Below are 57,465 nucleotides of genomic sequence, written 5' to 3' on the forward strand. Positions count from 1 at the left end.
GCGCGCGAGGGCGGGCGCTACCGCTACACGATGGTCGCCCCCGACGGCACCGAGTACCCGACCGCGGGCACGTTCCGCGAACTCCGCGCGCCCGAGCGCCTCGTCATGACGTGGGGTTCGCCCGGCGACGCCGACGACGAAGCGCCGATCATCACGGTGACGCTGCGCGATCTGCCCGGCGACCGCACCGAGATGCTCTTCCACGTGCTCCGCATCGCCGGCGCCCCAGGCGATGAGGACGTCTACGACGGCTGGAGCTCGGCGTTCGACATGCTCGACGAGCACCTCGCTGCCGGACCCGCCACTCGGGACGGGGCGCGCTGATGGGCCGCCTCATCGTCGAGCAGGTGATCACCGCCGACGGCTACGCCGCCGACTCCGACGGCGGCATCGACTTCTTCGAGGCGCTCGTGCGCCCCGACGAGCACGGTGTCGTCGACCTCAACGACGCCGAGCAGCTCGAGTACGTCTCGCAGGCGGAGGCGATCCTGTTCGGCGCGACCACCTACCGGATGTTCGCCGACTACTGGCCGGGCGTCGACCCCGCGGTCGAGCACGTCGCCGAGCTCATCGAGCGGCTGCCGAAGTTCGTCGTGTCGAACACGCTGACGCAGGCTCCGTGGGGCGACGGATCCATCGAGCTCCTCCGCGGCGACGGAGTCGAGCAGGCCGCCGCACTGAAGGAGCGCTTCGGCGCGGTCATCGTCTGGGGCAGCCTCGTGCTCACCGACGCGCTGTTCGCCGCCGGCCTCGTCGACGAACTGCATCTGCGGGTGGTGCCGACGCTGCTCGGCGAGGGGCGCTCGTTCACGCCGGCCGGGCTCGGCGAGCGCCCGCTCGAACTCGACCGGGTCGTGCCGCGACCCGGCGGCGTGGTGAGCCTGCGCTACCGCGTGGGGTGAGGGCGACCGGCTCGCCCGACATCGCAACGCCGGCGATCCGCCGACGCTGCGCGACGAACGCCGGTCACCGCCGGAAGGTCACGTGCACCGTGCCGCTCTCCGCAATCTCGCTCGAGACCTCGTATCGGCGCTCGAGGCCGCGCAGGTCCTCCCACAGGCTGAGGCCGCGTCCGAGCAGGATCGGTGCGATCGCGACGTGGAGCCGGTCGACGAGGCCGGCCGCCAGGAACGACCGCACCGTGCGCACGCCGCCGCCGATGCGCACGTCGGCTCCGCCCGCGGCGCGGGTCGCCTCGGCCAGCGCCTCCTCGGGCGACGCGTCGAGGAAGTGGAACGTCGTGCCGCCCGCCATCTCGATCGACGGCCGCGGAGCATGCGTCAGCACGAACACCGGCACCCGGAACGGCGGCTCGTCGCCCCACCACCCGCGCCAGTCTGGGTCGTCGGCGTTGTGGTGCAGCCCGAACATCCCCGCACCCATGATCTCGGCGCCGATGTTCGTGAAGTACTCCTGAGCGTACGCGTCGTCGACGCCGGTCGTTCCCTTGCCCGAGGTGTCGCCGAGCACGCGTTCGCGGAACGTGCGGGTCGCCGCGTTCGCGGCGACGAGGCGGAACCAGTCCTCGCCCATCGGGTTCTCCGCGGTCTGGTCGGTCGTCGACGCGGAGCCGTCGAGGGAGATGTTGAGGTCGGCGCGAACGGCCAAGGTCGGGGTCCTTCCGGTCATCGATCGCGACCCGATCTGGCCGCGACGCCCACTCTTCCCGAGCACGAGAAGCGGCCGAAGAGTTTCGATGGAGATCGAAACACCGCGCCGTTCACTCGGCCGAGCGGCCTCCCCGTGCGCTCGCCGCGTCGCCGACCGCGGGACCGGCAACGCCGGCAGCGCCGGCCCCGCCGCTCGGCGCGGGCAGGCCCTCCCGGAACTCGGTCGAGAGCATGCGGTACGAGCGGGTCGCGAAGGCCACGAGCGCGAGCGCCACCATCACGAGGCCCGAGAAGAAGAACACGAGCGCGATGCCGCGCGCCTCGCCGTCGCCGAGCAGCCATCCCCAGGTCTGCTGCCCCTCCGCCGACTCCATGTACGGGATGATCCAGAACTCGGCGATCGGCGCGATGAGGAACGCGGTGATCGGTGCGGCGGCCGCCTCGAACGCCTGGGCGAATCCGAAGACCCGCCCCTGCGCACGGAACGGCACGACCTTCTGGATGACCGTCTGCTCGGCCGCCTCGACCACCGGGATGAGGCACATGTACGCCCAGATGCCGAGCGCGTAGAGCAGCCACCAGTCGCGGATCGTGAACAGCGCCCCGAGCAGCCCCATGCCGATGACGACGAGCAGCATCGTGCGGATGGGGTTCTCGCCGAGCCCCCACTTGGCGACGACGAGCCCGCCGATGATGAACCCGGTCGCAGTGACGCCGAGCACGATGCCCCAGATCTCGACGGGGAAGAGCTCGAGTCCGTACGGGTCCATCAGGGCCATGTACACGCCGCCGATGAGGTTGTTGAAGGTCGAGAAGAGCACGAGCGCGAAGAGCCCGGGTGCGGCGCGCACCGCTGCGATGCTGCCGCGCAGGTCGATCATCGGCGGCCGGTCGGCGTCGACGACGGGCTGCGCTTCGGGGATGTGCACGAAGAGCAGGTGCACGAGCGCGACGAGCGTCATCGCGATCGCGATGACCAGGGTCCACCCCATGCCCACGATGCCGATCGCGAGCCCGCTGAACACGCTCGTGACCATGAATGCGAGCCCCTGAACCGTGCCGACCATGCCGTTCGCGTTGGCGTGGCGCTCTTCGGGAACGAGCAGGGTGACCGTCGTCGAGAGGGCGATGTTGCGCATGTTCTCGACGACGGCGCCGAAGAGGATGACCCCCGAGAACACCCAGAACCACGGGCCGCCGAGATCGAGGAGCGACGATTCGGGCTGCACCGCGTAGAGCACGCCCGCGACCGTGAACGACACGAGCGTCACGACGCTCGACATCACCATCACCCGGTGCTTGCGGTGCCGATCGACGAGGGTGCCGAAGACCATGCCGAACAGGGCGATGAGCAGCATGTACGCGCCGCCGATGATGCCGGTCGCGAGCACCGACCGCGTCTCGAGGTACACCCAGAACGTGAGCGCGAACCACAGGAAGCTCGTGGTCACGTTCGCGATCATCGTGTTCACGAGCACATGGAGGAAGGTGCGCATGCCGTTCGGCGGCGGCACGACCGAATCGGCTCGCGGCTCGCGCACCGCGGCCTCCCCCGTCTCCGATCGCTCGAGCCCCTCGCTCATGCTGCGAGGGTAACCGCGACCGGCGACGTCCGAAACCCCTCCGCGCACCTCCGCCGCGAGGCGGAGGTGCGATACCCGTCGCCAGGCGGATGACGCCGGCCGCGCGGCATCCGTACGGTGAAGGCATGCTCGAACTCAACGACGTGACCAAGCGCTACGGCGAGCGTCTCGCGCTCGACGCGGTCTCCTTCTCGGTCGGCGACGGCCGCCTCACCGGCTTCGTCGGCGGCAACGGCGCGGGCAAGACGACGACGATGCGCATCATCCTCGGCGTGCTCGCGGCCGACGGCGGCAGCGTCTCGCTCGACGGGGCGACGCTCACCGCCGCCGATCGCCGCCGCTTCGGCTACATGCCCGAGGAGCGCGGGCTCTACCCCAAGATGAAGGTGCTCGAGCAGGCGGTCTACCTCGCCCGCCTGCACGGCTGGGCTCCCGCCGCCGCGCGCCGCAACGCGAGCGAGCTGCTCGATCGTCTCGGCCTCGGCGAGCGCTTCGACGACACGATCGAGTCGCTGTCGCTCGGCAACCAGCAGCGGGCGCAGATCGCCGCAGCCCTCGTGCACCACCCCGAGGTGCTCGTGCTCGACGAGCCGTTCTCGGGCCTCGACCCGATCGCGGTCGAGACGGTGCAGGGCGTGCTGGCCGACGCCGCCGCGGGCGGGGTGCCCGTGCTCTTCTCCTCGCATCAGCTCGACATCGTCGAGCGTCTCTGCGACGACCTCGTCATCATCGCGGGCGGCCGCATCGCCGCATCCGGCGCGCGCGACGCGCTCCGCGCCGAGCACGGCTCGGAGCGCTGGGAACTGCTGACCGACGGCGACACCGGCTGGCTGCGCGAGCGCGCGGGCATCACGGTCGCCGAGTTCGACGGCGGCTGGGCGGTCTTCGAAGCCGAATCGGATGCCGCGCGGCAGGCGGTGCTCGCCGAGGCCGTCAGCCGAGGCGAGGTCGTGAGCTTCACCCGCGAGCACACCACGCTCGCCCAGATCTTCAAGGAGGTCGTGCGATGAGCACGCAGTCCCAGCAGGCCGCGGTCGCGCCGACCCGCCCTGGCGAGCCGAGCTTCCTCGACAGCGTCTCGCTCATCGCGGGCCGCGAGATCACGATGCGGCTGCGCAGCAAGGCGTTCCTCGTCTCGACCGGCATCCTCATGCTCGCCGTGCTCGCCTCGGTCGTGCTCGGCAGTCTGTTCGGCGGCCAGTCCGACCCGGCGAAGGTCGCGGTCGTCGGTTCTGCGGCGACCGCCGTCGAGGGCAATCCGGCGCTCGACCCGGTGCCCGTCGACGACGAGGCCGCCGGCGAGCAGTTGCTGCGCGACGGCGAGGTCGATGCGGTGATCAGCCCCGCGGCATCCGACCCCCTCGGCATCACCGTCATCGGTCTCGACCAGACGCCGTCGAGCGTCGTGTCGGCGCTCGCGGTCCGCCCGTCGGTCGAGCTGCTCGAGCCGGCCGCGGTCGACCCCGGTCTCGCCTATCTCGTCGCCTTCGGGTTCGGCATCGTGTTCTTCATGTCGGCGATCACCTTCGGCTCGACGATCGCCCAGTCGGTCGTCGAGGAGAAGCAGACCCGCGTCGTCGAGATCCTGCTCTCGACGGTGTCGGCCCGGGCGCTGCTCACGGGCAAGGTGATCGGCAACAGCGTGCTGGCGTTCGGGCAGATCATCGCGATCGCGGCGCTCGCGATCGTCGGGCTCCTCGTGACCGGGCAGAAGGTGCTGCTCGGCGGGCTCGGCAGCTCGGTGATCTGGTTCGTCGTGTTCTTCGCGATCGGCTTCGTGATGCTCGCCGCCCTCTTCGCCGCGAGCGCCGCGATGGTCTCCCGCGCCGAGGACATGGGCTCGGTCACGACCCCGGTGACGATGCTCGTGATGATCCCGTACTTCCTCGTGATCTTCTTCTTCGACAACCCGGCCGTGCTCGCGATCATGAGCTACGTGCCGTTCTCGGCCCCGGTCGGCATGCCCGTGCGCATCTTCCTCGGCCAGGCCGAGTGGTGGGAGCCGATCCTCTCGCTCGCGATCCTCATCGCGACGACGGCCCTCGCCGTCGCGATCGGCGAGCGGATCTACCGCAACACCCTCCTCAAGACGGGGTCGCGGGTGCCCCTCGCCGAGGCGCTGCGCGGATAGCAGGTCTCGCGCGATTCGAGCTGCGGGCGGATGCCACGGGGTGGGGGCCCCTGGCATCCGCCCGCTTCGCGCGTCAGAACTGCGTCCGGGGCGCGAATACGGCGATTCCGTGCGCCCGCCGTCACGATGTCCGCCGCCCGCCGGATGCGAGGATGGTTCGGTGAACTCTCCGCTCCACGACACGACCTTCCGCGGCTTCGCCTCCGACAACTACTCGGGCGTGCACCCCGAGGTGCTCGCCGCCATCGCGACCGCCAACGACGGCCACCAGGTGGCCTACGGCGAAGACGTCTACACCGAACGCCTGCAGCAGGTGTTCGCCCACCACTTCGGCGAGGGCGTCGAGGCCTTCCCCGTGTTCAACGGCACCGGCGCGAACGTGACCGGCCTGCAGTCGATGCTGCCGCGCTGGGGCGCGGTCGTCTCGGCGAAGACGGCGCACATCAACTCCGACGAGGGCGGGGCGCCCGAGCGCGTCGGCGGCATCAAGCTGCTCACGGTCGCCGCGCCCGACGGCAAGCTCACCCCCGAGCTCATCGACGAGGAGGCCTGGGGCTGGGGCGACGAGCACCGCGCTCAGCCGCTCGTCGTGTCGATCACGCAGACGAGCGAGCTCGGTACCGCCTACACCGTCGACGAGGTGCGCGCGATCGCCGAGCACACCCACTCGCTCGGCATGAAGCTGCACATGGACGGCGCCCGCCTCTCGAACGCGGGCGCATCCCTCGGCGTGCCCCTGCGGGCATTCACCCGTGACGCGGGCGTCGACGTGCTGAGCGTCGGCGGCACGAAGAACGGATGCCTCGGCGCCGAGGCGATCGTGGTGCTGAACCCCGAGGCATCCGAGGGCCTGAAGTACCTGCGCAAGCTCAACATGCAGCTCGCCTCGAAGATGCGCTTCGTCTCGGCGCAGCTGATCGCGCTCTACGAGGGCGACCTGTGGCTCCGCAACGCGACGCACGCGAACGCGATGGCCTCGCGCCTGCGCGACGCGCTCGACGCCGGCATCGCCGCGGGCGAGCTGCCGGGCCTCGGCTTCTCGCAGCAGACGCAGTCGAACGGCGTCTTCGCCACGCTGCCGCAGGGCGTCGCCGACAAGCTGCGCGAGCGCGGCTTCCGCTTCTACGACTGGGACGCCGCCCGCGGCGAGGTGCGCTGGATGTGCGGGTTCGACACGAGCGAAGCCGACATCGACGCGTTCGTCGCCGGCATCCGCGAGAAGCTCGCGGCGGCGTGAGCCGCCCGTCGGTCGAGTAGCGACGCAGGAGCGAATCGAGGCCACTGCCGCACGAGCGGGTGGTCTCGATACGGCGCATGCGCGCCACCTCGACCGGCAGGAAATCGGCCCCAGGCCTCCAGCCCCAAACCCCAATCCTCAGAACTCAGGTCCCAGGCCCCAGGCCCCAGGCCCCAGAGGTTTCTCTCCGAGCTGTGCCAGTTCCGCCTCACCTGATGAGGCGGAACTGGCACAGCTCGAAACGGATCGCCGCAGAGACGTGGGCGCCTCGTCGCTCGCTACTCGGCCAAGGACCGGAGCGGGATTGCGCGACCGAGGATGCGCTCGGCCGCGCGGTGCCCCGAGAGGAGCGCGCCGTTGACGGTCGCCGGGCAGTCGCCCCACGTCGCCTCGCCGGCGAGGTGCAGCACGCCGCCGATCGGCGTGGCGATGACGTCGTGATCCTCGTACGTGGCGCCTCGGGCGACGTAGGAGTACGAGCCGAGGGCGAACGGGTCGGAGCCCCAGCGGGTGATCCAATGGCCGGTCGGCTCGGGCATCGCCTCGCCGTAGATGCGCCGGAGCCCGTCGAGCACCGAGGCGACGATCTCGTCGTCGGGCATCCGCTCGATGCGGCGGGCCCACTCGCCGCCCGCGAAGGTCAGCAGCATCGGGGTGCCGCTGACGGCCGACACGTCGTACCAGGAGTGCCAGGGCACGCTGCCGGCGCCGAGCTGGCGGATCGCGTACGCGCCGTCCTGCCAGAAGCGCTCGGGGAACTGCAGGAAGACCTTGTTGAAGGTGCCCATCCCGACACGAGCGATCGCCGCTGCCACCGTCTCGGGCAGCGCGGGCTCGAAGTCGATCGCCGCGGCCTTGAGCACCCCGAGCGGCACCGTGACGACGACGTCGCGGGCCTCGAACGACTCCGATCCGGTGGTGACGCGCACCCCTGCGCCCGACCATTCGACTGCGGTGACCGTCTGCTCGAGTCGGACGTCGAGGCCGCGGGCCAGGCCGGTCGCGAGCGCGTCGTAGCCGCCGGGGAACACCACCTCGTCGCCGTCGATCGCGTCCTCGTCGAGCCCGTGGGCGTCGACGTCAGCGTCGTCGGCGCCGCACTGCTCCTCGGTGCGGTGGCGGTGGAACGCGCGCGCTCGCGCGGTGCGCTCCTCGCTCCACCCGAGTTCGGCGAGGACGCGGTCGACGACGTCGGCGTAGCTCTCCCCAGGCTCGGATGCCTCGGCGGCCGCCGCGAGACGCTCCTCGACCGCCGCGGCGTCGGCGAGCCACGCCTCGGTCGCCGCTTCGTCGAGTTCGCGATGGGCCTCGTCGTAGTTCGCGATCGGGCGTCCGCCGGCCTGGAAGCTCCCGACGGTGAACTCCGAGGTCTCCATGCCGAACGCCTCGACGAGCTCGGTGAGGGGGTTGCCGGTGAGCCCGTGGATCCAGGAGGCGCCGCGGTCGACGCTGAACCCCGGCGAGCGGTCGGTCCAGGTGCGGCCGCCGACGCGATCGCGCGCCTCGAGCACGACGACGCGGCGGCCGGCCGCGTGCAGCAGCCGGGCTGCGGTCAGTCCGGCGACGCCGGCTCCGACGATGACGGTGTCGAACATGGACCGGGCTCCTTCGGATCGGAAGTCGATGGATGGGTGCGGTCGGCGGAGGCGCGCGCCCACCACCTCACTCGGGCGCGAGCACCTCGGTGTCGCGGTTGAGCGAACGCTTCTGGAAGTAGTCGCGCGAGCCCGGGAAGAGCGCCCACACGAACATCAGCACGACGCCGAGCAGCAGCGAGCCGACGCCGACGATGAACGCGCCGCCGACGCCGGCGAGCTGCGAGTAGCCGTAGTCGGGGTCGAGCATGTCGATCGCCGACTGCACGAACGCCCATGTCATGAACAGCCCGCCGAGCATCGGGAAGACGAGGCGGTAGAACACGTTCCGCCGGCTGGCGAAGAGGGTGCGGCGGAAGTACCAGACGCACGCGAAGCTCGCGATGGCGTAGAAGAACGCGATGGCGAGGCCCATCGAGAGCAGCGAGTCGGCGAGCACGTCGGTCGAGACGAGGTTCATCCCCGCGTAGTAGACGATCGCGATGACGCCGACGAGCATCGTCGAGAAGGTCGGCGTCTTCGACGCCTCGTGCACCTTGGCGAAGCGGGCGGGCAGCGCCTGGTAGACGCCCATGGCGAAGGTGCCGCGCGCGGTCGGGAGGATCGTCGTCTGCGAGGAGGAGAGCGCCGAGATCGCGACGGCGATCACGAGGAACCAGCCCATCGGCCCCATCGCCATCGCGGCGAGACCCGAGAACACGTCGTCGGCGTTCGCCTCGTTCGCGAGGCCGGTGCCGGTGTCGCCCAGGCCGGCGTACATCATGGCGACCACGGTGATGCCGACGTAGGTGATCAGCAGGATCACCGTCGTGAGGGTGGCGGCACGCCCCGGGGTGCGGCGTGGGTCCTTCGTCTCCTCGGTGAGGGCGAGGCAGGTGTCCCAGCCCCAGTAGATGAAGAGCGCGAGCAGGATCGCCTGCACCATGCCGGTGCCGTCGGCGAGGAACGGGTTGAACCAGTCGAGCGACACCGGGGTCGCGTCGGGGGCGTTGCCCGAGAAGTAGCCGACGAGGCATCCGATCACGAACGCCGCCATCGCGAGGTACTGGATCGCGAGCAGCACCTGCTGCATGCGCTCGCCGATCTCGACGCCGCGCAGCGACACCCACGTCATGACGGCGATGATGAGGCATCCGAATGCCGTGACGATCACGCGATTCTCGGTGAGCGAGCCGTCGCCGATGAGGCTCAGCAGGTAGACCGAGGCGATCTCGGCGAGGTTCGCCATGACCAGCACGCCGGCGACGGCGATGCTCCAGCCCGCCATCCATCCGGTGCGCGGGCCGAAGGCCTTCGCCGCCCAGGTGAACACGGTGCCGCAGTCGGGCACGTCGTTGTTGAGCTCCCGGTAGGCGAAGGCGGTGAACAGCATCGGCACGAAGGCGAGGATGAACGCGACCGGCGCCTGCGCGCCCACGGCGATGATCACGTAGCCGAGCGTCGCGGCGAGCGAGAACAGCGGCGCCGTCGAAGCGATGCCGATCACGGTCGAGCCCCAGAGTCCGAGCTTGCCGATGGCGAGGCCCTTGGTGGGCGTCTCCGCCCGGGGTGCGGGAGTCGAGGGGGAAGCGGGACTTGCCGCGCGGGTGGTGCTCACGGTACCTGCTCGTCGTCGAGGGGCGGGGGGACGTGAACAGCATACGTCACCGACCGACTAGTCGGTCTGCCCTGAGGCGGCATCACGCTCCGACGCTCGCCACCGCGGGCACGCGATCGGAACCGTTCGCCGGTCAGGCCCGCGGCCCGGGCACCCGCATCGCCTCGAGCGTCGCGACGAGTGCCTCGACGTGCGCCGGGGTGAGCACCTCGTCGCCCTCGGGCGGGCTCATCAACGCGTTGTGGTTCACGCCGTCGCCGACGAAGAGCACCATGCGGGCGAGCACCTCGTCGCCCGTCGCCGCGACGAGCGCCTCGAGCCAGTCGTCGCGGCAGGCCCGCAGCGCCTCGAGGGCCGCCTCGTCACCGGTCTGCGCGACGCGGTACCCGGCATCGATGAGCCGCTCGAGCTCGCTGTCGCGATCGAGCGAGGAGACGAGGTAGTAACGCACCGCCGCGTCGGGGGCGGAGCGCATCTCCTCGGCGTCGCGGCCCGCCTGCGCCCGCATCTCGACGAAGAGCGCGGCGCGCAGCGCCCCCACCGAGCCGAAGTGGTGCAGCGCCCCCGACTTCGACAGCCCCGCCCGGCTCGCGACCGCCTCGAGCGTCGCGCCGCGGATGCCCCGTTCGACCAGCAGGTCGGTGTATGCGGCCAGGACTCGGGCGGCCTGCCCATCGACGGTGATCATCTGCACATCGTACGGGCGGCGGCACGACGAGGGCGCGGCACCCGTTCCGAGAACGGATGCCGCGCCCCTGGGCGCCCGGCTCGAGCCGGGCGACGACCCGCCTAGTGGCCGATCGCCTTCGCCGCGTTGATGATGCCGGCTCCGTAGAAGCCGTTCGACGACGTGCCGCCCTCGCAGGTGTGCGTCGCGGTCAGCGTCGCCCCCGCCGGCGTGATGCGCGTGTAGGTGAAGTCCGCCGGAACCGGGCACGCCGTGTCGACGGCCGACTTCGCGAGGATCTTCTCGACGGCCTTCGGCGGCAGGAACTTGCCGCCGTTCAGCACGTCGGGCAGGCCGTAGCGGCTCACGATGAGCGCCGCGACGCCGGCGGCGTGCGGCGAGGCCATCGAGGTGCCCTGCAGGTACTGGTAGTACCCGCAGTTCGCGCCTGCCGCGTCGCAGCTCTTCACCACGTAGTTCACGGTCGGCTCGCCGTTCTCGTCGATCTCGCCGTTCGCCTCGGCGAGCGACTGCGGGTAGGCCGCGAGCGTCGCACGCGTGATGTCGCGCGTGTTGCCGGCCGTGTCGTAGACGTCACCGCCGGGAGCGGCGACGTCCACGTAGCCGTTGCCGTAGTCGGAGTAGTACGCCTTGCGCTTCGAGATGCCCGTGCTCGAGACCGAGATCACGCCGTCACCCTCGGAGGGCATCGAGATGCAGCTGTCGGGGTCGAGCAGGTCGCGCGTGTAGGCGACCTCGCCCGGCACGTCGGCGAAGTCGGGGCTGCCCGTGTCGCTGATCACCTTCGTGTAGTCGGTCGCACCGTTGCCGGCCGCCGCGACGAGCGTCACGCCGCGGTTGCGTGCGTAGTCGAGCGCGCGCTGCATCGCCGTGACGATGGTCTGCTGCTCCTGCTGGTCGGCGGGCGAGTCGGCCGGGTGGCTCGAGCAGTTGAAGAGCCACGGGTCGACGTAGTAGCTCATGTTCACGACGTCGATGCCGTTGCGGCCCGCGTAGGTGAGGGCGTCGATCGAGGGCTGGAGGAAGAAGTACCCCGAGTCCTGACCGGCCCGGAGGTTCACGAGCGACACGTTCGGGGCGACGCCGGCGACGCCGATCCCGTTGATCGGCGAGCCGATCGTCGAGGCGACGTGCGTGCCGTGGCCGTTCTCGTCCACGTTCGCCGCGTCCTCGCAGGAGCCGTCGGGGTCGTCCTCGCAGGCGCCGTCGACCTCCACCCCGTTCGCGTCGAACGGCACGTCGACCGTGAAGTTGCGGCTGAGCTTCGCATCGAAGTTCGGGGCGATGTCGGGGTGCGTGCCGTCGACGCCGGTGTCGAGGATCGCGACCCGGACCTTCTTCGAGCCCTTCTCCCACTTGTACGAGCCGTCGACGGTCGCGCCGATCTGCTGCATGTCCCACTGGAGCGAGGCGAGCGGCTCGGCGCTCGGCTTGCCCTTGCCCGGCTTCGGGCCCTTGCGGCTCAGGTCGATGCCCTTGCCGGCGGCCCTGGTCTCCTGCTCGACCGCGTCGGCCTTGCGCGCCTCGCCGTTCGCCGCGCGCGCCTCGGGCACGTCGCCGATCACGCGGTTCTGCGCGGTGCCCTCGATTGCCGCCTGCCCGGCGGCCGCCGCGGCGAAGTCGGCACCTGCGGTCACGGTCGCGACGCCGACGGCGTCGTTCTCGGTGACGACGGTGCCGCCTGCAGCCTCGACCGCGGCACGAGCATCGGCGCTCGAGACCCCCTCGGCGAACAGCACCACGTACTCGCGCTCATCATCCGCGCCCGACCCGGTGACGGCTCCCGCAGGTGCTGCGGCGAGCGCGGTCAACGCGAGTGCGAACACGGAGGCTGCTGCGATGGATCGCATCTTCAGCATGAAGCATCCTTCCTCATTGACGGAACTTGCCCGGCAATGCTCCCACACCCCTCGAACGCGGGGATAGGGCCACGCGGAGCGCTCTCGCCCGGAGTGAACGCGCTCAGCCCGCGCTCGGGGAATGCGGCGTAGCATCCATGCGTTTGCATTTTTCGGGACGACGGCGACCCGGCACATCACTCGATCCAGGAAGCACCGCTCATGACCATCGTCACCGACCTCACCTCGCGCAAGGCCGACACCGCCGCTCCGCTCATCGACCCGCTCGCCGACCGCTGGAGCCCGCGCGCCTTCGACCCCGCGGCCGTCGTCGAGACTGAGACGCTGCGCACCATCCTCGAGGCGGCCCGCTGGGCCCCGTCGGCGAACAACTCGCAGCCGTGGCGCTTCATCGTCGCCCGCCGCGGCACCGCCGCCTTCACGAAGCTGCACGATGCGATGGCCGGCTTCAACCAGGCTTGGGCCGACTCGGCCGCCGTGCTCATCGCGAACCTCGCCGAGACGGTCGACGCCGAGGGCCGCGAACGCCCGTGGGCGCGCTACGACCTCGGCCAGGCTGTTGCGCACCTCACCGTGCAGGCGCAGCACGAGGGCCTGCACACCCACCAGATGGGCGGCTTCGACGCGAAGGCCATCCACGACGCCTTCGACCTGGCCGACTCGCTCGAGGTCGTGTCGATCACCACGATCGGCGCGCTCGGCGACGTCGACCGTCTGCCCGAGGTGCTGCGCGAGCGCGAGGTCGCGCCGCGTCAGCGCAAGACCCTCGACGAGTTCGTCACCGTCGGCGAGTAGGCGCCGGCTTCAGCAGACACGGATGCCCCGGGGTTCGCCCCGGGGCATCCGTACGTGTCACGCCCACCCCACCCCACCCCGCACCGCGCCCCGCCCCGCGCCGCGGGTGACGAGTTGCACGATGATTCGGCCGACACGCCGCATCAGCACGGCGTGCCGCGACGCCGCTCCTGCGACTCGTCACACGCAGGGCGGGGCCGGGCGCCGGATGCCCCGGGGGTCGCCCCGGGGCATCCGTGCGTGCCGGCGCGGCCTACGCGCGCACGAGATCGACGGGGGTGGTCGGGGGCTCCTCAGGAGCGGGGTCCGCGGGGGCATCCGCTGCGGCGGGCACCGCGAGCGGTGCCGACTCCCCGACGGGCTCGCGCTCGAGCGCGCGCTTGATGCGCCATGCGGCGAACACCGCGATCGCGCTCACGGCGATGTGCATGCCGAGGAACACGTCGGTCAGGCCCGCGCCCAGCAGCACGCCCGCGACGAGCGGGCCGGCCGCCGAGAACGCGGTCTGCAGCGCGGCGATCGTGCCGAGCGTCTGGCCGACCATGCCCTTCGGCGCGAGCTGCGCCGTGAGCGGGTTCAGCACGGGGCTGTAGATCGTCTCGCCGACGGCGAAGATGCCGTAGGTCGTGACGAACAGCGCCGTCGCGATGCCGGGCGAGAACTGCGCCGCCGAGAGGATGACCCACGACACCACCCAGATCGAGCCGACCGCCATGAGCAGGGCCGGGGCGCTGCGCTTCGCGGTGAGCTTCACGACGATGACCTGCAGCGCCACGATGACGAGGCAGTTGATCGCAGCGGCGAGACCGATCGCCGAGGGGTCGACGTCGAGCACGGTGATGCCGTAGGCGGGCAGGCCCGACTCGAACTGGGCGTAGAAGCCGAGCGCGAGCGCGATGGTGACCACGGCGGTCCATCGCATGGCCGGCTGGGCGAAGATGACCCGCAGCGCACCGCGCGAGCGCGCGGCCCCGTCGGCGTGCCCGTCGCCGTCGAGGTCGACCGCGGCGATCGCGCCGGTGGCCGCGTCGATGGCGCCGAACGAGCCGGTCGCGGTCGAGACGGAAGCAGGGCCGCCCGCCGCGGCAGCGACGCGCGCGCCGCCGGCGAGCCGGCCGGCGAACGTCAGCCGCCCGGCGAGCGCGATGATCGCCGACGACAGCACGAAGCCGCCCGCGGCCATCATGAACCCGACGTCGAGGCCGTCGGCCCGGTCGAGGTCGACGACGAGCCCCGCGAGGAACGCGCCCGCCGCCATGCCGAGCGCCTCGCCCGTGAACTTGTAGGCGAACACCTTGCGACGATCGTCGCTCGACGACCAGTTGAGCGCGAGCACCTGCTTCGCGGGCACCGCGGCCGAGAGGCCGAGCCCGAAGACGAGCATGCCGGCGAGGAAGAGCGCCGGCACGTCGGCGAAGACGAGCGAGGCCACGCCCGCGGCGCCGAGCAGCTGGGCGATGACGGCCACGCGTACGGGGTCGAAGCGGTCGGCGAGGCGACCGGCGAGCGGCGCGGCGACGAGCGCCCCGATCGAGAACAGCGATGACGCGCCCGCGGCGACGAGCGCGCCCCAGTCACGGGTGTCGGCCGCGTAGGCGTACTGGTACGGCAGCACCGCCCCCCAACCGAGCGAACCGATGGCACTGGCCAGGATGAGCAGTCGTGCGCGCATGATGGTGTCCTCCTCCCGAGGTCTCGACGAGCAGAGGGATGCCTCGCGGCCGGCGTCGGCCCCGAGGCATCCCTCACCCTTCGAATACGAAGTCTTCGATATCGAAATATTAGCAACCGAAAGATGCGTGCGAGAATTCCCGTATGGCCAAACGCACCCCGAGCGCCCAGGAGCTGCACCGGCGCGCCGTCGCGACCTACGTCAAGGCGGGCGGCGAGGAGTCGGTGCAGCGGGTCATCACCGCCGTGCAGAGCCTCACGAAGAAGCTCGACCAGTGGTACGCGCGCCAGCTCGTCGACCTCGAGGTCACGGCCGGCGAATGGGCCGTCGTCACCTCGCTCGCCAAAGCCGGCGAGGCCCTCACGCCGAGCCAGCTCGCCGAGCTCACGAACGTCGCCCCCTCCTCGATGACGCACCGGCTCGACAAGCTCGCCGAACGCGGGCTCATCGAGCGCACGCCCGACGCCGAGAACCGCACCCGCATCTACGTGAGCCTCACCGACGCGGGGTGGCAGCTGTTCAGCGTCGCGATCCGCGGTTCCGACGTCGTCGAATCGGATGTGCTGCAAGACCTGAGCGACGACGAGCGCGGTGAGCTCGCGCGGCTGCTCGAGGTCGTCATCGCGCGCCTCGACGACATCGACGCGTAGACGGACCACGAGGCTCCGCCGAAGCGGCGGCAGCAACGGCAGGACGCATGCCCGCCCGTGCGAACGACTTCAGCACACCCCCTCACCCGCACTACGTCACTGATCCATCCTGGGTATCAGTGACGTCGTCGCCCGCACCGAACCTTCCCCGCGCTGATGCCCCAGACGGATCAGTGACGTAGTGGGCGAGAACAGTTCCCCTGACGCCCCCTCAGGGTGCCCCGCCGTCCGAGGGGGGGCGCCTCGCCCGCCTCGCGCGCTACCAGGCTCGAACCCGCTCCACCTCGACGCGAACGGGCACCGAGTACTCGGCGATGTAGCGCTCGGCCGTGTACCCGATGCGCACGATCGCGGCGGCGTACTTCACGGCGTACGCGGTCCACTCGGGCGCGTCTCCGATCTCGCCGATACGGGCCGAACCCGTGAACACCGCGACGTCGTCGCCCTCGGCGTCGGTGTTGAAGTGCAGCGCGGTGCGCGGATTGCGGGCGAGGTTCGCGAGCTTGGGGGTGTCGGGCTTCGACAGCAGCATGAGCTCGCCGTCGCTCCAGACGAACCACACGGGCGTCGGCACGGGCGTGCCGTGGCGGTTCACCGTGGTGAGCCAGATGGTCTCTTCGCGCGCGAGCCGTTCGCGCACACGATCGCTGAGCCGCAGTTCGTCCGTCACGGATGCCCCTCCGGAATCCCTCGCCCCGCCCTACGGGCGCAGCAGCACCTTGATCGCCCGGCGCTCGTCCATCGCCGCGTAGGCCTCGGCGGCCTCGGCGAGCGGAAGCTCGAGGTCGAACACGAGCCCCGGCTCGATCGCACCCGAGAGCACGTCGGGCAGCAGCTCTTCGATGTAGCCGCGCACGGGCGCGACGCCGCCGTTCACGCCGACGTTCGTGTTGAAGAGCTGGCGCACGGGCAGCTCGGGGCCGCCGTTGGGCACCCCGACGTAGCCGACCATGCCGCCCGGGCGGGCCGAGCGGATCGCCTGGTCCATCGATTCCTTGGTGCCGACGCACTCGAGCACCCGGTCGGCGCCGATGCCGCCGGTGAGCTCGCGCACCCGCTCGATGCCCTCGGGCCCGCGCTCCGCGACGACGTGGCTCGCCCCGAACCGGCGGGCGAGCGCCTGGCGCTCGGGGTGACGGCTCATCGCGATGATCGTGGCTGCCCCGAGGCGCTTCGCGGCGATGACCGCGCAGAGGCCGACCGCCCCGTCGCCCACGACGGCGACCGTGTCGCCCGGGCCGACCCCGGCCGAGACGGCGGCGTGGTGCCCAGTGCCCATCACGTCGGAGAGCGTGAGCAGCCCGGGGATCTGCTCGTCACGCACCGGCCCGGGCACGACGGCGAGGGTGCCGTCGGCGAGCGGCACGCGCACGCGCTCGCCCTGGCCGCCGTCGGCGAATGCGCCGTTGCGGTCGTCGCCGCCCCACCAGCCGCCGTTCAGGCACGAGGTCGAGACGCCGTTGCGGCAGTTCGCGCAGGTGTTGTCGCACACGTAGAACGGGGCGATCACGAAGTCGCCGACCTGCACGGCCGTGACCGCCTCGCCGACCGCCTCGACGACGCCGATGAACTCGTGGCCGATGCGGTGCGGCTCGTGCGTCGGCGTGACGCCGCGGTACGGCCACAGGTCGGAGCCGCAGACGCAGGCGGCGACGACCTTCACGATGGCGTCGTCGCCCGTCGTGATGACGGGGTCGGGCACGGTCTCGACGCGGATGTCCCGGGCGGCGTGGATCACGGTGGCGAGCATGATGAGAGCCTACGCGCGCCGGGCGCGCTCACACGTGCGGCACGAAGCGCTGCCAGGCGATCCGGCGGTCGCCGCGCGGGTCGGCCTCGACGCGGTCGCCGCCGTCGATGATCAGAGTGAGCCGGCGCTCCTCGTCGTAGCGGGGCCAGTCGTGGCATCCCCCCGCGGCGCACGGCTCGCCGTGCTCGGCGAACCCGGCCCAGTGCGCCTGCATGCGCCGTCCGGCCGCGCGGAACATCCTGCGCCCGCCGAGCACCGTCAACCCCGCGCCGACCGCCGTGTCGAACTTCTCGAAGAGGGCGAAGAGCTCGAGGCCGTGGGTCGCGTCGAGCCCGAGCAGCCTCGCCATGCGCGGCGCGGCGTCGAAGCGGTAGCACCATGTCGGAGCGAAGCGCGAGTGCCGTTCGGCGAGCTTCACGCTCGGATACCAGAAGGTGAAGTCCCCGGCGAAGTCGGCCGCGGGCCGCCGCTCGGGCAGGCCCGGGTACTGCCGCTTGATCGCCTTGCGCGCGGGCTTGCGCGTGTTCGCGAAGATGGCGCGGATGCGCGGCTTCGTCGTCGGGAGGATGTCGATGCGCCCTTCGAAGAGCGAGCCCTCGCGGTCGTTCGTGCCGATGACGAGCGGCACCCGATGCGCCCGCCCCGCCTTGAAGGCATCGAGCGGCCGCTCGGGCAGGAACTCGCCGTCGATCACGGGCGCGAGGCTGATCGTGCCCGGGTTCTCGTCGGGGGTTCTGACGGTGAGCCGGGTCGTCGCCTCGGCGAGCTGCATCGCATCGGCGTGCCGGAGCATCGCCGAGGCATCCGGCCCCGAATCGCTGTCGAGGTCGTCGTCGTCGACGACCCGACTGAGCAGCGCCACGTACTCGTCGGCCCAGCGCTGCGCCGTCTCGGCCGAGTACACCGCGTTCGCGGGCGAGGACTGCGCGATCGCCCGCGCGAACAGCCCCTCGGCCGCGGGCACGGTCATGAGGGTCGTCACCGAGTTCGCACCCGCCGACTCGCCGAAGAGGGTCACCCGGTCGGGATCGCCGCCGAACGCGCGGATGTTGCGGCGCACCCAATCGAGCGCGGCGATCTGGTCGCGCAGGCCGAGGTTGCATTCGATGGGATGCCCCGCGCTCGCGTAGCGGCGCAGGTCGAGCCAGCCGAGCGCGCCGAGGCGGTAGTTGCAGCTGACGTAGATCACGCCGTGCCGGCGCACGAGCCGTTCGCCCTGGCGCGGGTACTCGCCCGAGGAGCCGACGCTGTAGGCGCCCCCGTGCAGGAAGACCATGACGGGACGCCCTCGCCCCGTGGCATCCGACTGCTCGGGTGCGATGACGTTGAGGCTCAGGCAGTCCTCGCTGCGCGGCAGGTGCGGTGCCGCTCCGATGAACTGGCCGCGCCGCAACTGCGGGGCGACGGGGCCGAAGTGCTCGGCGTCGCGCACCCCGTCCCAGTCGGGCGCCGGGCGCGGGGCGCGGAAGCGGCCGGCGCCCGCGGTCGAGTCGGCGAAGGGGATGCCCCGCCAGCGGCGCACTCCGTGGCGCCGGACCCCGCGCACGGCACCCGTGTCGGTCTCGATCACCGTTCCGTCGTTCGTCGCCACACGTGTCGGCATGTTCGGAGCGTACGCCGGGCGAGTGAACGGCGGGCGACGGATGCGGTCCTGCGCACGCTTCCCAGCACCCGGTGTCGTGACCCGTCGCCAGGGGTCAGCCGACCCGGACACACGCCTTGACGCCCCGCCCGCCCCCGGGTTACTCTGACCGCACGCAAATATGACAGCGTTGTCATTTCGAGATCTCCAGACATGACTCCTGTCGAATCCGCACGTGGCGCCCCCGAGGCCCGTTGAATCCAGGAGACACCATGCCCCCCTCCGGCCCCGCCCCCGCTCGCGCCGCGAAGACACCCCGATGGCGCCGCACCGTCGCGCTCGCCGTCGCGGCGGCCCTCGCCGCACCGCTCGCCGGCCTCGCGCCCGCCGCCCTCGCGCCCGCAGCCCGGGCATCCGCCGCCCCCGTCGTGGAGGACGCCGCCTTCGGCGCCCCCGACGAGATCGCGGCCGACTACTACGCCGCCCTGCTGCGCCACACGCGCTGGGTGAACACGGTCTGGGATCCGGCGATCAACGCCTACCAGTTCAAGGACTTCAACTTCGCGGTCGTGCTCGGCAACGCCGTGATCGTGACGCACGGCGACTACGACGCCGAGATCACCGGCATCTCGAAGGATCAGCTCACGCAGCGCACGATCGACACGATCCGCTACTACGCCGCCAAGAACCGCTTCGTCGACCCGAACGGCACCTGGGGCAAGAAGATGTTCTGGGACTCCACCTTCCAGTCGTACTTCCTCGACGCGGGACGCGTGCTGTGGGATCGGCTCGACGCCACGACGCAGCAGAACCTCGAGACGATCGCCGTCGGGCAGTCGGCCTACACGTCCGACCTCGACCACGGCAACGACCCGCTGTCGGGCTCGTGGACGGCCGACTGGCCCACCGGCAAGCACGAGGGCGACACCGCGCAGGAGGAGGCGGGCGTCTACACGCAGGCGCTCGCGCCGGGTCTCGCCTGGGCACCCGACCATGCGGATGCCGCGCGCTGGAACGAGCAGCTCGGCGACTGGGCGCGCAACGCCGCCGGCCAGCCCACCGCCGACCTCAACAACCCGGCCGTCGTCGCCGGGAAGCCGATCTCGACGAACACGATGCAGACGATCTACGACACGTACCTCGTCGAGAACCACGGTTCGTTCGGCCCGCACTACCAGTCCGACATCTGGCGCTCGGGCGGGCGCAACGCGATCCAGTTCATCCTGAACGATCAGCCGATCCCCGAGTACCTGAAGCACCAGCCGAACTCGGCCGAGCTCTGGGCGTCGATCAAGATGGTGATGTCGAACCAGGGCGAGCCGTTCATGCCCATGGTCAACGACCGGGAGTACCTCTACGGCCGCGACGTGATCCCGATGGCCTTCCTCGGTCAGGTGCTGCGCGACCCCGACGCCGTACGCGCCGAGGCGAACCTGGCCGCCTCGCTCGAGGCCTACCAGGCCTACGCGCCGGTCGACCGGCTCGCCAAGTTCTCCGGAGAGCCCAAGTACGAACCCGAGGCGCGCGCCGAGATCGCGATCTCGTATCTGCTGCACGTCGAGGCCGCCGAATCGGCGGAGGGCGCCGTTCAGGCCACCCCGCAGGACGAGTTCTTCGCCCGTCTCGCCGGCGTTCGCGACTTCGGGGCCGGCCCCGGCCTCTCGATCCAGCAGTCCGCGAACGCGTGGGCGGCGGCATCCAGCAAGAAGGGCTTCCTGAAGTTCCCCTGGGTTCCGGGCCACGACTCGTGGCTGTTCGCGCTGTCGGGCTCGACGCCGTACCTGTACCCGAACTCGGCGGCGACCGTCGATGACCGGCGCACGAGCACCTACACCGGGCCGCGCGACGGCTTCGAGGGAACGGCATCCGTCTTCCGCATCGGCGACGGCTACGCGGGACAGGTGACCCTGCCGAGCGGCGCTGCGCTGTACGCCTCGACCGGCGCCGGCTGGCAGGACGGCACCGTCTCGGTGCGCAACCTCGACCTCGGCGGCTACAACGGCCTCGACGGGTCGCGCACCTATTACACGGCCGAGGGATCGGCCACCGACACCCTGCCCGTCGTGACGCCGCCGAACCCGGCGGACGCGAAGGCCGCCCGCATCGACGACCTGTCATTCGACCCGGTGTCGGCCCGTTTCGTGCGCATCCAAGGCCAGCAGGGCAACGCCCGCTACGGCTACTCGCTGTACTCGGTGCACGCCTATGGCACCGATGGCGAGGCCACGACCGACCTGGCCGCCGGACGCCCCGCTACCGCATCGAGCGAAGACCCGGCTCGTCGGGCCTCGACGGTCACCGATGCCGACCCCGCCACCCGCTGGGCCGTCGCCGTCGCCGAGCGTACGCGTGCGGACTCGTGGATCCAGGTCGACCTGGGCGCGGAGCAGACCGTCGGTTCGGTGCGTCTGGCCTGGGAGGCGAGCGCCGGTGAGCGCTATCTCGTGCAGACCTCGTCGGACGGCCGGACCTGGACCACGCAGACCGCGTACACCGGCGGCGCCGACGTCAACGTCGCACGCCTCGACACGGTCGACCTGACGCCGGCAGGCGCGGGCGCCCCGGCTCCGGTCGAGGCGAGGTTCGTGCGCATGCAGGGCGTGCAGGGCGACCCCGCCTACGGCTACTCCCTCTACTCGATGCGCGCGCTGACGGCGACCGGCGTCGACGCCGCGGCGGGCAAGCCTGCAACGGCATCGAGCGCCGACTCGGGGCGCGCCCCGTCGAGCGTGACCGACAGCGACCCCGCCTCGCGCTGGGCGGTGTCGCGCGCCGACCGCACCCGGGCCGACTCCTGGATCCAGGTCGACCTCGGCGCGCCCACCGCGATCACGCAGGTGCAGCTGGGCTGGGAGGCATCGGCCGGTCGCGAGTACCGCATCCAGGTGTCGGCCGACGGCGAGACCTGGCAGGATGCCGCGCGCTTCCGCTACACGGGCGACCAGGTCACCACGACCGAGGGGTCGTGGATCAACGTCGAGGACACGGCCGGCTACGTCGTGCGCGACGGGCAGGCCCCGATCACGGTGTCGAGCGAGAAGAAGGGGATCAACGCCGTCCGCCTCGGCGGCGGTGACCGCCCGATGCTCGTCGAGATGGTGCCGGGCGACGCCGAAGCGACGGCGGCGCAGGATTCCGCGCCGCAGCCGAGCGCCGACGGACTGCTCGTGAGCTCGCTCGACGGCTACCTCACCGCCTTCAACCTCACGGGCGCCGACGTCACGACAGACGTCACTCTCCCCTACGTCGGCGACACCGTGGCGCTGTTCGCCGGCGATCAGGTGCTCGGACGCGACGACTCGAAGCTCACCGTCACGGTGCCCGCGGGCGATGCCGTCGTGCTCGCTCCGCGCGCCACGGTGCCGACCGCGGCCGCCGCGCAGGCGACCGGCGTCTCGGTGTCGGTGCTCGACGGCCGTACGGTGCGCGTCGCGAGGCCGGACGGCGGGGATGCCGGAGCCGGAGCCGTGCGGACGATCGACGTCACGAACGTCGAGACCGGCGAGACGCGGACGCTGCCGGTGGGCAAGCCGAAGGTCGCGGCTCCCGCGTCGTTCCCGGGCGCGACCGCGTTCCCGGTGCCCGACCTCGCGCTCGGCACGCTCACCTTCCCGGCATCCGTGCTGCCCGAGGGCATGAACTCGCCGCAGGCCGCGGTCGACAACGACACTCGCACCGCGTGGATCCCGGGGGCGAACGGCCGCATGGTCACCGACCTCGGCTCGGCGCAGCCGATCGGCACCGTCACCACGCTCTGGGACGGCGACGAAGCCCCGGCGGCGACCGTCTCGGTGAGCGACGACGGCATCACCTTCCGCGAGGTCGGGTCGATCAAGGCCGGTTCGCCCCGCGGGTCAGTGGCGGTCGAGGCGACGGCGCGGTATGTCGCGCTGACCACCGAGTGGACCGAGGCCGACCCGGGTCTGATCGCGTTGCGCGTGCTCGTTCCGGGGGCGGACGACCCCGATCGCGGCGGCCGACCGGGTCGGTGAGCCGTCGGCGGCTCGGGCGGCGTCGATGCGCGCCGCTCGAGCCGTCACCGCTCGCGCGCCTCGCCGAGCATCGCCCGGAGGTGCTCGACGACGAACTCGTGGTCGTCGAGCTGCGGGAGCCCGGAGACGCCGACCGCCCCGATCATCGCGCCGGACCCGAGTCGCAGCGGCACGACGCCGCCGTGCGCGGCGTACTCGCGAGGATCGAGCCGGGCGTGGGTGTCGAAGTCCTCGCCCTTGGCACGGAACTCCTCGCCGACCAGCAGCGACGAGGTGCCGTAGCGCTCGACGACGTGGTGCTTGCGATCGAGCCAGCCGTCGTTGTCGGCGCTCGCGCCGGGCAGCGCCGCATGGAAGACACGCTGCCGGCCGAACCAGATCGCGATCGCGATCGGGAGTCCTCGCTCGGCGGCGGTCGCGCGAAGCCGCGTGCCGAGCACCCAGGCGTCGTCGAGGGTGAACTCGGTGAACCGCAATTCGTCGTCTTCGGCCTCGAGACGGCCGAGCAGTGCGCTCATGCTCGAAGCGTACCGCCGCCGCGGCGGCGCCGAGCGGTGCGAGGAACGGTTCGCCGATGTCGGCGGCGTGCGCCAAGATGTCCCAGTGACCGGCATGAAGACGTTCTGGGCCGCCCTGCCGACCGAGGGGCGCTGGCTGCTGTCGACCGTCGCCATCCAGACGCTCGGGCGCGGCCTCACGCTGCCCTTCACGATCATCTACCTGCACGAGGTGCGCGGTTTCGAGCTCGGGCTGTCGGGTGCGCTCATGAGCCTCATCGCGATCACGGGCCTCGTCGTGACGGGCCCCGGCGGCACCCTCATCGATCGATTCGGCGCCAAGGTCGTGCTGCTCGCCGGCCTGGCCGCGATGATCGTGGGCTGCACCCTCCTCGCCTTCGCGACGACCCCCGCCGTCGCCGCGGTCGCGCTCGTGCTCATCGGCATCAACTTCGGCGTCTCGTGGCCCGGCTTCAACGCGCTCATCGCCTCGATCGTCGACGGCGAGCTGCGCCAGCAGTACTTCGGCATCAACTTCGCCCTGGTCAACCTCGGCATCGGGGTCGGCGGCATCGTCGGCGGCTTCTTCATCGACGTCGACGACCCGGGCACCTTCACGACGATCTTCCTGATCGACGCGGCGACGAGCCTCATCCCGATGGCCCTGCTCCTCGGCCCGCTGCGTCACGTGCGCACCCACGGCGAGCACGACGCCGACGCGCCGCCCGTCGGCGGCTACCGCGAGATCATCCGCCAGCCGGTGGTGCTGTGGCTGACGCTGCTCACCTTCATCTCGGTATTCATCGGCTATGGCCAGATGGAGGCGGGCTTCCCGGCCTTCGCCCGCCAGGTCGCCGAGGTCTCGACGCAGGTGATCGGCTTCGCGTTCGCCATCAACACAGCCGTCATCGTGCTGCTGCAGTTCACCGTGCTGAAACTGATCAGCGGGCACCGCCGCACCCGGGTCATGCAGGTCATGGCGCTCGTGTGGGCGGTGTCGTGGTTGCTGCTCGGCGGCGCGGGCCTGCTGCCCGACACGCTCGCGGCCGCGATCGGCGTGCTCGCGTTCATGGGTGTCTTCGCCTTCGGCGAGACGATGCTGCAGCCGACCGTGCCCGCGGTCTACAACGACCTCGCCTCCGACCGCAATCGAGGCCGCTACAACGCGATCAACTCGGCGGCCTTCCAGGGTGGCGCGATCGCCGGGCCGGTCGCCGCGGGCGTGCTGCTCGAGCACGGCCTCGACGCCTGGTACATCGCGGTGATGGTGATCGGCTGCGCCGGCATCGTGCTGCTCGCCCTCGCGGTCGAACGCCGTATCCCGGCCGACGCGAACGGTGTGCCCGAGGCGTCGACCGAGCGGGCCGCCGATGCGAGCTCGTCACCGACCGCACCCACCGCCGACTGAGCGTCGGCGGCGTCGCGCGCTACGACGACTTCGGCAACGGCGGCACGAGCGTGCGCAGCGCCCACCCGAAGAGCAGGAACAGCACTCCCACACCGCCCGCGAACAGGGCGATGCCGAACGAGATCACCGAGGTGAACAACGAGGCCCGCAGGAACGACGCGTTCATCACGACCGGCCGCAGCGGGTCGTCCTGGTCGAGCTCCGAGTAGGTCTTTCCGTCTGCCATCTCGCGGGCGTGCATGTCGATGACCCCGGCCTGCACGTACGCATCGATCGGGCCGTCGACGACCTTGCCCGCGAAGATCGGGGCGTCGTCGGGAATCACGATGTTCTCGGCCCGCAGCTGCGACGACACGCCGATCCAGGCGACGATCGCCACGACGATCAGCAGGATACCGCCGACGATGCCGGCGAGCCCGATCAGCCGCACCACATTGACCTGCGTACGGCTGAGCACCGCTCCACCCGTCTCGAACTCTTCGGTCACGTCTCCCCCTTCGAACCGCGTTCGGGGCCAAGGCTAGCGATTCGGGCGGCGTCACCGGCAGGGGCCACGCGGCATCCGCTCGATGAACGGATGCCGCGACGGCCCGACGCTCGCGGGCGATCAGCCGCTCGTCGTCGCGAGCGAGGCGAGCACGCCCTTCGCCTGCCGGATCTCCTGCGAAGTCGAGGACGGATCCGTGCGGATCGCCTCGACCTCGAGCATCGCGTCGCCCCAGGTCGTCACTGAACCGTGCACCGTCACCGGCGTCGCGAGGTCGACCGAGCCGTTCGCGAAGTTCAGCCACGCCGCGAGCAGGAACTGGTCGAACTGCTCGGCCGCGTCGTTCTTCGGCGGCGAATGGAAGATCGCCACCGCGTCGTCGCGGTCGAGCTGCGTGTCGAACACCGTGCTGAAGAACACCGCGATGTCGAGGTAGCACTCGAGTTCGGCGGTCGTGAAGTCGTTGCCGTTCTTCACGCGCATCTGGTTGAGCCACCAGCCGTGCTGCTTCGACTTCGTGCCGTCGCCGACCACCACGATCGCGGCGCTGTCGGCGGCCGAGCCGCCGTCGTCGTCGGTCACCTCGGTGACGAGGTCGTAGAGGCAGGCCTCGGCGTAGACGTGGTCGGCCGAGAGGTCGACATCGCGCGGCTGCACGGTCGGCGACTTCGGCGGGTCGAGCGCCGGCGGGTTCACGAGCGAGGTCTCGTCGCTCGTGGTGCCGTCGTCCCAGTCCCAGACCACGGTGAGGTCGTCGCTTCCGGGGTCGGTCGCGGTGACCGGGATCGTCACGCTGCCGCCGGCATCGAGCACGAAGGCCTCGACGCCGTCGTAGCTCTGCGTGCCCGAGGTGTCGATCGTGATCGACGGATCGACGTTCGCCACGTCGACCACGACGGTCTCGCACGTGGTGACGTCGTCGTCGGAGCCGCAGACCTCGACGTCGAACAGTCCGTCGTCGCCGTAGTCGAAGCTCGTCTCGAACTCGAGTGTGGCGTCGGGCCGCACGTTCTCCTCGGTGCCCGAGAGCGGCTGGGCGCCCGAACCGTCGTCGAAGTCGATCGTCGCCGAGAGGTCGTCGAGCCATCCGGGGTCGCTGATGACGCCGGTGATCGTCGCGGTGCGCGTGGCCTCGTCGAGCGGCGCGACCGGGTCGATCGTCACGATCGGTGCGACGTTGTCGACCTCGACCTGCGCGGTGTCGGTCGCCGTGTTGCCGTAGAGGTCGGTGACGCGGAGGCCGATGGTGAAGCTGCCGTCCTGCCCCACCCGGTCGAACGACGGGCTCACCCCGAACGCATCGTCGTACTGGCCGTCGCCGTCGAAGTCCCACTCCCACGCCGAGATCGCGCCGGCGCTCGGGTCGCTGCCCGCGCTCGAGCCGGCAGCGGTCACCGGCGCGTCCGTGCCCTCGATCGTCGCGTAGGGCCCGCCGGCGTCGGCCGTCGGTGCGCAGGCGGCGGGAAGGGTGTCGTCGTTCACCTGCGCCGCGTGCCCGTCGGTGCCGGCCGCGACCGCGCCCTCGCCGAGCCCGCGCTGCGCGAACGCCGACCAGATGGCGCAGACGTTGTCGCCGCCGTTGGTCGCGATGTCGGCCGCGAGCAGGCCGTTGCGGGCGTCGACGAAGGTCGGCTTGGCGCCGCCCGCCGTGTTCTTCATGCCGTCGATGACGAGCTGCTCGGTGACGGGCACGCCCAGGAAGGCGCGCACGGCGTAGACCATGGTCGCCCAGATCGTGCCGTTGCCGTGCGGCGAGGTGTTCGGACCCGGGACGTACGGGTTGTAGTCCGAGTACACGAGCGGCGAGGTGTCGTAGGCGACGTTGCGCACGCCCGTGGCCGCGTCGCCGGTGACGTACTCGCCGACGACGGCGTCGTCCCACTTCAGGTACGAGATCACGTCGCTCCAGCCCTCGCCGAGGGCGCCGGTCTGGTCGTCGCCGTAGTCGAAGCTGCCGCCGCCGACGAGCCTCGTCGAGACCCCGTGACCGAACTCGTGCGCGATGACGTCGCCGTCGAGCGAGCCGTCGCGGAACGGCAGCGACCACATGTACATCTGCATGCGCGGGCTCGAGCCGTCACCCGGCGTGCCGAAGTTCGCGTTGTTCATGCAGCGGATGGGGTTCGACGCGTTGTCCACGCAGCCGAAGTCCCAGCCGTCCTGCGCCTCGGCGAGCACGGGGTCGCCGTCGCTGCCGCCGTTGCCGAAGTTGTCGACCTGGAAGTTGCGCCAGGCCTCGGTGAAGCCGAGCTCGTAGGTGTAGTCGTGCATCACGTTCGTGTAGTAGAAGAGCTGCGTGATGATCGCGTCGAGGTCGGCGTCGAGGCTCGCCTGGCTCGAATCCGAGTTCACCGCCCAGGCGTCGGTGAACGGGTAGTCGAACACCTGGTAGCCGGGGTCGCCCGACGCCGGAGTGTTCGGCTGGTACTCGTCGTTCGCGTCGTTGTCGTCGAGGTCGCGGTAGGCGTTGACGTTGTTGCCGCTCGTGGTCGTGTCGTCGACCCACGTGCCGTTGATGCCCGAGAACGGGTGCAGCTCGCGGGAGGCGCCGGTCGCCTCGGGGTGCTCCTCGTCGAAGACCTCCCCCTCGGGCCCCACCTCGGCGTAGCGGCTCGACTCGGCGAGCACCTCGCCGGTGGCGGCGTCGACGACCGACTCGACCCACACCTCGCCCGACAGCTCCACGTCGGTGACCCACGCGAGCCGCAGGCTGCGGCCCTCGTCGTCCATGTACCAGCGCTGCTCGGCCTTCAGCGGCGTCGGGTCGACGAGTCCGTCGACGGCGATCGAGTTGGGCACCTCGACGGTGTCGCGTTCGCTCGTCTGCGCGGCCTCGGGCAGGTCCTCGGCGGCGACGTCGGCACCGGATGCCGCGCCTGCGGCCTCGGCGATCGCCTCGGCCGCGGTCACCTCGGGCGCGGCGGGCGTCGCCGGTGCGACGTCGGCGGTGGTGCCGCCGATGTGCACGAGCCGGCCCTCGACGTCGACGCTCGCGGTGATGACGGCCTGGTGCACCGGGATGCCGTCGACGGCCTGCCGCAGCTGCACGTAGCTGACGCCGCTCGGGTCGGTGATGACCTCGTCGACGGCGAGCGACTCGAGGCCGGCGCCGTCGAGCCCGAAGGCATCGCGATGCGCGGCGAGATAGCCGAGCGCGACGTCCTCGGCACCCGCGTCCGAGGGTTCGGTGAGCGGGCCGGTCGGATTCAGCACCGAACGCACGTCGCCTGCGGCGTCGAACGCCACGAGTGCGCTGCCGAATTCTTCAGCGGGATCTGGCGGCGCCTCCGCGCCGGGTGCCGCGAACGCGGCGACGGGCTGGGTGACGACGAGCACGGATGCGGCGAGCACAGCTGCCACGGAAGACGAACGGGTCACGACGACCTCCGGAGGGACGCCGGGGATCCGCGGAACGCTCCCCCCGGTCGCCCCGCGGCGCGGCCCTCGGACGAGCCGGCCGTCACGTTACTCAGGGGTACAAGCGGCCGCACGGAACGGGGGACATTTGGCGCGCGACTCCCCCGGACTGGGGGCAGCCGAGGCCCACACGACGACGGGGCATCCGATGCGATGCGATCGGATGCCCCGGGAGCGGACTCAGTCGTCGAGGAGTTCGGCCTCGACGACCTCGTCGTCGATGCCTGCGGAGTCGACTGCGGCGGCCCCCGCCTCGCCCGCACGAGCCACCGTGAGCGACTCCCCGTCGTCGGCGAGGCCGACCACGACCGTGTCGCCGTCGCGCACGCTGCCGTCGAGCAGCGCCCGGGCGAGCCGGTCGTCGATCTCGCGCTGCATGAGCCGGCGCAGCGGCCGGGCCCCGTACAGCGGGTCGTAGCCCCGTTCGGCGAGCCAGGCGCGCGCGTCGGGCGTCACGCCGAGCGCGAGCCGCCGTTCGTGCAGCCGCGCCGTGAGCCGGTCGATGTAGAGGTTCACGATCTCGGCGAGGTCCTGCTCGCTGAGGGCCGAGAACACGACGAGGTCGTCGAGCCGGTTCACGAACTCGGGCTTGAACGACTGCCTGACCGTCTGCATGACGGCCTCCTCCTTCTCGCCCCAACTGAGCGTTGGGTCGATCAGGTAGTGCGAGCCGAGGTTCGAGGTGAGGATCAGGATCGTGTTGCGGAAGTCGACCGTGCGACCCTGCCCGTCGGTGAGCCGGCCGTCGTCGAGCACCTGCAGCAGCACGTCGAACACCTCGGGGTGCGCCTTCTCGACCTCGTCGAAGAGGATCACCGAGTACGGTCGCCGACGCACGGCCTCGGTGAGCTGCCCGCCCTGGTCGTAGCCGACGTACCCGGGGGGCGCGCCGACGAGGCGCGCGACCGAGTGCTTCTCGCCGTACTCCGACATGTCGATGCGCACCATGGCGCGTTCGTCGTCGAAGAGGAACTCGGCGAGCGCCTTCGCGAGCTCGGTCTTGCCGACTCCGGTCGGGCCGAGGAACAGGAACGATCCGGTCGGCCGGTTCGGGTCGTTGATGCCGGCGCGCGAGCGGCGGACCGCGTCGGCGACGGCCGCGACGGCCCGCTTCTGGCCGATGAGGCGCTTGCCGAGCTCGGCCTCGAGGTGCAGCAGTTTCTCGGTCTCGCCCTGCATGAGCCGCCCGACGGGGATGCCCGTCCATGCGGCGATCACGGCGGCGATGTCTTCGTCGGTGACCTGCTCGTTGACCATGCGCGGCTCATCGGGCGCGGACTCGGCCTGCTCGGCGGCGACGAGGTCGCGCTGCAGTTGCGCGATCGTCTCGTACTCGAGCTTCGAGGCGCGCGCGTAGTCGGCCTCGCGCATGGCGCGGTCGCGCTCGGTCATGGCCTCGTCGAGCCGCTTCTTCAGCTCGCCGACGCGGTTGAGCGACAGCCGTTCGCGCGCCCATCGGGCCTCGAGCCCGGCGAGCTCGCGCTCCTGCAGGGCGAGCGTCTCGCGCAGCTTCGCGAGTCGCTCCTTCGAGGCGTCGTCCTTCTCCTTCTTGAGGGCGAGCTCCTCGAGCTTCAGGCGGTCGACCTGGCGCTTGAGCTGGTCGATCTCGACCGGCGACGAGTCGATCTCCATCTTGAGGCGCGACATGGCCTCGTCGATGAGGTCGATCGCCTTGTCGGGCAGTTGACGGGCCGTGATGTACCGGTTCGACAGGGATGCCGCGGCCACGAGTGCGGCGTCGGAGATCGTGACCCCGTGGTGTGCCTCGTAGCGGCCCTTGAGCCCGCGGAGGATCGCGATCGTGTCTTCCACGCTCGGCTCGCCGACGTACACCTGCTGGAAGCGGCGCTCGAGCGCGGCATCCTTCTCGATGTACTCGCGGTACTCGTCGAGCGTGGTCGCACCGATGAGGTGCAGCTCACCGCGCGCGAGCATCGGCTTCAGCATGTTGGATGCCGCGACCGAACCCTCGCCGCCGCCCGCACCCATGAGCAGGTGGAGTTCGTCGACGAAGGTGATGATGCCGCCCTCGGCCTCGTTGATCTCCTTCAGCACGGCCTTCAGCCGCTCCTCGAACTGCCCGCGGTACATCGCGCCCGCGACGAGCGCGGAGATGTCGAGCGAGACGAGCTGCTTGTGCTTCAGCGACTCGGCGACGTCGCCCGCGACGATGCGCTGGGCGAGCCCTTCGACCACGGCGGTCTTGCCGACGCCGGGCTCGCCGATGAGCACGGGGTTGTTCTTCGTACGACGGGTCAGCACCTGGCTCACGCGCCGGATCTCGGCGTCGCGGCCGATCACCGGGTCGAGCTTGCCGGCCTTCGCGAGGTCGGTCAGGTTGACGCCGAACTGTTCGAGCGCCGACTTCTGCTCTTCCTGCGAGTTCGGCGCGCCCTGCATGTTTGCCACTCAATGCTCCCTTCGTTTCAAACTTGAGTCTACTGAACTCAACTTTGCGAAGTGGGCCGGTATTCCGGATTCCGACCGGAATCTCCCCCGCCTTCACGGTAGACGGATGCCACGGGGCGCGCCAGAGCCGTCCGCGTGCCAGACCCGCGGCCCGGCGGCGGGAGCCGCGCGATCAGCCCACCGCGCTGATCGTCCACCCGAGGCTCGTGCTCGCCCCGGGCGCGAGCGCGATGAGGTCTCGCTTCGAGTTGAACGCGTCGGGCGGGCAGGTCATGGGCTCGACGGCGAGGGCGCAGCGGAAGTCGTCGCCGGTCGCATGGTCGGACGTGTACAGCTGCACCCAACGGCAGCGCTCGTCCCACGAGATCTCGGTGCCGACCCCGTTCCGGTCGACGAGCCTCGCCCGCGCGCGTCCGTCGCGTGCACCGGCGAATCGCGTGTAGGCGTTGTTCAGCACCGCGCTGCCGAGCCGGCGTCCGCCGCGGAAGTCGTCGTCGCGGCCTGCCGAGTCGACCGCAGCCGAGACGGTCGGCAGCATGCGATCGCCGCTGACGAGCAGGACCTCCTCGGCGGGCAGCTCGAGGTCCCACTCGTCGATCGCCCTCGGGCCCGGTCGCCCGCCGAGCAGGTACGGATGCCCGCCCAAGCCGATCGGAGCGGGCGTGCCGCTCTCGTTCGTCGCGACGACCTCTTGGGCGAGCCCCTGCTCGGTGAGCACGAACTCCACCCGGATCGCCACGCGCCACGGGTAGCCCTCCCGCGGCTCGATCCGGGTGCGGAGCCCGACCCGATCGGGCTCGACGAGGTCGGGTTCGAAGCGGCGCAGGGCGACGAGCCCGTGCGCGGCCGTGCGGGTCGCGGGCTCATCGACCGGGAGCCGGTGCCGGTGCCCACCGAACTCGTACCGGCCGTCGGCGAGGCGGTTCGGCCAGGGGGCGAGCAGCGCACCGCGCATCGCGGGACGCTCCTCGTCGGCGGCGAACGGCATGACGAGGTCGCGTCCGCCGGCCGTGAGGCGTCGGACGCTCGCCCCGAGCTGCACGATCTCGGCTTCGTAGCCGGCGGCCCGCAGCGAGTAGCCGGCCCCGGCAGGCCCTGCCGTCATCGGGGGCTCACTCGTCGCCGGGTACCCGGCTGAACAGGAGCAGCTCGGGCAGGCTGGTCGCGAAGTAGTCGGTCACCCCGTCGGCCCGCTTGGCGGCCGGCGGCACGTAGCGCGCGCGAGCCTCGCCGAGCGTCGCCGGCGGGTCGGCGAGCGGCAGTCCGAGAGCGTTCAGCGCCGCGTCCCAGGCCGCGACCGCTCGACCTTCGCCGCCCTCCCACGGACGGAAGCGGCGAGTCGAGAGGATCTCGTGGGCACTGGCGGCCTGCCCCTCGGCCGTGAGCAGCGTCACGTACTCGATCGTGAAGTCGTCACGGGAGAGCACGAGCGGTTCCACCGCCTTCAGCCGTTCGAGCCGCTCCAGCGCACCATGGCAGAGCCGAATCGCGAGCTGATCCCGTTCGTAGTGCAGGCGCGCATCGGCCGGGGCCGCGGCGATCGCGAGCTCGAAGTACGACCACGCCCTCGCCTCGTCGCCGTCGACGTTGTAGGCCGCGATCGCCGCGTTGCGCAGCAGCACGGGCTCCCGCGAGCCGAGCGCCACCGCCTCGTCCCAGTGCCGAGCCGCCTCGGCACGGCGACCGTGCGCGAAGAGCAGCATGCCGAGCAGCGAGTGGGCGACGTCGTCCGACTCGTCGGCGGCGAGCGCGGCCCGCAGTGCGTCGTGCGCATCGAGCCCGTGCGGGAACGCCCAGCTCGCATCGCAGTCCCGCGCCCGACTCCGATGCTGCGCCGCCTCCTCGGCCCGGCCCTGCTCGTCGAGCAACGCCGCGGCGAGGTAGCACGCGATCGGACGCTGGTTGCCCGCCGCGGTGATCGGCGCCGCTGCGGCGCGCTCGAGCACGGCGAGCGACTCGGCGACCGCTCCGGCGTCGCGGAGGTCGATGGCGATGTCGAGCAGCAGCCCGCCCTCCGCCGCGACCTCCGCACCGGCGAGGTGGCGCAGCGTCGCATCGAGCGGATCCGCCTCGAGCGCGGTGAGCACGAGCTCTCGGGCCTCCCCGCCTCTGCCGAGACGGCGCAGCACGATCGCGCGCAGCGCCGTGCGCCGCGCGTCATGGCCCACCACTCCGTCGAGCGAGTCGAGCACGCGCAGCGCGGAGCGGTTCTGCCCGCGTCGGCCGAGCGACTGGGCCAGCGCGAATCCCGCGGCCGCGGCCCAGGTGCCGTCCCATCCGGCCTTCCCGAACGCCTGCTCGGCCTCGGCGCGGCGACCGAGCCGACCGAGTGCGAGCCCGAGCAGGTAGAAGGCCTCGGCGTCGAGGGGGTTCGCGTTCCGCCTGGTCAGCCGTGCCAGCGCCAGCCGTGTCCGCCCGACCGCCGGCTCGTATCGACCGGCGCGGTAGTCGTGGTCGGCGAGTGCGAGATTGGTGCGCACGTCGCCCGGGTCGCGTTCGAGAGCGGCGCGCCAGTAGCCGAGCGGCGAGCGCGTGGGGTGCCGGTACTGCTGCAGGTGAAGCCCCGTCAGGTAGAGCTCCTCGACCGATTCGATCGCCTCGGGCGGTGGCGGCTCCTCCGCGACCCAGGGCTCGCCCGCGTCGTCGACCCGGCTGGGCGTCCAGCGTACGAGCAGTCGCCCGTCGCGATCGAGCAGGTCCACGGCGGGTTCCCCCTCTGGCGACTCGCCTGTGATGACCGCGGGGACGCCGGGAACCAGGTCCTCCGTCCGCGTGGCGACGACGCGATCGTCGTCGAGCAGGCGCAGCGTCGCACCGGGCTGCGGCGAGGTGACGGCGAACCGCGCCGTCACGGCATCGCCGCGGTCGACGTGCACCGCGGCATCGGGGGTGGCCTGATGCGCGGCGCCGATGGCCGGAATCGGGTACCAGAACTGCGTGAACGCCTTCGCCTCGCCCGGCAGGATCCAGCTGAAGTCGGGCTGGTTGTCGGTGTACACGCCCGCCATGAGCTCGACGTACGGCCCGTCGTCGTCGGTGAGCTGCGCATCCCACGCGTGCCCGAACGGCGCGTCGCCCCAGGTCCAGAGCTTCTTGCCCGGCGAGACCCGTCGCTCCGCCCAGTGCACGAATCCACCGCCTGCGGCATGGTCGTAGCCGCCGAAGAAGTCCTGCTGGGAGTCGACGATCATGTACGACGTCGGCACGGGGATGTTCCGGTAAGCGTCGATCCGGGCGGCGTCGGGCACGTCCTCGGCGAGCGCCGGGTAGTCGACGCCGTAGTAGGGGCGGTCCGCCTCGGGGAACGCCGTGAGCGCGCGCCGGGCATGGTCGGCGACGTAGCGGACGTCCTCGGGGAAGAAGGCCTGGTAGCCGCCGTCGGCGCGCGCGGCGACGTTCGCCCACCAGAGGAAGGTCTGGCGCTCCTTCGTGCGGTTGTGCAGGCGCACGACCAGTTCGACGACCGTGCTCTCGGGGCGCAGCCGCACCCCGTGCAGGGCCGACATCCGCGCGAACGGGTCGTGATCGGCGCACCACACGGTGACCGACCCGTCGGCCCCCTCCTCGATCGACGTCTCGACGGGCAGGTAAGTCGCGGGGCGGTGGTGCTGCGGCCAGTTGAACTCGACGCCGCCGCTGATCCAGGGGCCGGCGAGCCCGACGAGCGCCGGCTTGACGACGTTGTTGCGGTAGAAGAAGTCGTAGTCGTTGACCTTGTCGTAGCCCACATGGATGCGCCCGCCGAGTTCGGGCAGGATGACGAGGCGCAGGTAGCGGTTCTCGAGGTGCACCGCCCGCCACTCGCGCATCGACGATTGCTCGGCGATGCGCTCGGTGAACGGGATCGGGTACACCCTGCCGCTCGACCCCTGGTAGACGCGGTGGTCGAGGAACATCGGGTACCGGCTCGGCTCGTCGGCCTCGTACGTCCGGATGCAGATCGGCTCGTCCCAGGCGACGGCGCCTCCGGCGTCCAGGGTCGGCCTCAGTGCGGCGGGCGCCTCCGGAAGGACGATCGGCCCGTCGGCGGGATCCGTCGCCTCCGAGCTCTGGCGGGCGGCATCCGTCATCATCGCGGTCTCCTCGGTGGGTGGGTGCGGCCTCTGCGGCGCCCGGCACGACCGGCAGCTCCGGCCTGCTTCGACGCTACGGCCGCGAACACGGGGCGGGTATGGTGAGAACGAGGGAGGACATGGACGAAACACCGCTCTCCGCGCCGAGTCACCGCGCCGAGGGGTTCGCGAACCAGCGGCTGGCCGTCGTGCCGCGCCCGCAACTCGACGCCGCCGCGCGCGCCGCGGGGGCACGGCACCTCGTCGTGAGCGACGCCGGGTACTTCCCGGTCGCCGCCGGCCATCGACGTGCCCGGCCGAACGGTTCGCCCGAGACGATCGTGATCGTGTGCGTCGCGGGCAGCGGTCGCGTGTGCATCGCGGACACGGATCATGCGCTCGTTCCCGGCTCATGGGTGGCGATCCCGGCAGGCATCCCGCACGAGTACCAGGCCTCCGAGGCGACACCATGGACGATCTGGTGGCTCCATGCGCGCGGCACCGACATCGCCGAGCTCACCGGCCCGCTGCTCGGCAGGCCGCAGCCGGTGGCGCGTCTTCGATCGATCGACCGGGTCGTCGCCCTGTTCGACGAGCTCGTGACCCTGCTCGAGCGCCGCCCCTCGCCGGCGCAGCAGCTCGCGGCATCCGGCATCGCCTGGCACCTCCTCGCCCGTCTCTCGGTCGACGCCGTGCAACCGGCCGACGGGTCGCCGCTCGAACGCGCCATGCGGTACCTCGAGGCCCGCGTCGACGGCACGGTCTCCGTCGCGGAGCTCGCCGCCATCGTGGGCCTCTCGCCGTCGCACCTCGGCACGCAGTTCCGCCGGGCGACCGGCGGCGGCCCCGGCGCCTTCCACACCTCGCTCAAGATGGCCCGCGCCCGGTCGCTGCTCGACACCACGACGATGCCGGTCACGGCCGTCGCGAGCGCGGTCGGCTACGCCGACCCGCTGTACTTCTCGCGCAGCTTCCGTCGCGTGCACGGCGTCAGTCCGACGAGCTACCGCGCGCAGCGCAAGGGCTGATCCCGTCCGCCACGCGCCGCGCGCCTGGCGCCACCCCACCCCGAGGCATCCATGCATAGGAATAGACGTGCGCGGCACGGCGTTCCGGTTTCACGTGGAACGCTTCGGAACGCTCTCATTCGGACACTACGGACCCCTCGGCGGCGGGCGCGAGCTCTCGGCGGCCGACTCGATGCTGCAGGCGATCGACCTCGCCCAGGGCATGGACGAGCTGGGGGTCAACGGCGTCTACTTCCGCGTGCACCACTTCGCGCGCCAGCAGGCCTCGCCGATGCCGCTGCTTGCGGCGATCGCCGCCCGCACCGAGCGCATCGAGATGGGCACGGGAGTCGTCGACATGCGCTACGAGAACCCGCTGCACCTCGCCGAGGACGCCGCCGCCGTCGACCTCATCTCGGGCGGACGACTCGCCCTCGGCGTGAGCCGTGGATCACCCGAGTCGGTCGTGCGCGGCTACGAGGCCTTCGGCTACACCGGGTCGACCGACCCGCGCGGCGCCGACCTCGCGCGCGAGCACTTCGCGCGCTTCCTCGAGGCGATCGAGGGCAAGGGCATGGCCGAGCTGGATGCCTCGTCGCCGTTCGGCGGCCGCGGCATGGCGCGCATCGAGCCCTACTCGCCCGGCCTGCGCTCGCGAATCTGGTGGGGCGCAGGCAACCGCGATTCGGCCGAGTGGGCCGGGCGCGCGGGCGTCAACCTGATGTCGTCGACGCTGCTCACCGAAGACCGGGGCCTGCCGTTCGACGAGCTGCAGGCGCAGCAGATCCGGGCGTTCCGCGACGCCTGGCGCGAGGCGGGGCATCCGGGTGAGCCGCGCACCTCGGTGAGCCGCTCGATCTTCCCCATCACGACCGCCGAAGACGAGCTCTACTTCGGCGGCCGGCAGGACGGCGACGGGGTCGGCATGATCGACGGCATGCGCTCGACGTTCGGCAAGACCTATGCGGGCACGCCCGACAAGCTCGTCGAGCAACTCCTGCGCGACGCCGCGATCCACGAGGCCGACACGCTCATGCTCACCATCCCGAGCCAGCTCGGCGTCGAGTTCAACCTGCGGCTCGTCGCCGCGTTCGCCGAGCACGTCGCGCCGAGCCTCGGCTGGCGGCCGACGCGCTCGAGCGCCGAGTAGGCGTTCCGTTCCCCGCTACTCGACCAACGCCTCCGGGGCGTCCCGCTCGACCGCGACCACGGTCGTGCGCACGACCCCCGACGGCGTCGGGATCTCGTACCGCACGGGCATCCCGGGATGATCGAGCGCGAACCAGAAGCGTGAGGCCTGCGCCGCATCGCCGTCGCCGTGCCGCGCCTCGTAGTGCAGGCACTCGACGGTGCCGAGCCCGCCCTCGGCGAGCGCGAGCGTCGTCGACGTCCGGCTCGTGTGCTCGGCCGGGAAGGCGGCGTGCTCCTGCAGTTCGCGCCAGGTCACGCGCTCGCTCGTGACCACCCCGTCGACGGCGCCCGCGGCGTCGAGCCGCCACTGCTCGAGGGTCGCGCCCTCGGCGTCGCAGTCGCTGAAGCGGTTCACCCGCTCGAAGCGCTCGCCGCCCGGCAGCTCGACGAGAAGGCGGATCGTCTTGCCCGTGCCCGCCGCCGCGCGGATCTCCTCGGCCGTGAACGGCGTCGGCAGGAGATCGGGCCCGAGAATGTGCGGATCGGCACCGGGCGGGTCGGACTCCCCCGTTGCGTCGCGCACCGCCCCCTCCCCCGAAGCTTCATCGCTCATGGCGCCAGTCTGCGCCATCCGCCGTCATCTGGGAACCTCCGCCGGCGATTCAATGCGTTCTCATACGTTGGTGCGCCATGCTCGAACTCCGACGCCCCACGCCCGAGCAGGAGCCGCATGCAGAAGCGCACGAAGATCATCACCGCCTCGATCCTCGCGGGGGTGCTCGCCCTCGGCGCGACCGCCGCGATCGCCGGACCGATCGTCTACCGCGACCTCATCGTCGGCGAGGCCGACGCCGCCCCGAGCGTCACCGTCTCCCCCACCGAGACGGGCGCGGCGGATGCCCCGGGCGAACCCGGCGACCTCAGCGGCGCGTGGGTCGTGGGCGACGGCTCCTTCGCGGGGTACCGCGTCGACGAGGTGTTGAACGGCACCGACGTGACCGTGACCGGCCGCACCGAGGAGGTGACCGGAGAGCTCGCGGTCGACGGGCTCACCCTGACGGCCGCCTCGTTCACCGTCGACGTCGCCTCGATCGCGACCGATTCGGGCAACCGCGACGAGTACTTCCGTTCGAATGCGATGCGCACCGACGAGTTCCCCACAGCGACATTCGTCCTCACCGAGCCGATCGCGGTCGACACCGCCCCGGCCGTCGGCGAGGTGCAGACCATCACCGCGACCGGCGAACTCACCCTCGCGGGCGTGGCGAAGACCGTCACGGTCGAGCTCGAGGCGGTGCTGAACGGCGCCGGCGGCCAGGTGGCCGGAAGCATCCCGATCACCTTCGCCGACTTCGGCATCGAGGCGCCCGACCTCGGTTTCGTCTCGGTCGAGCCCGACGGCTTCGTCGAGTTCTCGCTCGAACTCGAGCGCGGCTGACCCGGGTCGGCCGACCGCGAACGACGGATGCCTCCCCGCAGCGCGCGGGGAGGCATCCGTCGTCGTTCGGCGAGACTCAGCCCACGCCCTCGAGCGCGTCGGTCTCGGTGTTGCCGATGGCCTTGAGCACCTCGGGGCGGTGCTTCGCGAGGTGCAGGTACCAGGCGATCGCCGCGATCATCGTGACGAGGAACAGGTACGGGATGACGTTCAGCGGCCACGCCGGCACCGGCCACACGTTCGCGAAGAACACGTAGGCCATCGCCCCGACCGACACGACGGCGCAGAGCCAGACGAGGCCGTTGCGCATCTTCTCGCGGCGCGTGTAGGCGACGCAGGCGATCGCGACGAGCGCGTACGCCACCATGTAGCCGTACGTTCCGTAGGTGTCGACCCAGACGACGATGTCCATCGGGTTCACGCCGATGGCGAGGAGCACGAGGTCGAGCGCGATCGCGGCGGGGCCGGCGACGAGCAGCACGCGGTGCGGCGTGAGGTGGCGTTCGTGCGTGCGTCCGAAGCGTTCGGCGACGACGCCCTCCTTGCCCATCACGTAGATGATGCGGCCGACGACGTTGAGCGGCGCGACGACGACGGCGAAGAACGAGGCGCCGACGCCGAAGGTGAGGAGCGGCGCGAACCAGGCGGGCATGCCGATCTGCGTGGCGATCGCCTCGAGCGGACTCGCCACGGTGGCGAGGTCCTCGCCGAGGATGGCGATCTGCGTGTACGCGGCGAAGACGTAGAGGATGCCGACGGTCACCGCGCTCCACATGATCGCGCGCGGGATGGCGGTGTACGGGTTCTTCGCCTCGCGGCCGAGCGCGTCGGCCGAGGAGAATCCGACGAAGCCGAGGATGCCGAGCACCATGCCGGCGGCGACCCCCTGGAACGGCACGCCCTCGAGGGAGAACTGCGCCGGGTCCCACGCGGCCGGGCCGGCCCAGACGAGGGCGAGCACCAGCAGCACGAGGATGATCGCGACCGAGACGAGCTCGAGCACGAGCGAGACGCGCGCCGAGAGGCGGATGCCCCGGATGGTGAACAGCGTCGCGAGCCCGCCGAGCACGACGGCGAGCGCCATCGACCAGCCGATGCCCTCGGCGGGGATGCCGATCAGCACGAGGAACTGGCTCATGTACGAGACCGCGCCGCCGAGCGAGCCGGCCGCGATGCCCCAGCAGCCCACCAGCAGGGCGATGCCCGCGAGGTACGCACCGAACGGGCCGAGCCCCTTGGCGACGTAGGTGTAGAGCGAGCCGGCCGAGGCGTGGCGTCGCGCGAACACGATGACGCAGTAGCCGACGGCGAGGATCACGAGCGTCGCGAGGATGAACGAGTAGATGGTGCCGTTGCCGGCGCCGAGGTAGATGCCGGCGGCAGTGAAGGCGATGACGGCGCTCGGCGCGATGTTGGCGATGGCCTGGGCGGCCAGCTCGGGGCCGCTCATGACGCCGCGGCGGAGGCCGGCGTCGACGGGGGCCGGCGCGGGGGCGCCGACCTGGGTGGGGGTGGTCATGTCGAACTCTCCAATGAGTCGGTGGGGCGAATGGGTCTGCCGGGGGTGGCGGGAGCGGCGGGCTACGGGATGAGCAGCGTGCGGAGGGCCTCGCCCGATTCGAGGTCGTCGAACGCCTCGGCCGCTTCGGCGAGGGGCCGGCGGGCGGAGATCAGCGGGTCGAGCTTGAGCTGGCCGTCCATGTAGCGGTCGACGAGCGCGGGGATGTCGATCGAGGGGCGCACCGAACCGTAGTTCGAGCCGAGGATGCGCTGGTCGGCCTCGGCGAGCACGAGCGGTTCGAAGGAGGCCTTCGCGCCGGTCGGCGGAAGCCCGACGATCACGGCGGCGCCGCCGAGGCCGAGCATGCGGATCGCCTGCTCGGTCGTGACGGTGCGGCCGATCGCGTCGAAGGCGTAGTCGACGCCGTCGGGGATGAGCTCGAACAGCTGCTCGACCGCGTCGCCCTGGGAGGCGTCGATGCGGTCGGTCGCGCCGAACTGCAGGGCGAGCTTCGTCTTCTCGGGCAGCACGTCGATCGCGACGATGCGCTCGGCGCCCGCGAGCTTCGCCCCCTGCACGACGTTGAGGCCGACGCCGCCGCACCCGATCACGACGACGGTCGAGCCCGGCTCGACCGCGGCGGTGTTGAGCACCGCGCCGACCCCGGTCGCGACGGCGCAGCCGACGACCGCGATCACGTCGAGCGGGGCGTCGTCGCGCACCTTCACGGCGCCCGAGGCGGGCACGACGACCTCTTCGGCGAACGACGAGACGCCGAGGTAGTGGTGCACCGGCTCGCCGCCCTGCTCGAGGCGCGAGGTGCCGTCGAAGAGCACGCCCTTCGGCGCGACGACCGTCGCGACCTTCTGGCAACGGGCCTCGTGACCCGACAGGCAGTAGCGGCATTCGCCGCACGGCGGCACCCAGCTGAGCACGACGTGGTCGCCGACGGCGAGCGAGGTGACGCCCTCGCCGAGCTCGACGACCACGCCCGAGCCCTCGTGTCCCATGACGAGCGGTGCCGGGGCGTCCCATTCCCCTCGCTTCACGTGCAGGTCGGAGTGGCAGACGCCGGCCGCGGCGATCTTGACGCGCACCTCGCCGGCTTTGGGGGCGGCGAGTTCGACGTCGGCGACCTCGATCGGCGTCTCCGGCTGCCGGAAGACGATGGCTTTCATTGATGCTCCCTCGGATCACTTGCTGGGCATGCCGATGCTAGGCAGGCCGACGCCTGCGCGGCACTGTGAGAAAGTGTGGGTCGCCCCCTCCCGGTTCGACATCTCGTACACTTCCTCCATGGCCCGTCGACTCGATTCCCTGGCCTCGACGCTCGGCGCCACGTTGGTGCCCGGCCGTGTCGAGCCGTCGAATCCGGTCGAATCCGCGGTGGCGCTCGACGACTTCTCGGTCGTGGTCCATCCCTCCTTCGCGACGCTCGTCATCGGCGAGCGCGACGAACTCCTCGGCGCCCTGGCCTCGGGCGACGCCCGCGCCGCGTCCCTCGCCGACGCGGTGCTCGTGACCGGCGCCGACGACCCCGCGCTCCGCGCCGCGCTGGCCGACGCCCGAGTCACCGCACTCGTCGGGGCGCCCGGCCACGAGTCCGCGATCCTCCCCACCCTCGTCGCCCTCCTCGCCGCCGACCAGGCCGCAGAAGACCGGCTCGTGACGAACGGCACGAAGGTGCTCACGCAGGTGGCCCGTCGCGGCGGTGCCAAGGCGGTCATCGCCGAACTCGCCCACCGCATCGACGGCTGGGCCGTGCTGCTCGATGCGTACGGCCAGGTCATCACCACCGCGGGCGCGGGCGGGCTCCACGTGCAGGACGCGGTGGCCGTCGCGTTCAACCGCCCGGTGCGCGTTCGGCACCCCGGCCTGCAGGTGCATCCGGTCGGCCCGGGCGAGGATCTCACCGCCATCCTCGTGATCGCCTCGCGCGAGAGCTCGACGAGCCGGGCGCGCGACCTCGCGTCGCAGGCCGCCGCGCTCCTCGACCTCGTGCTGCGCACGCACGACCACACCGGCACCGAGCGCCTCGGCCGTGCGGTGATGGTCGACACCCTGCTCGCGGGCGGTGCCGAGGCATCCGCTCTGCTGCGCCGGTGGGGCGTGCGCGAACGCAGCCTCACCGCCTTCGCCCTCTCGAGCCGTTCGAAGGGCGTCGACCTCGAACGGCTCGTCACGCGCTGGCTCGACGAGCTCGGCGCGGTGCACGTGCTGACCGAGTCGCACGACCGCGTGCTCGGGTTCCTCCGCGACGACCAGGTCGACGCCTTCGCCCGCAGGGCCGTGGAGTTCGCGCTCGACGGGAACGCGGTGCTCCGCCTCGGACTCGGCTCATCCGCACCCGGCGACGCACTCGCCCGCAGCGCGGCCGAGGCCCGCCAGGCGCACGAGTCCGCCGTCGCCGACGCCCGCACTGTCGTGCGGTACCGGGCGCTGCCGACGGTCGCCCTGGTGCTCGAACGACTCGACGCCGACGCCGCCGCCGGCATCGCCGAGCTGCTCGACCCGCTGCGCGGCGCCGACGGCGCGCACGGCGAACTGCTGCAGACCCTGCGGGTCTACCTCGTCGAGCACGGCGCACTCGGCACCACCGCGTCGGCGCTCGGCGTGCACCGGCAGACGCTCGCCTCCCGCCTCCATCGCATCGAAGACCTCACCGGGCTGTCGATGTCGAATCCCGACGACCGCACCGCCGCCTGGCTCGCGCTGCGCGCACTCGAGCGCTGACGACGCTGCGCGGCCGCGCCGATACCCGCCATCGCTTTTCCGATGACCCCGGCGAATACCCCGGGGCGAGACTCATGGACGTCGAAAGGAACCCCATGACCCGCATCCTCATGATCGTCACCGCCGCCGAGTCGATCGAGCTCGCCGACGGCAGCCACCACCCCACCGGCTTCTGGGCCGAAGAACTCGTCGTCGCGCACCGGGCCCTCTCGGCCGGGGGCGCCGAGACCACGATCGCGACTCCGGGCGGCGCGCCGGCGCCGGTCGACCCGGGCTCGTTGTCGACCGACCTCGTCGGCGACGCCGCGAAGGTCGAGGAGTTCCGCGGCTACCTGGACGGCATCGCCACCGAACTCGCCTCGCCCGCATCGATCGCCGAACTCGACGCGAGCGGTTTCGACGCGCTCGTGCTGCCCGGCGGCCACGGGCCGATGGTCGATCTCGCGCACGACCCCGCCGTCGGCGCCGCGCTCATCGCCGCCGACGCCGCCGCCGTGCTCATCGCGCCGTTCTGCCACGGCCCGGCCGCCCTGCTCAGCGCGACCCGCCCCGACGGCGGGTTCGCCTTCGCCGGCCGCGCCCTCACGGTGTTCACCGACGAGGAGGAGCGCTCGGGCGGACTCGGCGCCGGCACCCCGTGGTTCGTGGCGTCGACGCTGGCCGAGCGCGGAGCCCTGGTCGAGGGCGGCGCCGCCTGGTCGAGCCACGTCGTGCGCGACGGCAACCTCATCACCGGCCAGAACCCGCAGTCGAGCGAGGCGGTCGCCGAGGCCCTTCTCGCCGCCCTGACCGAGCGCGCGGCGGCCTGACGCCCGACTCGGGCATCCGCGGGCGCGACTCCGCCGATCCGCCCCGCGCGGCCCTCAGTCTCGCGCGACCTCGACGATCGCCTCCGCGAGCGCGCGGAGGCGATCGCTGCGGTCGAGCTCGCCCGTGCGGGCGACGAGGTAGAGCGTGTTGAGCGGCGCCAGCTCGGGCTCGTACAGGGCCACGAGACGCCCCGCGGCGAGCTCCGACTCGACGAGGTACCGCGGCAGCACCGACATGCCGACGCCGGCGACGAGCGCGGAGCGGATCGCTCGGAGGTCGGGGATCACCGCGATCGGGCGCAGGCCGTCGGGGCGGTGCCCGAACACCGAACGCCAGTAGCGGCGCACGATCGGCAGTTCGTCGCCGTACGCGATGAGGGGCACCTCGGCGAGCGCCGCGGCGACCGCCTCCGTGCTCTCGGGCGGGCCGGCGAGGCGCCAGCGGGGTGACGCCACGAGCACGAACTCCTCGTCGACGAGCGGCATTGCGCTGAGGCCGCGCTGCGACGGGCGCACCGCGCTCACGACGAGGTCGAGGGCGCCGGTGCGCAACTCGTCGAGCAACCCGTCGGCGAGGCCGAAGCGCAGCCGCAGACGCGCCGCCGAGGCATCCGCGAGCTCGTCGAGTCGCGGTGCGAGCACCTCGCCCAGGAACTCGGCCGCTCCCCCGACGTCGATGGTCTCGGTGCCGCCGGCCGCCGCGGGGGCGAGCACGTCGTCGAGCGCGTCGAGCGGCCCGGCGACCTCGCGGCCGAGGGCCACCGCGCGCGGGGTCGCGACGACTCCCGTGGCGCCGCGTTCGAAGAGCACGGTGCCGAGCCGCTGCTCGAGCGCCTGCACGTGCGAACTCGCCGTCGCCTGTGAGAGGCCGAGCAGCCGCGCGCCCTCGCTCATCGACCCCGCGCGCAGCACGGTGAGGAAGGTGCGGAGGTGCTCGAGTTCGTGTGCCGCCATCGGCGCGATTCTTCCACAGGGAGGATCGCAGGGCCTCACGCCGGTCTCGCGGGCGCGCACGACATGAGATCATCCAGCCCGAGACGGAATCGGACGGACGGGAAGAACTCGGCGCCCGCCTCGGTTGACCCGAGGAACGACTCGAAGGAGAATCCATGCCACTCGAAGGCGAGTACGCCCCCAGCACCGCCGACTGGGCCCGCAAGCAGGCCGAGGCCTACGAGGCATCCGACGGCGCCGCGGCCAACCTGCTGCGCGGCCGCCCCATCATCGTGCTGACGACGCGCGGCGCGAAGAGCGGCAAGCTCCGCAAGACGGCGCTCATGCGGGTCGAGCACGACGGCGAGTACGCGGTGGTCGCCTCGAAGGGCGGCTCGACCGAGCACCCGAAGTGGTACTGGAACCTCAAGGCGCACCCCGCGGTCGAGCTGCAGGACGGCGACGAGAAGCACGACTACGTCGCCCGCGAGGTCGACGGCGACGAGCGCGACGAGTGGTGGACGCGCGCCAACGAGACCTGGCCCGACTACGCGAACTACCAGACGAAGACCGACCGCCGGATCCCGGTCTTCGTGCTCACGCGCGTCGTGCTCTGAGCACCCGGGCGCTCACAGCCCGCGCATCGTGAACACCCCGGCGAGCATCGCGCGCATCGGGGGCACCGCGAGCAGGCGCACGGCGGTGTTGCGAAGGGCGAGTCGGATGCCACGTGCCGGAGCCCCCATCGCCATGTTGAACCGTGCCCGGCGGCAGGCCCGCATCGCCGCGCGGCGGCGCCGCCTCCCGTAGCGCCTCAGCGGCAGGGCGAGGTCGCCGCCGTCGGGCGATGCGAGCGCGTCGGGCAGCGCCTCGGCGAGCGCGAGCGCGTCGAGGAACCCCAGGGTCATGCCCTGCCCGCCGATCGGGCTCACTTCGTGGGCGGCGTCGCCCGCGAGCACGACCCGGCCGACGACGAAGCGGTCGGCGACGTGCTGGCTCGCGAGGAACACGCTCGGCTCGGGCACGCCGTCGAGGCGCACCCCGACCCGCTCGGCCACGATCGCCGCGAACCCGGCGGCGTCGATCGCATCCCCCGGATCCCGGTCGGCGAGGTGCACGACCCAGCGCCGACCATCGGGGAGGGGCAGCGCCTCGACGACGCCGCCGGCCTCGAAGTGCAGCCGGGCGACGTCGTCGCCCGGCCCGGTGAGGTCGGCCATCGCGTACCGAGCGACCCCGGGCCTGCGCCGCCAGTTGATGCCGGGCGGCTCGCGCAGCCGGCTGCGCACGCCGTCGGCGACGATGGCGCAGCGCGCGACGAGCTCACCGCCGTCGACGAGCCGCACCCGCAGCGCGTTCCGGTCCTGCGCGAGTCCGATGACCTCGGCTCCTCGGCGGAGCGCGCTCGGCGCGAGCTCGCCGAGCCGCCGCTCGAGCGCGGCCTCGACCAGGTGCTGCGGCACCGACAGCACCGCGGACGCCTCGGCGAACCGCAGCCGTCCGAGTCGGCGCCCGGCGACGCCGACCTCGCCGCCGGTGATGCGGGTGCCCGCCCCTTCGAGCTCGGCGAGCACCCCGGCCTCGCGAAGCGCCCGAACCCCCGGCGCGTGCACGCCGATCGCCTTCGGCCTCGTCGACCGCTCGAGGCGGCGTTCGAGCACGACGACGTCGACGCCGCGATCGGCGAGGAGCACCGCCGAGAGGAGCCCGACCGGCCCGCCGCCCACGACGACGACCTGGGGCGTCACCCGCGGGCCCGCCCCGCAGCATCCGCCTGCCAGATCACCTCGAGCCGTGACGGCGTCGCCCGTCGCACGCGCCAGCCCGACGGCAGCACCGCCTCGAGCTCGGCCGCGGTGTGGCTGCGCCGGATCGACGCGAGCCCGTCGGCCCGGATGAACGATCCGGAGAGCAGGTTCGCGGCGAACGGCCAGGTGCCGGCCGCGAACGCCGCGTACGCGAGGCGACTGCGCTCGATGTCGCCGTGCACGACCGTGCCGCCGAGCTCGGCGAGCCGCTCGGAGTCGGCGAGCAGTGCGCCGAACTCGAGGCCGTCGAGGTGGTGCAGCACGTGGTTCGACAAGACGAGGTCGAAGTGGCGGTCTGCGGCAGCCAGCTCGGCGGTCGTCGCGGCCGACAGCTCGAGTCCCGGCACCGGGTCGCGTTGGTTCGCGGCGAGCGCGGCGGCGAGGGCGCGGGGATCGGGGTCGATCGCGGTGACCTCGAGGCGCAGCCCCTCCGCGGCGGCGCGGCGCAGCCAGCGCCGCGGCAGGTCGGCCCCGCCCGTCCCGACGTCGAGCAGCCGGGTCGTCCACACCGGCGAGAGCCGCGGGCGGATCCATCGCCGGTACACCGAGCCCGCACCCGAGACGACCCCGTTGACGAGCCGGAACTGGTCGTAGGTGCGCGCGAGCGTCGCGGCGTCGCACGCGGGGTCGTCCATGAGCTCGCGCACCGAGGCGTCGCGAGAACCGAGCGAACGCCAGACGCCCATTCGCGTCAGCCCATCACCGTGAGCAGCGCCGACTCGACGGTGAGCCCCGGCCCGAACGCCATCGCCGCGACCCGGTCGCCGGGCGCCGCGCTGCCGTCGAGGATCCGCCTCATCACGAACAGCACGGTCGCGCTCGACATGTTGCCGTAGTCGCGCAGCGTCTCGCGCGCCGGCACGAGCTGCGCCTCGCTGAGGGCGAGCCTGACCTCGACCTTGTCGAGGATGCTGCGCCCGCCCGGGTGGATCGCCCAGTGCTCGACGGCCTCGCCGGAGGCATCCGTCGCGAGCGCCTCGGCGAGGGAATCGTCGTGGGCGAACAGCGGTTCGAGGGCGCCGGTGATGTGCTCGTCGATGATCGCGGGCACGGCGTTCGAGAGCACCATCTCGAAGCCGTGGTCTCCGATCTTCCACGCCATGTCGCCCTCGCCGGTCGGCGTGATGCGGGTGGCGAAGCGGTCGAGCGCGAAGGCCCGCTCCCCCGGCTCGGGTTCACGCGCGGTGACGATGCCGGCCCCGGCGCCGTCGGCGAAGAGCGACGACGCGACGATCGTGTCGGGGTCGTTCGACGATCGGAGGTGCAGCGTGCACAGCTCCACGGAGACGACGAGCACGACCGCCGAGGCATCCGCCTCGCAGAGCTGCGCGGCCATTCGCAGCGCGGGGATCGACGCGTAGCACCCCATGAAGCCGAGGTGGTAGCGCTGCACCCCCTCGTCGAGGCCGAGCTCGCGGGCGATCATGAAGTCGGGGCCCGGGGCGTAGAAGCCGGTGCAGCTCACGGTGATCACGTGCGTGACGTCGGCGGCTTCGAGGCCGGGGGTCGCCGCGACGGCGGCCCGACCCGCCTCGACGTAGAGTCCCGTCGCGTGCTCGGCGTAGAGCTCGTTACGGGCCTTCGTTCCCGGCAGGAGCAGCTCACCCGACTCGATGTCGAAGAACACCGGATCATCGGGGTGGGCGTCCCAACTCAATTCGTCGAGCACGGTGTGCCGGGTCGAGATCCCCGAGACGTCGAAGCTCGTCTGGATGATGCGCTGGCCGAGCCGGTTCAGACCGGGCTGCGCCGCGAAGACGTCGCGCACCTCCGGTTGGACGAGCACGGTCGGCGGCACGACGGTCGAGAGTCCCCTGAGCGCGACGGTCATGCCCCATCGTAGGGTCGCGGACGGCGTCCGGGGCAAGGGGTTTCACGATCGACGCGACCGACACGGTCGCTGCGGACCCGCCGGGTCTATCCCCGTGACGGGCGTCGCCGTATCCTTCAGTCAGAGTCTTCACGCTCGCCGAGGAGGATGACGTGCTGATGCAGGAATACGATCGTCCCTCCGATCCTCGTCTGCTGCCGCGCAAGAGCCGCGAAGACCTCGGCAGGTCGGCCCGCTCGTCGAGGCCGCTCGAAGACCACGCCGCGCTCGGCCCGGGCGAACGCGATCCGATCGCGATCCTCGAGCATCAGGCGCTGTCGCGGGTGGCCGGGCTCGTCGGCCTGCGCTACGCGCGCATGGCGACGTCGCCCTTCGCGTTCTACCGCGGCGCGGCCGCGATCATGGCCGGCGACCTGCGCGAGCTGCCCGACTCCGGCGTGCAGACCCAGCTCTGCGGCGACGCGCATCTCTCGAACGTCGGCTTCTACGCCTCGCCCGAGCGCGCCCTGGTCATCGACCTCAACGACTTCGACGAGACGGCCCCCGGTCCGTTCGAGTGGGATGTGAAGCGCATGGCCGCGAGCTTCGAGATCGCCGCCCGGGCCCGTGGCTTCGACGACCGCGACCGCAGCGCGATCGTCGAGCGGGTCGGCAGGGCCTACGCCGCCGCGATGGATACGGCCGTGCGGACACCCGCCCTCGAGCTGTTCACCGCGCGGCTCGACATCGACACCGTGATGGCCGACATCGGCAGCGAGTTGCCCGAGAAGGCGTCCGAGCGGGTCGAGGAGTCCGTCACGAAGACGTATCGCCGCGACAGCCGCCAGGCGGCAGACAAGCTCGCGGTTCGCGACGACGACGGCGTCCTGCGGTTCAAGTCCGATCCCCCGCTGCTCACCCCGCTGCGGGAGCTGGCCGAGCGCGAGGGCATGTCGTTCGAGACGGCCCTGGCGCGGCTGCACGACGTCCTCGAGCAGTACCGGGCGACGCTCCCGCCCGAGCGACGGCGACTGCTCGAGCGCTACCGCATGGTCGACGCGGCGATGAAGGTGGTGGGCGTCGGCAGCGTCGGCACCCGTGCCTGGGTCGTGCTCCTCCAGGGCGACGCCAAGCGCGACGTCCTCGTGCTGCAGGCGAAGGAGGCGCAGCGCTCGGTCATCGAGCCCCCCGACGGGTCGAGTGCGTACGCCCACCAGGGGCAGCGGGTGGTGCGCGGACAGCGGATCATGCAGTCGCTCGGCGACATCCTGCTCGGCTGGACCACCGGCGAGGGCTTCGACGGCCGGATGAGAGACCTGTACCTGCGCCAGTTCCGCGACTGGAAGGGCTCGGCCGAGCCCGAGCGCATGGAGCCGGCGACGATGCGCATGTACGCGCAGTACTGCGGCATCGTGCTCGCCCGGGCCCACGCGCGAGGCGGCGACCCGGCGACGATCTCGGGCTACCTCGGCGGCGGCAAGACGTTCGCGCACGCCCTCGTCGGGTTCGCCGCCGCCTACGCCGATCGGACCGAGGCCGACCATGCCGCGCTCCTCTCGGCGATCGCGAGCGGTCGCCTCGAGGCGGCGACGCGATGACCGCCGGGGCGACGAGCGGGCCGGTCCGTGTCGCAGAGGGCGGGAGCCCGTCGTCGCGTGCCGTGATCCCCCTCGCGATCGCGCAGTTCATCATGGTGCTCGACAGCTCGGTGATGAGCGTGTCGATCAGCCAGCTCGTGGAGGAGTTCGACACCACGGTGTCGACGATCCAGCTCGCGATCACCCTCTACGCCCTGGTCATGGCCGCGCTCATGCTGACCGGCGGCAAGATCGGCGACCTGTTCGGCCGGCTCAGGGTCTTCAGGATCGGGCTCGTGATCTATGCGGTCGGCTCGTTGCTGACCGCGGTCGCGCCCACGGTCGAGGTGCTCATCGTCGGCTGGTCGTTCATCGAGGGCGCCGGTGCGGCGCTCGTGCTGCCGGCCCTCGCCGCGCTCGTCGCGGGAAGCTACGAGGGCCCCGCCCGGGCTCGCGCCTACGGCATCATCGGCGGCGTCGCCGGCGCGGGCATCGCGATCGGGCCGCTGCTCGGCGGCTGGCTCACGACCGAGTACTCCTGGCGCTGGGTCTTCGCCGGCGAGGTGGTCTTCGTGATCTTCGTGCTCGCGGTGAGCGGCTGGATCACCGACGACCACGTACGCGAGCGCTTCCGGCTGGATGTCGTCGGCGCGCTGCTGTCGGCGCTCGGCCTGGCCCTCGTCGTGGTCGGCGTGCTGCAGAGCGGCACCTGGGGATGGCTGCAACCGCTCCAGTCGCCGATCACCCCGCTCGGCTTCGCCCTCACCCCCTTCGTCATCGGCGCGGGTCTGGTGGTGCTCTGGGCGTTCTTCGCCTGGGAGCGACGGGTCGCCGCGTCCGGTCGCGTGCCGCTCCTCGACGTGCGCAACCTGCGCATCCCGGCGCTCCGCTCGGGGCTGGCGAGCCTGCTCGCGCAGAACCTGGTGCTGCTCGGCATCTTCTTCGCGGTTCCGCTCTACCTGCAGGTCACGCAGGGCATGGACGCCTTCCAGACCGGCCTCCGGCTGCTGCCCACCTCCATCGCCATGCTGCTCGCCGCGGCGCTCGGCGCCCGCGTCGGGGCCCGATTCGGCGCGCGGGCCGTCGTGCGAGTCGGGCTCGTCACCATCACCCTCGCGTGCCTCGTCATCATCGCCACGATCGAACCAGAGCTCGCGACGATCCCGTTCGCGATCGGCATGACGCTGGTGGGCCTCGGCACCGGCCTGCTGGCCTCGCAGCTCGGCAACGTGGTGCAGTCCTCGGTGCCGGCCGAAGCGCGCAGCGAGGCGGGCGGCCTGCAGTACACGGCGCAGAACCTCGGCTCCTCGCTCGGCACCGCGCTCATCGGTTCGCTGATGGTCGGCGCGCTCGCGAGCTCGGTGCTCGGCCTCATCGCCGACGACCCCGACATCGAGGCCGCCGTGCGCGACCAGGCGACCGTGCAGGTGTCGCAGGGGGTGGAGTACGTCGCGCCGGCGGACGCTGAGCAGGCGCTGCTCGACGCGGGGCTGCCGCCCGACCAGGTCGACCCGATCGTCGAGCACTATGCGGCATCGCAGCTCTGGGGCGTGAAGGTCGGCATGCTGGCCTGCGCGGCAGCGGCGCTGCTCGCCCTGCCGGCGACCCGCCGCCTGCCCGGCCGCCGCGAGGAGGCACCCGAGAAGGCGTGACCGCGGCGCGCATTCACGGCGGCCGAGAACGGCGGATGCCTCGGGCGAATCTCGCCCGAGGCATCCGTGTGTCGTGCTGCGGCAGTTCAGACGCCGAGCAGCTTCGCCTTCGCCGCGGCGAACTCCTCGGGAGAGAGGATGCCCTGCTGCTGCAGGGCGGCCAGCTTCTGCAGCTCGGCGACGACGTCGACGCCGCCGGCCGGGGCCGCCGGAGCGGCTGCGGCCGCCTGCTGCGCGGCGTACTGCTGGGCCGCGGCCTGCTGCGCTGCGGCATCGATCTGCGCCTGCTGCTGCTGCGCCTCGTACTGCTGCTGCTCGTACTGGCCCTGAGCCTTCTGCTGCTGGTGGCGCTGGACGCTGCCGGACACGGCGGTCGCGGTTCCGGCGACGACTGCGGTTCGCGCGGCCATGCCGATGAGTCCCGGGCGTCCCATTCGACGGAGCGGCATCTCAGTTCTCCTCACTGCTCGCGTCGGCGAGCACCGCGTTCACGACCGGCGCGGGAATGCGCTCGGTCGACAGCACCACGCCGCCGCCTTCGGCGAAACGCGATGCGAGCTTCTTGGCCCAGACCAGCTCGAAGGCGGCGAGCGCCGCCGACGTGCCGGGCGGGATGAGCTCGGCGAAGTCGTCGACGTCCTCGTGCCCGACGAGGCCGGAGGCCTCGAGTTCGAGCACGCCGAAGCCGTACGCCTCGCCCTCGTCCTCGATCTCGACGATCCGCACCGCGCCGTCGGGCTCGCGCGAGACGATCACGAGATCGAGCAGGCGGATCTCACCGCCCTCGACCAGCTCCTCGAGCGCCTCGACCGTGCCCGGGTCGAGCCGGTCCCCCTCGAATCCCACCAGATACAGCTCCACCGGGCCGTACTCGAACTCCGCCATGATTCCCCTTGGCTCGAACGATGCCGGTCGGCGATCGCCGACCACATGCGAAGACTAACCCCGCGGGTCGGCGCCGCGCCAGACGCCGCGCCTCCGCTGCCCGCGAACGGGGGTCGACCCCGAACCGGCCGCAGGGGTGCTTCCGCCGCGGCGCTCACCCCGATAGCGTCGAAGAGGTGCGGGGACACCGCAGCAGAGCAGTGCAAAGGGGAGCCTTCAAATGTCCAACTCGTTCAACGGGACGATCAAGCTCGACGTCCGTGATTCGGTGCCCGACTGGTCGCCGTTCGAGCTGCCCAAGGCGCCAGAGGGCGCACCGAACATCCTGGTGATCCTCTACGACGACACCGGCATGGCCTCGTGGTCGCCGTACGGCGGTCGCATCAACATGCCGACGCTCGACCGCCTCGCGCAGAACGGGCTGACGTACACGCAGTGGCACACCACGGCGATCTGCTCGCCGACGCGGTCGACCTTCCTCACCGGGCGAAACCATCACGCCAACGGCATCGGCATCATCATGGAGGGCACCAACGGCTTCCCCGGGTATTCGGGACGCTTCCCCAAGGAGTGCGCGACGATCGGGCAGGTGCTGCAGGACACCGGCTACTCGACGTTCTGGGTCGGCAAGGACCACAACGTTCCCGAAGAGGACATCTCCGCCGGAGGCAGCAAGTCGGCCTGGCCACTCGCCATGGGCTTCGACCGTTTCTATGGATTCCTCGGCGGCGAGACGAACCAGTGGTACCCCGACCTCGTCGAGGACAACCGCTTCATCGAAGCGCCCTACACGCCCGAAGAGGGGTACCACCTCTCGAAGGATCTCACCGATCAGACCATCCGCATGATCCGCGACCAGAACTCGTCGAACCCGTCGAAGCCGTGGTTCACCTGGTTCTGCCCCGGTGCGAACCATGCGCCTCACCATGCGCCGCAGGAGTACATCGACAAGTACAAGGGCAAGTTCGACGACGGCTACGACGCCTACCGCACGTGGGTGCTCGAGCGAATGGTCGAGCGCGGCATCATGCCCGAGGGCACCGACCTCACGCCGCTCAACCCGATGCCCGACGACCAGGCGAACGAAGCCGACTACGTCAAGCCGTGGGAGTCGCTCTCCGACGACGAGAAGCGTCTCTTCAGCCGCATGGCCGAGGTGTTCGCCGGCTTCAGCGAGTACACCGACACCCAGATCGGCCGGCTCATCGACTACCTCGAGGAGTCCGGCCAACTCGACAACACGCTCATCTTCTACTGCGCCGACAACGGCGCGTCGGGCGAGGGCTCGCCCGACGGCTCGGTCAACGAGAACAAGTTCTTCAACGGCTTCCCCGACGACCTCGCCGAGAACCTGACGATGATCGACGAACTGGGCGGACCTGCGGCGTACAACCACTACCCGACCGGGTGGGCGGCAGCGTTCTCGACGCCGTTCAAGATGTTCAAGCGCTACGCCCAGTTCTCGGGCGGCACGTGCGACCCGATGATCATCCACTGGCCGGCCGGCATCAAGGCCAAGGGAGAGGTGCGGCACCAGTACCACCACTCGGTGGACATCGTGGCGACGATCCTCGACGTCATCGGCATCGAGTTCCCCGAGGTGTACCGGGGCGTGAAGCAGCGCCCGCTCGCCGGCGTCTCGATGAAGTACTCGTTCGACGCGGAGCCCGACGGGCCCACCGAGAAGCAGGTGCAGTACTACTCGATGCTCGGAACCCGTGGCATCTGGAAGGACGGCTGGAAGGCCTCCGCCATCCATGCGCCGCTCACCGGTCACGGCCATTTCGACAACGATGCGTGGGAGCTGTACCACGTCGAAGAGGACCGATCGGAGTCGAGGAACCTCGCGACGGAGCATCCCGAGAAGCTGCAGGAGCTGATCGAGGTCTTCGACACCGAAGCGCGCGCGAACAACGTGTACCCGCTCGACGACCGTCCGGCTCGCGAACAGCTCACGATCGAGCGCCCGCAGGCCGAGCCGCCTCGCACGCGCTACGTGTACTACCCCGAGACGGGCGCGGTGCCCGAGAGCGTGGCGGTGAACGTGCGCGGCCGATCGTTCAAGATCATCGCCGACGTCGAGGTCGAAGCGGGCACGCAGGGCGTGATCTTCGCCCACGGCTCGCGCTTCGGCGGCCACTCGCTGTTCATCAAGGACGGCCGGCTCAACTACGTGTACAACTTCCTCGGCATCCCGCCCGAGCAGACGTTCACGTCGGAGGCGCTCACGGCGGGCAAGCATGCACTCGGCATGGAGTTCATCCGCGAGCGCGCCGGCGAGCACGGCGAGTCCATCGGCACCTGCAAGCTCTACGTCGACGACCAGGTCGTCGCCGAAGGTCCGATGCGGGCCCAGGTCGGCAAGTTCACGCTCTGCGGCGACGGGCTCTGCATCGGCTACGACAGCGCCGACGCCGTGAGCGGGCAGTACACGAACCCGTTCCCCTTCTCGGGTGGCAAGCTGCTCGGCGTCGCGGTCGACGTCAGCGACGAGCAGTACCTCGACCTCGAACTCGAGGCGCTCGCGGCGCTCGCGCGCGAGTAGCCCCGGTTCGCAGACGACGGATGCCTCGGCGGGATCGCTCCCGTCGAGGCATCCGTCGTTCCGTGGCGAGGAGGCCGCCCCGATCAGCCCTCGGGCAGTCCGAGCTCCTTCTTCGCGGCGCGCTTCTCCTGGCGCAGCGCCTTCGCCGCGGCATCCTCGGCGCTCATCTCGCGTCGCGCCTCGTCGACCTCGCCGAGCGCCGGGCGCACCCAGGCGATGTGCGGGTTCGAGTCGACGAGCAGCATGCGCACGAGCAGCGTGAGCGGGATCGCCAGGATGGCGCCCATCGGGCCGAGCACCACGGCCCAGAAGAGCACCGAGATGAACGTCAGTGTCTGGCTGAGGGAGACCGCGTCGCCGACGATCCGCGGTTGGATGATCGACTGGATCACCGCGTTGATGAGGCCGTACACGACGATCACCGCGACGACCGTCGGCCAGCCGCCGACGAGCGCGCCGAACACGAGCGGCGGCACCAGCGCGATGAAGTACCCGACGTTCGGGATGAAACTGCAGAGGAACGACAGCATGCCCCAGAGCGCCGCGCCCGGGATCCCCAGGAGGGCGAGCGCGATCCAGTTGATGAGCCCCTGCGCGATGCCGAGTCCGGTCGTGGCGACCATGTACCGGCGCACGCCGTCGGCGAAGCGCACGAGCCCGTCGGCGAGCGCGGGGCGCTGCACGCGGATGCCGGCGACGACCGTCGGCACGTACGACGAGTCGGCCGCCATCAGGATGAGCAGGGTCAGCAGGATGACCGAGGCCGAGATGAACCCGGCCGCGCCGCCCAGCAGGCCGCTGACGAGGCCGCCGAGCGCACCGATGAGGTTGCTCGGGTCGAACGAGCCGAGGATCGCGTTGATCTGCTCGGGCCCGACTCCCAGCCCCTCGAGCCAGTCGCCGACCGACGTCACCGCGGCTTCGAGCTGCGGCAGGTAGTCGGGCAGCAACGTCGCGAACTGCGCGAAGGAGATCACGAGGAGGAACACGAAGCCGCCGAGCAGCAGTACCACCGCGAGCAGCACCGACACGGTCGCCACCCCGCGGGGCACACCACGGCTCTCGAGGGTGCGGCGGATCGGATGCACGCAGATCACCAGCACGAGGGCGAGGATCGTCGAGGAGAAGATCGAGCTGATCGCCGCGATGCCGAACGCCGTCACGGTACTCGCGGCCAGCGCGAGCAGGATGAACGCACCTCGATGCGGCACGACCGGCGTCGCGCTCAGCGCGTCGGACGCCTCGGGTTTCGGCTGCTCAGGCTTCCTGTTCCACCACATCGGATTCCCTCCCCTGCTCGGCCGCCGGTTCGGGCGGGTGCAACGTCGATTCGCTCTCGCCCGTCAGACGCCTGAGGGTGATCGCCTCCCGGTCGGGCTCCAGCAGGAGCGCCCGCACCAGCAATGAGAGCGGCACCGACAGGATCGCACCGATCGGACCGATCACGAAGGCCCAGAATGCGACCGAGAAGAACGTCAGGGTCAGGCTGAGGCCCACGGCGTCGCTCACGAACTTCGGCTGCACGAGCACCTGCAGCACCACGTTGATGACGCAGTAGATGGCGATGACGGCGAGCATGAGCGGCCAGCCGCCGACGACGAGGGCGAGCACCGCGGGCGGGATGAGTCCGATCACGAAGCCGATGTTCGGGATGAAGTTCGTGACGAACGCGAGGATCGCCCACACGATCGGGACCGGCACGCCGACCGCCCACAGCAGCAGGCCGTCGAGCACGGCGACGATCGCACCGAACGTCGCGTTCACGACGTAGTAGCGGCGTACGCCGCCGAAGTAGCGGACGGCGATGCCGTCGCGCCGGTCGTCGCCGAAGAGGCGGGCGGATGCCCCGGCCGCTGCGGCACGGAACCGCGCCCCGTCGACCGTCATGAAGATCACGTAGGCGAGCACGAAGAAGAACGCCGTCGCGAGGCCGAGCACCCAGTCGGCGATGCCGACGGCCGCCTGGCCGAGCACGGCGGGATCGAGCCATCCCGTGGCCGTCTCGGCCGACGGCGTCGAGAAGCCGAGCCCCTGCAGCCAGTCGAGCACGCCGTCGGCGGTGGCGCGCAGCTCGTCGGCGTAGTCGGGCAGCATCCGCACGAACTGGGCGGCCGCGTAGACGAGCAGCACCGCGAGCACCGCGAGGATGAGGTAGCTCACGACGATGACCGCCGTCGACGCCAGCCACACGGGCCAGCCTCGGCGCTCGAGCGGCCGCCTGATCGGGTACGAGATGATCACCACGACCGCGGCGATCGCGGCCGGCGCGACGAGATCCCGTGCCAGCCAGACCCCGGCGAACACGACGACGGCCGCCGCGACGGCCACGAGCACTCGGGTGCCGTGCGGGAGCGGGCGGGGCGCGGCATCCATCTAGAAGCTCCCGATGCCCTTGCCGACCATGACGACGCCGATCACGAGGAGCAGCACGGCCATGACGGTCGCGTTGTTGTGCACGAGCCAGCCGCGCAACGACTCGAGGGGCCCGGCCATCCGCTTCGACGCGAGCAGGTAGCCGATCACGGGGATCGCGACGGAGCATCCGGCGACGACCGTGAAGACCGCGACGGCGACGGTGCTCTCGCCGGCGCTCAGCCCGGCGGTGCCGATCACCACGCCCGCGCC

At 71.5% G+C, this 57,465-nt stretch carries 46 protein-coding genes (2 of these 46 only partly in view); 18 read left to right on the plus strand and 28 right to left on the minus strand.

Annotated elements, in window-relative coordinates; genetic code table 11:
* Positions 1-324: the 3' portion of an SRPBCC family protein gene (locus tag GQQ93_RS07495; protein WP_246192173.1), read on the plus strand. The gene continues 189 nt to the left of window position 1, outside the view; the window shows 324 of its 513 coding nt (coding positions 190-513); its start codon lies beyond the left edge, outside the window; its stop codon occupies positions 322-324.
* Positions 324-902, plus strand: coding sequence for a dihydrofolate reductase family protein (locus GQQ93_RS07500; RefSeq protein WP_157423625.1), 579 nt, complete (start codon positions 324-326; stop codon positions 900-902). The genes GQQ93_RS07495 and GQQ93_RS07500 overlap by 1 nt, the downstream gene beginning before the upstream one ends.
* Positions 903-966: 64 nt before the next feature.
* Here GQQ93_RS07500 and GQQ93_RS07505 read toward each other — a convergent pair whose 3' ends face one another.
* Together GQQ93_RS07505 and GQQ93_RS07510 are read right to left on the minus strand one after the other, a co-directional pair.
* Positions 967-1,608 (minus strand): dihydrofolate reductase family protein, encoded by a 642-nt coding sequence (locus GQQ93_RS07505; protein ID WP_157423626.1) that lies wholly within the window; start codon positions 1,606-1,608, stop codon positions 967-969.
* Between the two features lie 112 nt (positions 1,609-1,720).
* Positions 1,721-3,106: an MFS transporter gene (locus tag GQQ93_RS07510; RefSeq protein ID WP_157423903.1), complete on the minus strand. Its 1,386-nt coding sequence runs from the start codon at positions 3,104-3,106 to the stop codon at positions 1,721-1,723.
* Positions 3,107-3,318: 212 nt separating this feature from the next.
* Here GQQ93_RS07510 and GQQ93_RS07515 point away from each other — a divergent pair, with 212 nt between their 5' ends.
* The 3 genes from GQQ93_RS07515 to GQQ93_RS07525 all read left to right on the plus strand — a co-directional run bounded on the left by GQQ93_RS07515 (position 3,319) and on the right by GQQ93_RS07525 (position 6,561).
* On the plus strand, positions 3,319-4,203 hold the full coding sequence (locus tag GQQ93_RS07515; RefSeq protein WP_157423627.1) for an ABC transporter ATP-binding protein: 885 nt from the start codon (positions 3,319-3,321) through the stop codon (positions 4,201-4,203).
* On the plus strand, positions 4,200-5,324 hold the full coding sequence (locus tag GQQ93_RS07520; protein ID WP_157423628.1) for an ABC transporter permease: 1,125 nt from the start codon (positions 4,200-4,202) through the stop codon (positions 5,322-5,324). The genes GQQ93_RS07515 and GQQ93_RS07520 overlap by 4 nt, the downstream gene beginning before the upstream one ends.
* Before the next feature lie 160 nt (positions 5,325-5,484).
* Positions 5,485-6,561: a threonine aldolase family protein gene (locus tag GQQ93_RS07525; RefSeq protein ID WP_157423629.1), complete on the plus strand. Its 1,077-nt coding sequence runs from the start codon at positions 5,485-5,487 to the stop codon at positions 6,559-6,561.
* A gap of 278 nt (positions 6,562-6,839) precedes the next feature.
* Here the strand turns inward: GQQ93_RS07525 and GQQ93_RS07530 are convergent, their stop codons facing one another.
* The 4 genes from GQQ93_RS07530 to GQQ93_RS07545 form a co-directional block, all read right to left on the minus strand.
* A complete protein-coding gene (locus GQQ93_RS07530) occupies positions 6,840-8,156 on the minus strand; it encodes a flavin monoamine oxidase family protein (protein ID WP_157423630.1) in 1,317 nt (438 codons plus the stop codon).
* Positions 8,157-8,223: 67 nt separating this feature from the next.
* Complete coding sequence (locus tag GQQ93_RS07535) at positions 8,224-9,753, minus strand: APC family permease (RefSeq protein WP_157423631.1); 1,530 nt, start codon at positions 9,751-9,753, stop codon at positions 8,224-8,226.
* A gap of 133 nt (positions 9,754-9,886) precedes the next feature.
* Positions 9,887-10,441 carry a TetR/AcrR family transcriptional regulator gene (locus GQQ93_RS07540; RefSeq protein ID WP_157423632.1) on the minus strand — a complete coding sequence of 185 codons (555 nt, stop codon included), beginning with the start codon at positions 10,439-10,441 and terminating at the stop codon, positions 9,887-9,889.
* 101 nt (positions 10,442-10,542) lie between these two features.
* Positions 10,543-12,300, minus strand: coding sequence for a S8 family peptidase (locus GQQ93_RS07545; protein WP_212277280.1), 1,758 nt, complete (start codon positions 12,298-12,300; stop codon positions 10,543-10,545).
* 201 nt (positions 12,301-12,501) lie between these two features.
* Between GQQ93_RS07545 and GQQ93_RS07550 the strand changes: the two genes are divergently transcribed.
* Positions 12,502-13,095: a nitroreductase family protein gene (locus tag GQQ93_RS07550; RefSeq protein ID WP_157423633.1), complete on the plus strand. Its 594-nt coding sequence runs from the start codon at positions 12,502-12,504 to the stop codon at positions 13,093-13,095.
* Between the two features lie 253 nt (positions 13,096-13,348).
* Here GQQ93_RS07550 and GQQ93_RS07555 read toward each other — a convergent pair whose 3' ends face one another.
* Positions 13,349-14,767, minus strand: a complete 1,419-nt coding sequence (locus tag GQQ93_RS07555; protein ID WP_157423634.1) for an MFS transporter — start codon at positions 14,765-14,767, stop codon at positions 13,349-13,351.
* Positions 14,768-14,910: 143 nt separating this feature from the next.
* Between GQQ93_RS07555 and GQQ93_RS07560 the strand changes: the two genes are divergently transcribed.
* A complete protein-coding gene (locus GQQ93_RS07560; protein WP_157423635.1) occupies positions 14,911-15,417 on the plus strand; it encodes a MarR family winged helix-turn-helix transcriptional regulator in 507 nt (168 codons plus the stop codon).
* A gap of 259 nt (positions 15,418-15,676) precedes the next feature.
* Here GQQ93_RS07560 and GQQ93_RS07565 read toward each other — a convergent pair whose 3' ends face one another.
* From GQQ93_RS07565 to GQQ93_RS07575, 3 genes are read right to left on the minus strand one after another with little or no spacing between them, the layout of a single operon-like run.
* Positions 15,677-16,087 carry a TIGR03667 family PPOX class F420-dependent oxidoreductase gene (locus GQQ93_RS07565; RefSeq protein ID WP_157423636.1) on the minus strand — a complete coding sequence of 137 codons (411 nt, stop codon included), beginning with the start codon at positions 16,085-16,087 and terminating at the stop codon, positions 15,677-15,679.
* 30 nt (positions 16,088-16,117) lie between these two features.
* Positions 16,118-17,167, minus strand: a complete 1,050-nt coding sequence (locus GQQ93_RS07570; RefSeq protein ID WP_157423637.1) for a zinc-dependent alcohol dehydrogenase family protein — start codon at positions 17,165-17,167, stop codon at positions 16,118-16,120.
* A 28-nt stretch (positions 17,168-17,195) separates the two neighbouring features.
* Positions 17,196-18,770 carry a carboxylesterase/lipase family protein gene (locus GQQ93_RS07575; RefSeq protein ID WP_157423638.1) on the minus strand — a complete coding sequence of 525 codons (1,575 nt, stop codon included), beginning with the start codon at positions 18,768-18,770 and terminating at the stop codon, positions 17,196-17,198.
* A 251-nt stretch (positions 18,771-19,021) separates the two neighbouring features.
* Here GQQ93_RS07575 and GQQ93_RS07580 point away from each other — a divergent pair, with 251 nt between their 5' ends.
* Entirely contained in the window at positions 19,022-22,741 is a 3,720-nt protein-coding gene (locus GQQ93_RS07580) for a discoidin domain-containing protein (protein WP_157423639.1), read from the plus strand.
* A 44-nt stretch (positions 22,742-22,785) separates the two neighbouring features.
* Here GQQ93_RS07580 and GQQ93_RS07585 read toward each other — a convergent pair whose 3' ends face one another.
* Entirely contained in the window at positions 22,786-23,259 is a 474-nt protein-coding gene (locus GQQ93_RS07585; protein WP_157423640.1) for a heme-degrading domain-containing protein, read from the minus strand.
* On the opposite strand from GQQ93_RS07585, the gene GQQ93_RS07590 reads away from it, so the two are divergent.
* Positions 23,258-24,646, plus strand: a complete 1,389-nt coding sequence (locus GQQ93_RS07590; RefSeq protein ID WP_157423641.1) for an MFS transporter — start codon at positions 23,258-23,260, stop codon at positions 24,644-24,646. The genes GQQ93_RS07585 and GQQ93_RS07590 overlap by 2 nt on opposite strands.
* 19 nt (positions 24,647-24,665) lie before the next feature.
* Here the strand turns inward: GQQ93_RS07590 and GQQ93_RS07595 are convergent, their stop codons facing one another.
* The 5 genes from GQQ93_RS07595 to GQQ93_RS07615 all read right to left on the minus strand — a co-directional run bounded on the left by GQQ93_RS07595 (position 24,666) and on the right by GQQ93_RS07615 (position 35,032).
* Positions 24,666-25,133, minus strand: coding sequence for an aromatic ring-opening dioxygenase LigA (locus GQQ93_RS07595; RefSeq protein ID WP_157423642.1), 468 nt, complete (start codon positions 25,131-25,133; stop codon positions 24,666-24,668).
* 120 nt (positions 25,134-25,253) lie between these two features.
* On the minus strand, positions 25,254-28,511 hold the full coding sequence (locus tag GQQ93_RS07600) for a M36 family metallopeptidase (RefSeq protein ID WP_157423643.1): 3,258 nt from the start codon (positions 28,509-28,511) through the stop codon (positions 25,254-25,256).
* Between the two features lie 219 nt (positions 28,512-28,730).
* Positions 28,731-30,950, minus strand: coding sequence for an ATP-dependent Clp protease ATP-binding subunit (locus tag GQQ93_RS07605; protein ID WP_157423905.1), 2,220 nt, complete (start codon positions 30,948-30,950; stop codon positions 28,731-28,733).
* A 181-nt stretch (positions 30,951-31,131) separates the two neighbouring features.
* A complete protein-coding gene (locus tag GQQ93_RS07610) occupies positions 31,132-32,064 on the minus strand; it encodes an aldose 1-epimerase family protein (RefSeq protein ID WP_157423644.1) in 933 nt (310 codons plus the stop codon).
* Positions 32,065-32,071: 7 nt separating this feature from the next.
* Entirely contained in the window at positions 32,072-35,032 is a 2,961-nt protein-coding gene (locus GQQ93_RS07615; protein WP_157423645.1) for a DUF5107 domain-containing protein, read from the minus strand.
* 119 nt (positions 35,033-35,151) lie between these two features.
* On the opposite strand from GQQ93_RS07615, the gene GQQ93_RS07620 reads away from it, so the two are divergent.
* Positions 35,152-36,039 carry an AraC family transcriptional regulator gene (locus GQQ93_RS07620; protein ID WP_157423646.1) on the plus strand — a complete coding sequence of 296 codons (888 nt, stop codon included), beginning with the start codon at positions 35,152-35,154 and terminating at the stop codon, positions 36,037-36,039.
* A 94-nt stretch (positions 36,040-36,133) separates the two neighbouring features.
* Entirely contained in the window at positions 36,134-37,168 is a 1,035-nt protein-coding gene (locus GQQ93_RS07625) for an LLM class flavin-dependent oxidoreductase (RefSeq protein ID WP_157423647.1), read from the plus strand.
* 15 nt (positions 37,169-37,183) lie between these two features.
* Here GQQ93_RS07625 and GQQ93_RS07630 read toward each other — a convergent pair whose 3' ends face one another.
* Positions 37,184-37,762, minus strand: coding sequence for a hypothetical protein (locus tag GQQ93_RS07630; RefSeq protein WP_246192175.1), 579 nt, complete (start codon positions 37,760-37,762; stop codon positions 37,184-37,186).
* 117 nt (positions 37,763-37,879) lie between these two features.
* Between GQQ93_RS07630 and GQQ93_RS07635 the strand changes: the two genes are divergently transcribed.
* Complete coding sequence (locus tag GQQ93_RS07635) at positions 37,880-38,587, plus strand: YceI family protein (protein ID WP_157423648.1); 708 nt, start codon at positions 37,880-37,882, stop codon at positions 38,585-38,587.
* A 76-nt stretch (positions 38,588-38,663) separates the two neighbouring features.
* Here GQQ93_RS07635 and GQQ93_RS07640 read toward each other — a convergent pair whose 3' ends face one another.
* Together GQQ93_RS07640 and GQQ93_RS07645 are read right to left on the minus strand one after the other, a co-directional pair.
* Positions 38,664-40,037, minus strand: coding sequence for an APC family permease (locus tag GQQ93_RS07640; protein WP_212277291.1), 1,374 nt, complete (start codon positions 40,035-40,037; stop codon positions 38,664-38,666).
* A gap of 131 nt (positions 40,038-40,168) precedes the next feature.
* The gene (locus GQQ93_RS07645) at positions 40,169-41,266 is read right to left on the minus strand and encodes an alcohol dehydrogenase catalytic domain-containing protein (RefSeq protein ID WP_157423650.1); all 1,098 of its coding nucleotides are present in this window, start codon (positions 41,264-41,266) and stop codon (positions 40,169-40,171) included.
* 118 nt (positions 41,267-41,384) lie between these two features.
* Here GQQ93_RS07645 and GQQ93_RS07650 point away from each other — a divergent pair, with 118 nt between their 5' ends.
* Both GQQ93_RS07650 and GQQ93_RS07655 read left to right on the plus strand, forming a co-directional pair.
* Positions 41,385-42,821, plus strand: a complete 1,437-nt coding sequence (locus tag GQQ93_RS07650; RefSeq protein ID WP_157423651.1) for a PucR family transcriptional regulator — start codon at positions 41,385-41,387, stop codon at positions 42,819-42,821.
* A 95-nt stretch (positions 42,822-42,916) separates the two neighbouring features.
* On the plus strand, positions 42,917-43,630 hold the full coding sequence (locus GQQ93_RS07655; RefSeq protein ID WP_157423652.1) for a type 1 glutamine amidotransferase domain-containing protein: 714 nt from the start codon (positions 42,917-42,919) through the stop codon (positions 43,628-43,630).
* Between the two features lie 54 nt (positions 43,631-43,684).
* Here the strand turns inward: GQQ93_RS07655 and GQQ93_RS07660 are convergent, their stop codons facing one another.
* Positions 43,685-44,584 (minus strand): LysR family transcriptional regulator, encoded by a 900-nt coding sequence (locus tag GQQ93_RS07660; RefSeq protein ID WP_157423653.1) that lies wholly within the window; start codon positions 44,582-44,584, stop codon positions 43,685-43,687.
* A 155-nt stretch (positions 44,585-44,739) separates the two neighbouring features.
* Here GQQ93_RS07660 and GQQ93_RS07665 point away from each other — a divergent pair, with 155 nt between their 5' ends.
* Positions 44,740-45,180: a nitroreductase family deazaflavin-dependent oxidoreductase gene (locus GQQ93_RS07665; protein WP_157423654.1), complete on the plus strand. Its 441-nt coding sequence runs from the start codon at positions 44,740-44,742 to the stop codon at positions 45,178-45,180.
* Positions 45,181-45,192: 12 nt separating this feature from the next.
* Here the strand turns inward: GQQ93_RS07665 and GQQ93_RS07670 are convergent, their stop codons facing one another.
* Genes GQQ93_RS07670 through GQQ93_RS07680 form a run of 3 tightly spaced genes read right to left on the minus strand, consistent with a single transcriptional unit; the run spans position 45,193 to position 48,202 of the window.
* The gene (locus tag GQQ93_RS07670; protein ID WP_170296151.1) at positions 45,193-46,311 is read right to left on the minus strand and encodes an FAD-dependent oxidoreductase; all 1,119 of its coding nucleotides are present in this window, start codon (positions 46,309-46,311) and stop codon (positions 45,193-45,195) included.
* Positions 46,308-47,057: a methyltransferase domain-containing protein gene (locus GQQ93_RS07675; RefSeq protein WP_157423655.1), complete on the minus strand. Its 750-nt coding sequence runs from the start codon at positions 47,055-47,057 to the stop codon at positions 46,308-46,310. The genes GQQ93_RS07670 and GQQ93_RS07675 overlap by 4 nt, the downstream gene beginning before the upstream one ends.
* A 5-nt stretch (positions 47,058-47,062) precedes the next feature.
* Positions 47,063-48,202: a type III polyketide synthase gene (locus tag GQQ93_RS07680; RefSeq protein ID WP_157423656.1), complete on the minus strand. Its 1,140-nt coding sequence runs from the start codon at positions 48,200-48,202 to the stop codon at positions 47,063-47,065.
* A 158-nt stretch (positions 48,203-48,360) separates the two neighbouring features.
* On the opposite strand from GQQ93_RS07680, the gene GQQ93_RS07685 reads away from it, so the two are divergent.
* Together GQQ93_RS07685 and GQQ93_RS07690 are read left to right on the plus strand one after the other, a co-directional pair.
* The gene (locus GQQ93_RS07685; RefSeq protein ID WP_157423657.1) at positions 48,361-49,779 is read left to right on the plus strand and encodes a DUF2252 domain-containing protein; all 1,419 of its coding nucleotides are present in this window, start codon (positions 48,361-48,363) and stop codon (positions 49,777-49,779) included.
* Complete coding sequence (locus tag GQQ93_RS07690; protein ID WP_157423658.1) at positions 49,776-51,410, plus strand: MFS transporter; 1,635 nt, start codon at positions 49,776-49,778, stop codon at positions 51,408-51,410. The genes GQQ93_RS07685 and GQQ93_RS07690 overlap by 4 nt, the downstream gene beginning before the upstream one ends.
* An 86-nt stretch (positions 51,411-51,496) precedes the next feature.
* Here the strand turns inward: GQQ93_RS07690 and GQQ93_RS07695 are convergent, their stop codons facing one another.
* Positions 51,497-51,859, minus strand: coding sequence for an SHOCT domain-containing protein (locus GQQ93_RS07695; RefSeq protein WP_246192177.1), 363 nt, complete (start codon positions 51,857-51,859; stop codon positions 51,497-51,499).
* Position 51,860: 1 nt separating this feature from the next.
* The gene (locus GQQ93_RS07700) at positions 51,861-52,295 is read right to left on the minus strand and encodes a DUF6325 family protein (RefSeq protein WP_157423659.1); all 435 of its coding nucleotides are present in this window, start codon (positions 52,293-52,295) and stop codon (positions 51,861-51,863) included.
* A gap of 220 nt (positions 52,296-52,515) precedes the next feature.
* On the opposite strand from GQQ93_RS07700, the gene GQQ93_RS07705 reads away from it, so the two are divergent.
* Positions 52,516-54,840, plus strand: coding sequence for an arylsulfatase (locus GQQ93_RS07705; protein WP_157423660.1), 2,325 nt, complete (start codon positions 52,516-52,518; stop codon positions 54,838-54,840).
* Positions 54,841-54,923: 83 nt separating this feature from the next.
* Here GQQ93_RS07705 and GQQ93_RS07710 read toward each other — a convergent pair whose 3' ends face one another.
* The 3 genes in view from GQQ93_RS07710 to GQQ93_RS07720 are tightly spaced (each overlapping or abutting the next) and all read right to left on the minus strand, a layout consistent with a single transcriptional unit that may run on beyond the window.
* On the minus strand, positions 54,924-56,120 hold the full coding sequence (locus GQQ93_RS07710; protein ID WP_157423661.1) for an AI-2E family transporter: 1,197 nt from the start codon (positions 56,118-56,120) through the stop codon (positions 54,924-54,926).
* Positions 56,098-57,213, minus strand: coding sequence for an AI-2E family transporter (locus tag GQQ93_RS07715; RefSeq protein ID WP_157423662.1), 1,116 nt, complete (start codon positions 57,211-57,213; stop codon positions 56,098-56,100). Before GQQ93_RS07715 ends, GQQ93_RS07710 begins: the two co-directional genes overlap by 23 nt.
* Positions 57,214-57,465, minus strand: the 3' portion of a protein-coding gene (locus tag GQQ93_RS07720) for a GAP family protein (RefSeq protein ID WP_157423663.1). The gene runs 420 nt beyond the window's last position; 252 of the gene's 672 nt are visible here — the last part of the coding sequence; its start codon lies off the right edge, out of view — the gene reads right to left on this strand; it ends in the stop codon at positions 57,214-57,216. It abuts the gene before it with no gap.

It is taken from the genome of Agromyces lapidis, assembly GCF_009749405.1.
Taxonomy (GTDB): Bacteria; Actinomycetota; Actinomycetes; order Actinomycetales; family Microbacteriaceae; genus Agromyces; species Agromyces lapidis.

Bases quoted from the DNA above. Each gene is read 5' to 3' on its own strand.
- GQQ93_RS07550 (WP_157423633.1), top strand. From the start codon at position 12,502: ATGACCATCGTCACCGACCTCACCTCGCGCAAGGCCGACACCGCCGCT.
- GQQ93_RS07710 (WP_157423661.1), bottom strand. From the start codon at position 56,120: ATGTGGTGGAACAGGAAGCCTGAGCAGCCGAAACCCGAGGCGTCCGAC.
- GQQ93_RS07685 (WP_157423657.1), top strand. From the start codon at position 48,361: ATGCAGGAATACGATCGTCCCTCCGATCCTCGTCTGCTGCCGCGCAAG.
- GQQ93_RS07585 (WP_157423640.1), bottom strand. From the start codon at position 23,259: ATGAGCGCACTGCTCGGCCGTCTCGAGGCCGAAGACGACGAATTGCGG.
- GQQ93_RS07515 (WP_157423627.1), top strand. From the start codon at position 3,319: ATGCTCGAACTCAACGACGTGACCAAGCGCTACGGCGAGCGTCTCGCG.
- GQQ93_RS07605 (WP_157423905.1), bottom strand. From the start codon at position 30,950: ATGCAGGGCGCGCCGAACTCGCAGGAAGAGCAGAAGTCGGCGCTCGAA.
- GQQ93_RS07650 (WP_157423651.1), top strand. From the start codon at position 41,385: ATGGCCCGTCGACTCGATTCCCTGGCCTCGACGCTCGGCGCCACGTTG.
- GQQ93_RS07665 (WP_157423654.1), top strand. From the start codon at position 44,740: ATGCCACTCGAAGGCGAGTACGCCCCCAGCACCGCCGACTGGGCCCGC.
- GQQ93_RS07680 (WP_157423656.1), bottom strand. From the start codon at position 48,202: ATGACCGTCGCGCTCAGGGGACTCTCGACCGTCGTGCCGCCGACCGTG.
- GQQ93_RS07540 (WP_157423632.1), bottom strand. From the start codon at position 10,441: ATGATCACCGTCGATGGGCAGGCCGCCCGAGTCCTGGCCGCATACACC.
- GQQ93_RS07690 (WP_157423658.1), top strand. From the start codon at position 49,776: ATGACCGCCGGGGCGACGAGCGGGCCGGTCCGTGTCGCAGAGGGCGGG.
- GQQ93_RS07620 (WP_157423646.1), top strand. From the start codon at position 35,152: ATGGACGAAACACCGCTCTCCGCGCCGAGTCACCGCGCCGAGGGGTTC.
- GQQ93_RS07545 (WP_212277280.1), bottom strand. From the start codon at position 12,300: ATGCTGAAGATGCGATCCATCGCAGCAGCCTCCGTGTTCGCACTCGCG.
- GQQ93_RS07520 (WP_157423628.1), top strand. From the start codon at position 4,200: ATGAGCACGCAGTCCCAGCAGGCCGCGGTCGCGCCGACCCGCCCTGGC.
- GQQ93_RS07640 (WP_212277291.1), bottom strand. From the start codon at position 40,037: ATGAGCGGCCCCGAGCTGGCCGCCCAGGCCATCGCCAACATCGCGCCG.
- GQQ93_RS07695 (WP_246192177.1), bottom strand. From the start codon at position 51,859: ATGCCGCTCCGTCGAATGGGACGCCCGGGACTCATCGGCATGGCCGCG.
- GQQ93_RS07500 (WP_157423625.1), top strand. From the start codon at position 324: ATGGGCCGCCTCATCGTCGAGCAGGTGATCACCGCCGACGGCTACGCC.
- GQQ93_RS07510 (WP_157423903.1), bottom strand. From the start codon at position 3,106: ATGCGCACCTTCCTCCATGTGCTCGTGAACACGATGATCGCGAACGTG.
- GQQ93_RS07705 (WP_157423660.1), top strand. From the start codon at position 52,516: ATGTCCAACTCGTTCAACGGGACGATCAAGCTCGACGTCCGTGATTCG.
- GQQ93_RS07635 (WP_157423648.1), top strand. From the start codon at position 37,880: ATGCAGAAGCGCACGAAGATCATCACCGCCTCGATCCTCGCGGGGGTG.
- GQQ93_RS07560 (WP_157423635.1), top strand. From the start codon at position 14,911: ATGGCCAAACGCACCCCGAGCGCCCAGGAGCTGCACCGGCGCGCCGTC.
- GQQ93_RS07590 (WP_157423641.1), top strand. From the start codon at position 23,258: ATGCTCGAAGCGTACCGCCGCCGCGGCGGCGCCGAGCGGTGCGAGGAA.
- GQQ93_RS07655 (WP_157423652.1), top strand. From the start codon at position 42,917: ATGACCCGCATCCTCATGATCGTCACCGCCGCCGAGTCGATCGAGCTC.
- GQQ93_RS07570 (WP_157423637.1), bottom strand. From the start codon at position 17,167: ATGCTCGCCACCGTGATCCACGCCGCCCGGGACATCCGCGTCGAGACC.
- GQQ93_RS07530 (WP_157423630.1), bottom strand. From the start codon at position 8,156: ATGTTCGACACCGTCATCGTCGGAGCCGGCGTCGCCGGACTGACCGCA.
- GQQ93_RS07715 (WP_157423662.1), bottom strand. From the start codon at position 57,213: ATGGATGCCGCGCCCCGCCCGCTCCCGCACGGCACCCGAGTGCTCGTG.
- GQQ93_RS07610 (WP_157423644.1), bottom strand. From the start codon at position 32,064: ATGACGGCAGGGCCTGCCGGGGCCGGCTACTCGCTGCGGGCCGCCGGC.
- GQQ93_RS07660 (WP_157423653.1), bottom strand. From the start codon at position 44,584: ATGGCGGCACACGAACTCGAGCACCTCCGCACCTTCCTCACCGTGCTG.
- GQQ93_RS07615 (WP_157423645.1), bottom strand. From the start codon at position 35,032: ATGATGACGGATGCCGCCCGCCAGAGCTCGGAGGCGACGGATCCCGCC.
- GQQ93_RS07630 (WP_246192175.1), bottom strand. From the start codon at position 37,762: ATGAGCGATGAAGCTTCGGGGGAGGGGGCGGTGCGCGACGCAACGGGG.
- GQQ93_RS07675 (WP_157423655.1), bottom strand. From the start codon at position 47,057: ATGGGCGTCTGGCGTTCGCTCGGTTCTCGCGACGCCTCGGTGCGCGAG.
- GQQ93_RS07645 (WP_157423650.1), bottom strand. From the start codon at position 41,266: ATGAAAGCCATCGTCTTCCGGCAGCCGGAGACGCCGATCGAGGTCGCC.
- GQQ93_RS07580 (WP_157423639.1), top strand. From the start codon at position 19,022: ATGCCCCCCTCCGGCCCCGCCCCCGCTCGCGCCGCGAAGACACCCCGA.
- GQQ93_RS07700 (WP_157423659.1), bottom strand. From the start codon at position 52,295: ATGGCGGAGTTCGAGTACGGCCCGGTGGAGCTGTATCTGGTGGGATTC.
- GQQ93_RS07575 (WP_157423638.1), bottom strand. From the start codon at position 18,770: ATGCCGACACGTGTGGCGACGAACGACGGAACGGTGATCGAGACCGAC.
- GQQ93_RS07555 (WP_157423634.1), bottom strand. From the start codon at position 14,767: ATGCGCGCACGACTGCTCATCCTGGCCAGTGCCATCGGTTCGCTCGGT.